The following is a 44,325-nucleotide window of genomic DNA, read 5'->3' on the forward strand; positions in this document are numbered from 1 at the left end:
AAGCCCTGCTGCGCTGGCGCCACCCGCGCCGTGGCCTGGTACCGCCTGGGGATTTCATCCCGGTATTGGAAGAACTCGGGCTGGTGGTGGATGTCGGCGACTGGGTGATCAGCGAAGCCTGCCGCCAGCTCAAGGCCTGGCACCAGAACAAAGTGCGCGTGCCTAAAGTTTCAGTGAACATTTCGGCACGGCAGTTCTCCGACGGCCAGTTAGGCACGCGCATCGCCACCATCCTCAAGGACACCGGCCTGCCGCCGGCGTGCCTGGAGCTGGAGCTGACCGAAAGCATCCTGATGCGCGAAGTCAACGAAGCTCTGCAGATCCTCGCCAGCCTGAAGAACCTGGGCCTGAGCATCGCGGTGGACGACTTTGGCACCGGCTATTCGTCGCTCAACTACCTCAAGCAATTCCCCATCGACGTGCTGAAGATCGACCGCACCTTCGTCGACGGCCTGCCCTCGGGTGAGCAGGACGCACAGATTGCCCGGGCGATCATTGCCATGGCCCACAGCCTGAACCTGGCGGTGATTGCCGAAGGGGTGGAAACCCATGAGCAGTTGGACTTCCTGCGTGAGCATGGCTGTGATGAGGTGCAGGGCTACCTGTTCGGGCGGCCAATGCCGGCGAATCGGTTTGAGGTGCAGTTCAGTAATGATGCGCTGTTCATGTTTGACTGAAAGCTGTGGCGGGCCTCGGCTTTCTGTAGGGGCGAGCTTGCTCGCTCCTACAGAAGAGGGCGATGGACGCCATCACTGCCACCACCCATCCCCAGATGAACCCCACTTGTCCGCGACATGATGTCCTTTCATATGCCATCTAAAACCCATTGGGTTAGAATGCCCTCCTTTTCTGCCCCCGATCCTTGAGGACCGCCATGTTCAGCCGTGATTTGACTATTGCCAAGTACGACGCCGATCTCTTCGCCGCCATGGAGCAAGAAGCCGTGCGCCAGGAAGAGCACATTGAGCTGATCGCTTCGGAAAACTACACCAGCCCTGCGGTGATGGAGGCTCAAGGTTCGGTTTTGACCAACAAGTACGCCGAAGGCTACCCAGGCAAGCGCTACTACGGTGGCTGCGAGTACGTCGACGTGGTTGAGCAGTTGGCCATCGACCGTGCAAAAGAGCTGTTCGGCGCCGATTACGCCAACGTCCAGCCACACGCCGGTTCCCAAGCCAACAGCGCCGTGTACCTGGCCCTGCTGCAAGGCGGCGACACCATCCTGGGCATGAGCCTGGCCCACGGCGGTCACTTGACCCACGGCGCCACGGTTTCGTCCTCCGGCAAGCTGTACAACGCCGTTCAGTACGGTATCGATGCCAACGGCCTGATCGACTACGACGAAGTCGAGCGTCTGGCCGTCGAACACAAGCCAAAAATGATCGTGGCCGGTTTCTCTGCCTACTCGCAGATCCTGGATTTCCCACGCTTCCGTGAAATCGCCGACAAGGTCGGTGCCTACCTGTTCGTCGACATGGCCCACGTGGCCGGTCTGGTGGCTGCAGGCGTTTACCCGAACCCAGTGCCTTACGCTGACGTGGTCACCACCACGACCCACAAGACCCTGCGCGGTCCACGTGGCGGCCTGATCCTGGCGCGTGCCAACGCCGAGATCGAGAAGAAGCTCAACTCCGCCGTTTTCCCGGGCGCCCAAGGCGGCCCGCTGGAGCACGTGATCGCGGCCAAGGCGATCTGCTTCAAGGAAGCACTGCAGCCTGAGTTCAAGACCTACCAGCAGCAAGTGGTCAAGAACGCCAAGACCATGGCCAGTGTGTTCATCGAGCGCGGTTTTGACGTGGTGTCCGGCGGTACCGAAAACCACCTATTCCTGCTGTCGCTGATCAAGCAGGACATTTCCGGTAAAGATGCTGACGCTGCCCTGGGCAAAGCCTTCATCACCGTGAACAAAAACTCCGTGCCGAACGACCCACGTTCGCCGTTCGTCACCTCCGGCCTGCGCTTCGGCACTCCGGCAGTGACCACCCGTGGCTTCAAGGAAGCCGAGTGCAAGGAACTGGCCGGCTGGATCTGCGACATCCTGGCAGACCTGAACAACGAAGCCGTGATCGACGCGGTACGTGAGAAGGTCAAGGCCATCTGCAAGAAGCTGCCGGTATACGGCGCGTAATACCAAGAAGCCCACTGTAGGAGCGAGCTTGCTCGCGAAAAACGTCAACGATAACGCGTGCATCTAGGGTGCACGCGTTGCCTGTGAGTTCTTCGCGAGCAAGCTCGCTCCTACACGTGGGCTTTTTTATGCCGATTTCAATTTGAAACAGGGTCTAGTGTGGGAGCTGGCTTGCCTGCGATGGCGGTTTTGCAGTCAGCCCATCAGTGATTGACCCACCGCTATCGCAGGCAAGCCAGCTCCCACATTGGAGTGCATTTCAAGCCGGGTTTATTGGTAGACCCGCTCAAAGCCTTGGCGAATCTTGTCTTCGGGCAGTTCATCGGCAATAAACACGATCACACTCTCCCGCGCCTCGCCCTCGGCCCATTCGGTATCCCAGTCGAAGCCATACAGCTTCAGCACACCCTGGAACACCATGCGTCGATCCTCCCCGGCAATATTCAATACCCCTTTGTAGCGCAGCAGTTGCTTACCATGATCTTCCAGCAGTTCATTCATGAACTCGCTGAGACGGTCGATATCCAGCGGCTGGTCGGTGCGCAGCACCAGGCTGGAAATACGGTCGACCGACGGCGCTGCACTCACCGGGCGCAGGCTCATGCCGGCGTTGAGATTGAAGCCGCGCACATCCAGCAACTCGGCCAAATCAATCTTGCCGTGGTCCACCACACGAATCGGCGCACGGCGGTTGATGCGGGTGAGGCGCTGGCTGAGGGCCTCGAAGGTGGCCTCGTCCACCAGGTCGCGCTTGCTCACCAGCAGGCGGTCGGCAAAGCCGATCTGGGCCTGGGCGATGGTCTGGGCCAGGTGATGCTCGGCGTGGGCCGCATCCACCAGGGTGATGATGCCGTCGAGGATATAGCGCTCGCGCAGTTCTTCGTCGATGAAGAAGGTCTGGGCCACCGGCGCCGGGTCGGCCAGGCCGGTGCATTCGATCACCAACCGGTCGAAGGCGATCTCGCCGCTGTCCAGGCGTTCAAGCAGCAGGTGCAGGGCTTTGGTCAGGTCGGTGTGGATGGTGCAGCACACGCAGCCGTTGGACAGGGTCATGACTTGCACCGGCTCGTCACCCAGCAGTTGGGTGTCGATACCGGCATCACTGAATTCGTTTTCGATCACGGCGATTTTCAAGCCGTGCTCGGCCTTGAGCAGGTGGCGCAGCAAGGTGGTCTTGCCGGCGCCGAGGAAGCCGCTGAGGATGGTGACGGGGATGGGAGAGGACAAAGAGATTCTCCTGAAAAATGGGGACGCAAAAACGACTGTAGGAGCGAGCTTGCTCGCGAAGAACGTCAACGATAACGCGTGCTGTCTGGATGCACGTGGTGTCCTTGGGTTTTTCGCGAGCAAGCTCGCTCCTACAGGTACAGCCGTTTTACCAACTTAGCAGCACTTGGGCCCACCCTTGCCGCCGTAACGGGCTTCCTGGCGTTCCCGGAAGAACGCCTTGTAGTCCATCACCGGCTTGTCCGGGTGTTTGGTTTGCATATGCTCGACGTAGGTGTCGTAGTCGGGCATGCCGACCATCAGGCGGGCGGCCTGACCGAGGTATTTACCGAGGCGACTGATGTCATTGAACATGTTTGCAATCCTCGTTTACGCGTCCGGTACAGCCTGGAACGGGGCTTCTTTATCCGTACGCTCTTTGTTGCCCCAGGCGGCGACACCCACCTTGAGCGCATAGAACAGGATGCTGAACACCACGAACAGGAACAGCGCCGTCAGCGTTGCGTTGGTGTAGGCGTTCCAGATCACGTGCTGCATCTGGTCGATGCTCTTGGCCGGAGCCAAAATCTGGCCGTTAGCCAGGGCATCGCTGTATTTCTTGGCCAGCGACAGGAAGCCGATCGCCGGGTTGGCGTCGAACAGCTTGATGAAGCCCGCAGTCGTGGTGCAGATCAACAGCCACACTGCTGGCAACATGGTCACCCAGATGTAGCGCTGGCGCTTCATTTTGATCAGCACAACGGTCGCCAGCATCAGCGCGATACCCGCCAGCATCTGGTTGGAGATACCGAACAGCGGCCACAAGGTGTTGATACCACCCAGCGGGTCGATCACGCCTTGGTACAGCAAGTAGCCCCACATAGCCACGCAACCGGCCGTGGCGATCAGGTTGGCGGTCCAGGACTCGGTACGTTTGAGCGCCGGCACGAACGAACCCAGCAGGTCTTGCAGCATGAAACGACCGGCACGGGTACCGGCGTCGACCGCCGTGAGGATGAACAGCGCTTCGAACAGGATTGCAAAGTGGTACCAGAACGCCATGGTGTTTTCACCCGGCAGCACACTGTGCAGGATCTGCGCGATACCCACCGCCAACGTCGGCGCACCGCCGGCACGCGCCAGGATGGTAGTTTCACCGATATCGTGGGCCACGGCAGAGAGGGCCTCAGGCGTAATGGCAAAGCCCCAACTGCTGACCGTCTGCGCCACGGTAACCACGTCGGTGCCGACAATGGCGGCCGGGCTGTTCATGGCGAAGTACACGCCCGGCTCGATCACCGAGGCGGCAACCATCGCCATAATGGCCACGAACGACTCCATCAGCATGCCGCCGTAACCGATGTAACGGGCATGGCTTTCACTGGCCAGCAACTTGGGCGTGGTACCCGAGGAGATCAGCGCATGGAAGCCCGAGACCGCGCCACAGGCAATGGTGATGAACAGGAATGGGAACAGGCCGCCCTTCCACACCGGGCCGGTGCCGTCGATGAACTGGGTGAGTGCCGGCATTTTCAGGTCAGGCATGGTGACCAGGATGCCAATCGCCAGGGCGATGATGGTGCCGATTTTCAGGAACGTCGACAGGTAGTCGCGAGGCGCCAGGATCAGCCACACCGGCAGCACAGCGGCCACGAAGCCGTAGCCGATCAGCATCCAGGTGATCTGGATACCGGTGAAGGTGAACGCCTTGGCCCACACCGGATCAGCGGCAATCTGCCCGCCCAGCCAGATCGAGCCCAGCAGCAACAGTACGCCGATGATCGAGATTTCACCGATGCGGCCCGGGCGGATGTAGCGCATGTAGATGCCCATGAACATCGCGATCGGGATGGTCGCCATCACCGTGAAAATGCCCCATGGGCTCTCGGCCAGGGCCTTGACCACGATCAGCGCCAACACCGCGAGGATGATGATCATGATCAGGAAGCAGCCGAACAGCGCGATGGTCCCGGGAATGCGGCCCATCTCTTCGCGAACCATGTCCCCCAGGGAACGGCCGTTGCGACGGGTGGACAGGAACAGGACCATGAAGTCTTGCACCGCACCGGCCAGCACCACCCCGGCAATCAGCCACAGGGTGCCGGGCAGATAGCCCATTTGCGCCGCCAGGACCGGGCCGACCAACGGGCCTGCACCGGCAATCGCCGCAAAGTGGTGACCGAAAAGAATGTGTTTGTTGGTCGGCACATAGTCCAGACCATCGTTGTTGACCACCGCAGGGGTTGCCCGCCGAGGGTCGAGTTGCATCACGTTGTTGGCGATGAACAGACTGTAGTAACGGTACGCAACCAGGTAGATGGCCACTGCAGCGACCACAATCCACAAGGCGTTGATCGCCTCGCCGCGGCGCAAGGCCACTACGCCCAGGGCGCACGCTCCTACAATTGCCAGCACTAGCCAGGGTAAGTGGCGTAGCAGGCTATTATTATTTTTCATTTTTATATTCCAGCCAGGGTGGACAGAAAGGACAGCCAGCCCGAGTTTAGCGCTACTGGCCTCAAAGGCCAGCCCCCTACGTTGGTCTAGAGCCTTCAACCGGTAAAAAAAGCCGAAATAATCGCCCCTTGATGGCCCCGGGCTACACTCCCCCCATTCACAGAGGGTTTTACCATGACCGAGCATGCGTCTGAACGTCGCCGTTTTCGCCGGATTGCCTTTGATGCCACGGCCGAACTTCGGCAAAACGGCAGCGAATGGCCGGTGAAACTGGTGGATTTATCACTCAAGGGATTGCTGGTGGAACGGCCTGACAACTGGAAGGGGAATAAAGCGCTGCCCTTTGACGTCGACATACGCCTGGACCAGAAGACGCATATAAAGATGCAAGCGCGGCTGACCCATGAAGATCATGGTCAGTTGGGCTTTGTGTGCAAGGACATTGATCTGGATTCGATCAGCCATTTGCGTAGGTTCGTTGAGTTGAACCTGGGTGATGAGCAAGAACTGGAGCGCGAACTGGGCGCCCTGCTGGAGATCTGAAACACACATCAATCAAAATGTGGGAGCAGGCAAGCCAGCTCCCACAGGGGTTCAGCAGTGTTGCGGATTATTCGAACAGGGCATCCAACGCCTGCTCCAGCCGCGTCACAGCGATGATCTGCAACCCCGGCGGCGCCTCCTTCGGGGCATTGCCCTTGGGCACAATCGCCCGTTTGAAGCCATGCTTGGCCGCTTCCTTCAACCGCTCCTGCCCACTCGGCACCGGGCGCACTTCGCCCGACAACCCCACCTCGCCAAACACCAGCAAGTCATGGGGCAACGGCCGGTTACGCAGGCTGGACATCACCGCCGCCATCAACGCCAGGTCGGACGCGGTCTCCAGCACCTTGACCCCGCCCACCACGTTAAGGAACACATCCTGGTCGTGGGTCGGAATGCCGCCATGCCGGTGCAGCACCGCCAGCAACATCGCCAGGCGGTTCTGGTCCAGGCCGAGCGTTACCCGCCGTGGGTTGGCCAAATGGCTGTCATCCACCAGCGCCTGGACTTCCACCAGCATCGGCCGGGTGCCTTCCCACGTCGCCATCACCACGCTGCCGGGGACTTCTTCCTGGGCGCGGGTGAGAAAAATCGCCGAGGGGTTCGAGACTTCTTTCAGCCCCCGGTCGGTCATGGCGAACACACCCAGTTCGTTGACGGCGCCAAAACGGTTCTTCACCGCCCGTAGCAGGCGCAGGCGACCGTCGGACTCCCCTTCGAAATACAGCACGGTGTCGACCATGTGTTCCAACACCCGTGGCCCGGCCAGTGCGCCTTCCTTGGTGACGTGGCCAACCAGGAAGATCGCCGTGCCGCTCTGCTTGGCGTAACGCACCAGTAGCGCCGCGCTTTCGCGCACCTGGGACACGCCGCCGGGTGCCGACTGCAGTTGTTCGGTGAAAATCGTCTGGATCGAGTCAATGACCATGACCTTGGGCTTTTCGATGCGCGCCGTGGCGATGATGCTTTCGATGCAGGTTTCGGTCATCACCCGCAACTGGTCCTGAGGCAAGCCCAGGCGCCGGGCGCGCATGGCCACTTGCTGCTGGGACTCTTCGCCGGTGACATACAGCGCTGGCATGCGGCTGGCGATGCTGCACAGGGTTTGCAGCAGGATCGTGGACTTGCCGATGCCAGGGTCACCGCCGATCAGCACCACCGAGCCGTCCACCAGGCCACCGCCCAAGACCCGGTCCAGTTCGCCGGAGGCGGTGGAAAAGCGCGGGATCTCTTCGACGCTGACTTCGGCCAGGGTCTTGATCTGCGCCTGTTGGCCGGTCCAGCCGGCACGGCCGGTAGGGGCTGCGGCACCGCCGCTCTCGATCATGGTTTCAGTCAAGGTGTTCCACGCACCGCATTCGGAGCACTGGCCCGCCCATTTGGGAAAGGTCGCGCCGCACTCTGTGCAGCCGTACATGCGCTTGGCCTTTGCCATATGAGAACCTCCAACCGAAAAAACGCGATGATAGCTCAGCGCGACGCTGGGGTCCGGATTTCGCCATTAGCCAAACGTGAAGCGCTGTTACCGACCGGGTCTTCGGCGTTCAGGTCGGCGCCCTTGGCTTGCAACTCACCCAGTAATTCGACGCGCTTGAACAGCCCGGCGTACATCGCAGCCGTCTGCCCCGCGCCATTACGTTGGTCGGGGTTGCAGTCAGTGGCCAACAAGCGCTGGGCGATTTTCAGCTCGCCTTTGAAGATGGCGCCCATCAACGCTGTGTTGCCGCGTTGATCCTGCACACAGGCGTCGGCGCCGGCATCGAGCAGACGCTCCACATACGGGCCCTGGCCGTGATAAGCAGCCAGGATCAACGCTGTGTAGCCCTTGTCGTCCTGGGTATTGAGGCCGTAGCCGGACTCAATGAAGGTGTTGAGCATGTCGAGGTCGCCACGCCGGGCGGCGTCGAAATAGTAGTCCTGCAACTGCGCCTTGAGCGCCACCGGGTCGGGGGACTCGGCATGGGCAGCGAAGGCCAGCATGGCCATCAGTAAACCGATAGAGATGCGCATAGGGTGTGCTCCTGCCAAAGGTCGACGCCCGTGAAGGCGCCGACCGCAACCAACGAATCAGTCAGTCAGTTTTTCCGCCAGCGCCTTCACGCGAGCCAGATCGCCCTTGGCGACCTTTGCCACGCCAGTGCCGTATTCCGGATCCGCCTTGTAGAGGAACGACAGGATGATGTGCTTGCTCTCGTCATCAGTGGTGGCCAATGAACCGCCGAAGTTGTTGATCAAGTCCTCGCGCTCTTTCTTGGTATAGGAACGGTACAGGTCACCGGCCTGCTTGAAGTTCTGCTCACGTTGGATCTTGGCCTGCTGGGTGCTGCCCGACAGCGGCGCCTGGCTGTAGCGTGCGGCTTGCGGCTCTTCACGTGGCAACAGGCGGCTTGGCTGGTAGTTCACGCCGGTGGTGGTCTTGCCGAAGTTCATCGCGCCGTCCTGGTTACCGTTGTTGACGGTGACCCGTGGAGCGTTGATCGGCAGTTGCAGGGCGTTGGCGCCCAGACGGTACATTTGCGTATCGGCATAGGAGAACACCCGGCCTTGCAGCAAGCGGTCTTCCGACGGCTCGATACCCGGTACCAGGTTGGCCGGGGCCATCGCCACTTGCTCGGTTTCCTGGAACACATTGGCCGGGTTGCGGTTCAGCACCATTTGCCCGACTTTGCGCTCGGGCACATTCGGCCAGATCTTGGTGGCATCCAGTGGGTCGAAATCAAACTTGGCCAGGTCTTCAGGCTTGAGCACCTGCACATACAAGTCCCACTTGGGGAAGTCGCCTTTGTTGATGTGCGTGACCAGATCGTTGGTCATATGGCTGTAGTCACGCCCCTGCACCTCGGTAACTTGCTTGGGATCAAGGTTCTTGATGCCCTGCAGGCTCTTCCAGTGGAACTTGACGTAGTGCACTTCACCTTTAGTGTTAATCAACTTGTAGGCATGTACGCCATTGCCGTCCATTTCGCGGTAACTGGCTGGGGTGCCGGAGTCCGAGTACAACTCGGTCAGTGTACGAGTGGACTCTGGAACATGGGAGAAGAAGTCGAAACGGCGCGAGTCATCGTCCAGGTTAGTGCGCGGGTCCGGTTTAAACGCATGGACCATGTCCGGAAACTTGATGGCATCGCGAATAAAGAACGTGGGGAAGTTATTGCCGACCAGGTCCCAGTTACCTTCGGCGGTATAGAACTTGGTAGCGAAGCCCCGTGGGTCCCGCAGGGTTTCCGGGGAGTGGTTGCCATGTACCACGGCCGAGAAGCGCACAAACACCGGTGTGGTTTCACCGGCGGCGAATACTTTGGCCTTGGTCAGGTCGCTGAGGTTATCGGTTACGGTGAAGGTGCCATGGGCGCCCGTGCCGCGCGCGTGCACCACGCGCTCCGGGATGCGTTCGCGATCGAAGCGCTGCAGCTTCTGGATCAGTTGCACATCCTGCAGCAGCACCGGGCCATTGGCGCCGGCGGTCTGGGAGTTCTGGTTATCGCCGACGTTGGCCCCGTTATCGCGGGTCAGGTTGGCGGCTTGCACGGAGAGGGACAGCAGGCTGGCAGTCACCAGTGCCAGCGCATGGCGCGCCGACACGGGCCTGCGGCTGATTGGAGTGTTCATCGAGGTTTCCTCTGGTTTTTTTAGCGCACATTCTGTTGTGCTTGTCAGAGGCTAGTGACCTGCGAGTCAGAAGATAAATAGAAAAACACCACAGGCCCGATTAAGAAAATAATCTGGTAACTCGCTGAAATAGCCGGTAATTCGCGCGCGACTGGTGGCACTTTGCAAACTATTTGCGATTTGATGTGTCGATAAAAACCGACAGTGTTAACAGTTGTGTCGAGCAAGTGCTGTTCGACTGAATTACACTGACCTCCACCCTCCTCAACTGTAACAAGGAATAACCTATGGGCGTGATCAGTGAGTTCAAGGCCTTCGCGGTCAAAGGTAATGTGGTCGACATGGCCGTCGGTATCATCATCGGTGCTGCCTTCGGCAAGATTGTTTCCTCATTTGTAGGCGACGTGATAATGCCTCCCATCGGCCTGCTGATCGGTGGCGTGGACTTTGCCGATCTGGCCGTCACGCTCAAGGCAGCACAGGGTGATGTACCCGCTGTTGTGCTGGCCTACGGCAAGTTCATCCAGAGCATCATCGACTTTGTGATCGTCGCGTTTGCAATCTTCATGGGCGTGAAGGCGATCAACCGTCTGAAGCGCGAAGAGGCCGTGGCCCCAAGCCTGCCGCCGACGCCGAGCAAAGAAGAAGTGCTGCTGGGCGAGATCCGCGATCTGCTCAAGGCACAGAACAACAAGCCGCTTTAACCTGCGGATGCAAAAAAGGCGCCTCGTAAGGCGCCTTTTTTCTACCAGTAGTTTTCTACCGCCACCTGGCCAGGCCGTCGGCTCAGGCTCAGTTGCATGTCCCGCTGCTTGAGCAACTGGCGCGTGTCATCGACCATCTGCGGGTTGCCGCAAATCAGTACGCGCGAATCCTGCGCCGTCAGTTCCACGCCCGCCGCCCGCTCCAACTCACCATTTTCTATCAAGGCCGTAATACGCCCGTTCAACGCGCCCGGATGCAGCTCGCGGGTGACGATGGGAATGTAGGTGAGCTTGTGGGCGTAGTCGGCCAGGTACTCACGCTCACCCAGTGTGTTGATCAGCGACTGGTAGGCCAGTTCCTTGGCTTCCCGGGCGCTGTACACCAGGATGATGCGCTCGAATTTCTCCCATACCTCGAAGTCCTGCAGCATCGACAGGAACGGCGCAATGCCCGTACCGGTTCCCAGCAACCACAGGTCGCGCCCGTCGACAAAGCGGTTGAGGGTCAGAAAACCGGTGGCCTGGCGCTCTACCAGTAAGGTATCGCCCACCTTCAGGCGGCTCAGTTCACTGGTGAACTCACCGCCGGGGACCACGATGGAAAAGAAATCCAGATGCTCGTCAAACGGCGAAGACACGATGGAATAGGCACGCCACACGGTGCTGCCATCCGCCTTGGTAACGCCCAGGCGCACGAACTGGCCGGCGGTAAAACGAAAACCGGCATCGCGGGTGGTGCGCAGGGTGAACAGGCTGGGGGTCAGCGATTGCACATCGAGCAGGGTCTGGCGGGTAAATTTCTCAGCACTGGCCGTCATGGGGGGCTCCGTTTTGCACAGGCCTTTAGTGTCCCTCAAAACAGACCGCGCAAACACCGATGATTGGTACTGGCTTTGCAATCGCTGAAGGCCCGCGCAGCTGGCCCGCGCGTTTTTGAGCCAGCCAGGGGCTACACCATGGGCGCCTCAGTGGAACTAATTATTTGGCTATTAATGCACCCCGAACACCTCACTAGATGAAACAGCACTTACAACGACATCATTTTGATACTGTTTTTAAGACATTAAAAACGTTGAAAAAACTTCCACTGCCAAGTGCCCTTATACAAAACTCCAAGCCTTGTACAAAACCGGCGTGCGAAACAAACCCTGTAAGTAAAATATTTTTCAGACTCAGTTGTAGGACTTCCCCTACACTTGTTTTCGAGTTGCATTGGGAGATCAGGACGTACCCAAGTCACACAGAAACCTATGGAGAGTCATCGATGGTCAATTGGCATAACACCCGGCTGCCCAAGCTGGAAGGCGAGAGTGAAATCACCAGTGTGTTTGAGATGGTGATTAACCACACCTATGAACTGGGTTTCGAATATTGCTCTTTTACGATGAGCTCCCAGTCACAAGACACTCAAACAAAACCCATTCTATTTAGTAACTATCCAAACGAATGGAGCCACATTTATAAACAAGCACACTACTTCGATGTAGACCCCGTTGTAACCCACTGCAAAAGTTCGGTACTGCCCATTCTCTGGGAGCAAAAAACCTTTGCCAACACCCCCCAGTTGTGGGAGCTGGCTCAGTCCTGCGGGGTGCATTTAGGCTGGACCCAAGCCGTGCATGATTTCCAGGGTGTATTCAGCATGCTGACCCTGGTTCGCAGCAAGGGCGAGGTCAGCCCGCAAGAGCTTTACGAAAAAGCCGGCCAGGTATTGTGGCTTTGCCATGCAATGCATGCGGTCGTCGCGCAGAAGTACGCCGACGCGCCCGAGATCAAAGCGCCCAGCAAATTGACCGCCCGGGAAACGGAAATCCTCAAGTGGTCTGCGATGGGCAAGACTGCTTCCGAGATCGCCGCGATTCTTTGCCTGTCCGAACGCACCGTGGGCTTTCATATCAGCAGTACCTTCAAGAAGCTGGGCGTGCATAACAAGATCCAGGCCGTGCTGCGCGCCGCTAAAGCCGGCCTGTTTTAGCCTACGCAAAACACCGCATGTCATCGCGTTGAAAAAAACGTAACATTTACGGCCAATTCTGAGTGTTGAGGGTGCGCTTTCCACGGTTGCCCCGCCGTTCACTCAGAAGGTCCGTCGATTACCCAGAGCCTTGCCCCACCATGCCCCTGCTTGACAGCCCTTTCGCACAGCTCGACCTGATTCGTCAGCCAGAGCAACACAATGATCCGCTGCAAGCCTTCGATGCCGCCGACGAATACCTGCTCAGCCACCTCGCCGCGCAGCAGCCTACTGCCGCCACCCGCGCGCTGGTCCTCAATGACAGCTTCGGCGCCCTGGCGGCCAGCCTCCAAGGCCAGGTGCAGGTGACCTCCAGCGGTGACTCGTTCCTCGCAGCCCAGGGCCTGGAAAAAAACCTGGTGCGCAACGGCAAACCCTTTGATGCCGTGCCCTTCATACCGGCCAGCCAGCTCGCGACCGGGCCGTTCGATCGCGTGTTGATCCGCGTACCGAAAACCCTGGCGTTGCTGGAAGAACAATTGATTCGCCTGCAAGGGCAACTGGCGCCCGGCGCCGAGGTGATCGCAGGTGCGATGGTCAAGCATTTGCCCCGGGCCGCAGGCGAGTTGCTGGAGCGTTACATCGGCCCCATGCACGCCTCATTGGCGGTCAAAAAGGCGCGGCTGTTGATCGCCAGCGTCGAGGCCCGCCCTGCTGCGGTCTCGCCCTACCCGACCCGCTATACCCTGGATGCGCCGGTCATCGAGTTGCTCAACCACGCCAACGTGTTTTGCCGCGAAGGTCTGGACATCGGCACCCGTGCCTTCCTGCCGCATCTGCCAAAAAACCTCGGCACTGCCCGCGTGGCGGACCTGGGCTGCGGCAACGGCGTACTGGCTATTGCCAGCGCCCTGCACAACCCTAATGCGCATTACACCTTGGTGGATGAGTCGTACATGGCGGTGCAATCGGCCGCCGAAAACTGGCAAGCCGCCTTGGGTGAACGGGACGTCACCGTGCAGGCCGGCGACGGCCTGGCCGGCCAGGAGCCGCAGTCGCTGGACGTGGTGCTGTGCAACCCACCGTTCCACCAACAACAAGTGGTCGGTGACTTCCTGGCCTGGCGCATGTTCCAGCAGGCACGCGAAGCGCTGGTGGTCGGCGGCGCCTTGTACATCGTCGGGAATCGTCACCTGGGCTACCACAGCAAGCTGGCGCGGCTGTTCCGTGGCGTCGAGCAAGTAGCGGCCACGCCCAAGTTTGTCATCCTCAAAGCGCGAAAATAAAAAAAACCCTGCTTACGTGTAGGAGCGAGCTTGCTCGCGAAAAACGTCAACGATAACGCGTGCTTCCTGAATAAACGCGGCGTCTGTGAGTTTTTCGCGAGCAAGCTCGCTCCTACACGTGGGGGTCAGTGCGTGCTCAGGCCTGCCGCATTCATGAACATGCGCATCAGGCTGGCCACCACGAACAGGGCCAGCACGCTGCCGGTCCAGATCATCGCCAGCCACCCAAGCCGGCGCCACAACGGCTGCTTCTCGGCCTGTTCAATCTCGTGCAACGAAGGTTTGGACATGTTTCAACCCTCCTAGTGATAGCCGTCTTCGTGGGTGACCTTGCCGCGGAATACGTAGTAGCTCCAGAAGGTGTAGCCCAGGATGAACGGGATGATGAACAGCGTGCCCACCAGCATGAAGCCCTGGCTTTGCGGCGGCGCGGCGGCATCCCAGATCGACACGGACGGCGGGATGATATTGGGCCACAGGCTGATCCCCAGGCCGCTGTAGCCGAGGAAAATCAGCACCAGCGTCAACAGGAACGGCGTGTAGTGCGCGTTACGTGCCACGGCGCGGATCAACCCGTACATGGTGACCAGCACCAGGATCGGCACCGGCAGGAACCAGAACAGGTTCGGCAGGGTAAACCAGCGCGAGGCGATTTCCGGGTGGGTCAGCGGCGTCCAGATGCTGACGATGCCGATCACCGCCAACACCACGAAGGCCAAAGGCCGCGCCAGGTTGTGCATCTGCTCCTGCAACTTGCCTTCGGTCTTCATGATCAGCCAGGTGCAGCCGAGCAAGGCATACGCCACGATCAGCGCCACGCCGCAGAACATCGTGAACGGCGTGAGCCAGTCCAGTGAGCCACCGGCGAACTGGCGGTCCACCACCGGGATGCCGTCGATAAAGGCGCCCAGTGCCACGCCCTGGAAGAAAGTCGCCGCCAGCGAGCCGCCAATAAACGCCTTGTCCCACAGGTGACGCTTGTGGTCCTTGGCCTTGAAGCGGAACTCAAAGGCCACGCCGCGGAAGATCAGCCCGATCAGCATCAGGATCAGCGGCAGGTACAGCGCCGACAACACCACCGAATAGGCCAGCGGGAACGCGCCGAACAACGCCGCGCCGCCGAGTACCAGCCAGGTTTCGTTGCCGTCCCATACGGGCGCCACGGTGTTCATCATCACGTCACGGTCGACTTTGCCCGGAATAAACGGGAAAAGAATGCCGATCCCCAGGTCGAAGCCGTCCATGACCACGTACATCATGATGCCGAAGATGATGATCACGGCCCAGATCAGCGGAAGATCAATACCCATCTCAATTCCCCTTGTGCTGGATGTGGTCGTGGTCGTTATCACTGCCATCGTCGGCAGCAGACAACGGACGCGCCGGGGTGCGTTTCTGACCAGGGCCACCATGGGCCGGCTCGGTACTGTCGTGGGTCACGGGGCCTTTGCGCACCAGGCGCATCATGTAACCCAGGCCCGCGCCGAACAGCGCGAAGTACACCACCACGAACAACACCAGGGTAATGGTCATCTGCGTCAGGCTATGCCCGGAGGAGGCATCCGCCGTGCGCATCAACCCGTAGACCACCCAGGGCTGGCGACCGATTTCGGTGGTGAACCAGCCGGCCAGAATCGCAATCAGGCCAGACGGGCCCATCCACAACGCCAGGTACAGGAATGGCTTGGATGTGTACATCTTGTCGCCCCGGCGCAGCCACAGGCTGAACAGACCGGTGAAGATCATCAGGAACCCCAGGCCAACCATGACCCGGAACGACCAGAACACAATGGTCGAGTTGGGCCGGTCTTCAGGCGGAAACTCCTTGAGCGCCGGCACTTGCTTGTCGAGGGAGTGAGTCAGAATCAGGCTGCCCAGGTACGGAATCTCGACCGCGTATTTGGTTTTCTCGGCTTTCATGTCCGGCCAGCCGAACAGGATCAGCGGCGTGGGCTCGTTGCCGATATTTTCCCAGTGACCTTCAATCGCCGCGATTTTGGCCGGCTGATGCTTGAGGGTATTGAGGCCGTGGAAGTCGCCAATCACCGCCTGGATAGGCGCAACGATCAGCGCCATCCACATCGCCATCGAGAGCATTTTGCGGATCGCCGGGTTGTCCTTGCCGCGCAGCAGGTGCCAGGCCGCCGACGAGCCGACGAAGAACGCCGTGGCAACAAAAGCAGCCGTGGCCATGTGCATCAGGCGGTAGGGGAACGACGGGTTGAAGATCACTGCCAGCCAGTCGGTCGGGATCACGCGGCCATCGATGATTTCAAAACCCTGGGGCGTCTGCATCCAGCTGTTGGAGGCAAGAATCCAGAACGTGGAGATCAACGTACCCACGGCCACCATCACCGTGGCAAAAAAGTGCAGCTTGCGCCCCACCTTGTTCCAGCCAAACAACATCACGCCCAGGAAACCGGCCTCGAGGAAGAAGGCCGTGAGCACTTCGTACGTCAGCAACGGCCCGGTGACAGAGCCGGCGAAGTCCGAGAAGCGGCTCCAGTTGGTGCCGAACTGGTAGGCCATAACCAGGCCCGATACCACACCCATGCCGAAGTTGACGGCAAAGATCTTCGACCAGAAATGGTAGAGGTCACGGTAGGTGTCGTTGTGGGTCTTGAGCCACAAGCCCTCCAGCACCGCAAGGTAACTGGCCAGGCCGATGGTGATCGCCGGGAACAGGATGTGGAATGAGATGGTGAACGCGAATTGAATTCGGGCGAGATCTAGCGCCTCCAAACCGAACATAAGTCTTCCTCTGTCAGGTAATACCGGCTGCTGGCTGGGAGCCTGCACCCACTGCCCCCACGGATATGGAGTGTGGCGAATTTCAATTCGTTTCTTTTATTACCCATCGCGTGGGGAATCTGGCCTTGCGGCCGCCAGAGCAATTCCGGGGCAGGTTTTGATCTGGATCAAGCATCGTTGAAAGAGTAGTCCCATTTTTGCTGTAGGACTGTGTGGTCTTTTGCCGCGTGACAGCTTGCCTCAGCTCAGTTCTTGCAACTATTTGTTACAGCTTGATGCTAATCTCGCCATTCTCCCGTTGCCGACCTGATTGCCGATGCCCAGTGAACCTGCGTTGCTGTTACGTCACCACCGCCCTTTCATCGCGTTCTGGCTGGCGCGGATCTTTACCGCCAGCGGCTTCCAGATGCTCACCGTGGCGATCGGCTGGAACCTCTACCAACTGACCGGCAATGTGCTGGACCTGGGCCTGGTCGGCCTGGTGGAATTCATACCGCGCGTGCTGTTCATGCTGCACACCGGGCACGTGGCGGATCGCTATGAGCGCCGCCGGGTCGCAGCCATCTGCCAGACCTTGCAGGCGCTGATTGCCTTGACCCTGGCCATCGGTGGCCTGACCGGCAACGTGACCCGCGAGATGATCTTTATCCTCGCCTTCTTGCTGGGCGCCGCCCGTTCATTTGAAATGCCCACCACCCAGGCGTTGTTGCCGAGCATCGTGCCCAGCGCGCTGTTCCCCCGCGCCGTGGCCGCCTCGCAATCGGCCCAGCAACTGGCGACCATCGTCGCACCGGCCTTGGGCGGCCTGCTTTACGCGTTTGGCAGCGTGTGGGTGTACGGCCCCACCGTGGCGCTGTACCTGATCGCCTGCGTGCTGACCCTGAACCTGCCCGCACGCCAGACTCCGCTAAACAAAGCCAAGGCCACCATGGACTCGCTGCTGGCCGGCATTCGTTTTATCCGCAGCCGCCCGGACATTCTCGGCGCCATCTCCCTGGACCTGTTTGCCGTGCTGCTGGGCGGCGCCACCGCGCTGTTGCCGGTGTTCGCCAAGGACATCCTGCTGACCGGCGCCTGGGGCCTGGGCCTGCTGCGGTCGGCACCGGCCGTGGGCGCGCTGCTGATGTCGTTATGGCTGGCGCGCTTTTCGGTGGACCGCCAAGTGGGCCGCGTGATGTTCACCGCCGTCGGCGTGTTCGGGGTGGCAACCATCGCCTTCGGCCTGTCGACCTCGTTCTGGTTTTCCCTGGCGGTGCTGGTGGTATTGGGCGCGGCGGACATGATCAGCATGGTGATCCGTGCGTCGTTCGTGCAGTTGGAAACGCCAGATGAAATGCGCGGGCGGGTGAGCGCGGTCAATGGCCTGTTTATCGGCGCGTCCAATCAGTTGGGCGAGTTCGAGTCCGGGATTACTGCCCACTGGTTTGGGACGGTGCCTGCGGTGGTGATGGGCGGGGTTGGCACGCTGGTGGTGACCGGGGTGTGGATCAAGCTGTTCCCGACTCTGGCCAACCGTGATCGCATGCATGTGCCGGTGGAAGAAACCAAGTTATAGGCGTCACCGCCATATCCTGTGGGAGCCGGGCTTGCCCGCGATAGCGGTGTATCAGGCAACTTGCTGGTGGCTGATACACCGCTATCGCAGGCAAGCCAGCTCCCCCATTGGAGCTTCATTGGTCTGAAGGTTTGCGCTACAACACCTTATCCAAGGTAATCGGAAACTCCCGAACCCGCTTGCCGGTGGCGTGGTAAACCGCATTCGCCACCGCCGCCGCCACCCCGACAATGCCGATTTCCCCCACGCCCTTGGACCCGAGCGCGTTGACGATCTCGTCGTGCTCTTCGACAAACAGCACGTCAATCTCGCCGATATCGGCGTTCACCGGGATGTGGTACTCGGCCAGACTGTGGTTCATGTAGCGCCCCAGTTGATGGTCGACCTGGGTCTCTTCATGCAGGGCCATGCCAACGCCCCAGACCACGCCGCCGAGGATCTGGCTGCGGGCCATCTTGGGGTTGACCACGCGTCCGGCGGCAATGGCGCTGACCACACGGCTGACCTTGATGGTGCCCAGGTCTTCATCCACCCGCACTTCGACGAACACCGCCGAGTGAGTAGCGCTGGCATAACCCTCGCGCTTCTTGTCGGGCTGGCTGTCGACCTGTACCTCCAGGGCCTCTTCACCGCTGTCCTTGACCAATTGCGCCAACGACACGCTCACGTCACCGCTGTGTAGCTGGCCGTCTTCAAACCGAACCGCTTCGGCATCCTTGAACACCGGATAAGTCTGCCGGGCGATCTCCAGCAACTTGGCATTCAGCGCTTCACAGGCTTGCTGCACGGCGGTGCCGACGGACGAGACGGTAAATGAGCCGCCCTGCAACGGCGCGGTGGGCAACGACGAATCGCCCAGCACAAAACGCACGTCGGCCATCGCCACGCCACTGGCCTGGGCGGCGATCTGGGTCATCACGGTGTAGGTGCCGGTGCCAATGTCGGTGGTGGCGCTGCTGACGGTGAGCGTGCCCTCGGCATCGAGGCGCGCCTTGGCGCTGGCCTTCATCTGCATGGCTTCCCACACGCCGCCGGCCATGCCCCAGCCGATCAACTGGCGGCCGTCGCGCATGCTGCGCGGTTCCGGGTTGCGCTGGTGCCAGCCGAAGCGTTCGGCGCCTTCGCTGTAGCACTCGCGCAGGGCCTTGCTCGACCAGGGTTTGTCTTCGTTCTGGTTACGTTCGGCGTAGTTGATCAGGCGCAATTGCACCGGGTCGATGGCCAGGGCGCAGGCCAGTTCGTCCATGGCGCACTCCAGGCCAAGCACACCTAGCGCGGCGCCGGGGGCGCGCATATCCAGCGGGGTAAACACATCCAACGGCGCCAGCTTGTACGTCAGTTGCACGTTGTCGCAGTGATAGAGCATGCCGCTCCACTCCACCACGTGCTCGCTGAAATCCTCGAAGCGCGACGTCTGACCAATCGCGGTATGCCCCAGCGCCAGCAAGCGCCCATTGGCGGCGGCGCCCATCTGCAAACGCTGCAAGGTGCGCGGGCGATAGCCGAAGGTGAACATCTGCTGGCGGGTCAGGGTAACGCGCACCGAGCGCTTGAGCGCCATGGCCGCCATCACCGCGAGCGGCAACTGGTATTGCGGGCGCAGGCCCGAACCAAAGGCGCCCCCGACAAAGGCAGCAAAGATGCGCACCTGGTGCTTGTCCAGGCCGAAGACTTTTTGCACGTAGGCCTGACAGTTCTGCGGGCCCTGGGTCTTGTCATGGATATGCAGGGTGCCGTCGGGCTGATACAGCACGGTGCTGGCGTGGGGCTCCATCGGGTTGTGATGCTCGATGGGCGTGCTGTAGTGCAAGTCCAGACTGATTGCGGCACCGGCCCATTCAGCCTCGAAGTTGCCTCGCGGTTTGGGTGGGGTCTGGGGCGACGGGTGCGCCGCCGCTTGCTGGGTGAGCAGGTCGGTTTCGAAGGCTTCAGGCGCGTAGTCGATTTGCACCAGCGAGCCGGCGTGCCGCGCCAGTTCGAGGTTATCGGCGATCACCAGGGCCAGGGGCTGGCCGCTGTAGAGCACGCGGTCGTTATACAGCGGGCGAAAAGGCGAGCCATCGGCCGCATCGGCATCGGCGAAGGCCTCATCGTAGCTGGCGATGTTTGGCCGATTGAGGTGATGGATCACGTCCACTACACCGGGCAACGCCAACGCCTTGGACGCATCGATGCGCACCACCCGGCCTTTGGCGATCGAACTCGACACCACACTGCCATGCAGCAGGCCGTCCTCGGGATATTCACCGGTATAGCGCGCTTGGCCGGTGACCTTGAGCAGACCGTCGACGCGGTCCAGGGGTTTGCCGATGGCGCTCATGGCTGTTCTCCTGCGACGGCGGCGTCGCTCAGGGCACGAATGATTGCGCGTCGCGCCAGCTTGACCTTGAAGCCGTTGTGTTCCAACGGTTCGGCGTCTTGCAGCAGGGCGTCGGCGGCGGCGCTGAAGGTTTCGCGGCTGACCGTGCGGCCGATCAGCAAGGCTTCCACTGCGCGATCACGCCAGGGTTTATGCGCCACACCGCCGAGGGCCAGGCGGGCGTCGATGATTTCATCACCGTCCAGCTCCAAGGCGGCAGCCACCGACACCAGGGCGAAGGCATAGGAGGCCCGGTCGCGGATTTTCAGGTAGTGGCTGTGGCGGGCCAGGTGATCGGCGGGCAGTTCAATCGCGGTGATCAACTCATCGTCGGCCAATTGGTTGTCACGTTGCGGCGCATCGCCTGGCAAGCGATGGAAGTCGGCGAACTCGATCATCCGCGCGCCGCCGCGTCCTTCTACATGCACCCGCGCCGCAAGCGCCGCCAGGGCCACGCACATGTCTGAAGGATGGGTGGCCACGCACTGTTCACTGGCGCCGAGGATCGCATGGATACGGTTCAAACCGTTGCGCGCCGGGCAGCCGCTGCCGGGCTGGCGCTTGTTGCACGGCACCGCGGCGTCGTAGAAGTAATAGCAACGGGTGCGCTGCAACAGGTTGCCGCCGGTACTGGCCATGTTGCGTAACTGCGGCGACGCCCCGGCGAGGATGGCCTGGGACAGCAACGGGTAACGCTGCTCGATCAGCGGGTGCCAGGCCAGGTCGGCGTTGCTCACCAGCGCACCGATACGCAAGCCACCTTCGGCGGTCTCTTGAATGTCATGCAGCGGCAAGCCGGTGATGTCGATCAGGTGCTCGGGATGGCTGATGTTTTCTTTCATCAGGTCCAGCAGGTTGGTGCCACCGGCGATAAAGCGCGAGGCGGCGCTGCTCATCTGCACGGCCTGCTGCACATCGGTCGGCCTGCTGTAGTGGAAGGGATTCATGACTCACCTCCCTGGCGACGGCAGGCCGGCAGCGCGTCTTCGATGGCATCGCGGATGTTGTTGTAGGCGCCGCAGCGGCACAGGTTGCCGCTCATCAATTCCTGGATCTGCGCACGGTCGTGGGCGCGGCCTTCATTGGCCAGGCCCACGGCGGAACAAATCTGGCCAGGGGTGCAATAGCCGCACTGGAACGCGTCGTGCTGGATAAAGGCCTGTTGCATGGGGTGCAGTTGGTCGCCGTCGGCCAGGCCTTCGATGGTGGTCAATTCGGCGCCGTCGCACATCACGGCCAGGGTCAGGCAGGCATTCACGCGTTTGCCGTCACGCAACACGGTGCAGGCGCCGCACTGGCCGTGGTCGCAGCCTTTTTTGCTGCCTACCAGGTCCAACTGTTCGCGCAACAAGTCCAGCAAGGTGGTCCAGGGCAACACGTTCAGTTGGCGAGCCTGGCCGTTGAGCGTCAGGCGTATCGGGTGGGCGACGAACGGCTGGGCCGCCGCGCCATTGGGGGTCGCGCTCATAAACACCTCACGGGTTGGTGTACGTCCGCGGCGTTCAGGAAAATCGCCGTCTCAAGGGGTACGACTTCCCGGGGTTTTGAGCGTTCAAGATGATTGATCAGTGGATATTGAGGGTGGTCGTCAGGGTATTTTGCGGCGGGTTGATCGATGAATTGCTGTACACAAAGCCGCCTGGGCCTTCGACATCCAGGTCGAACACATAGATGTAGCCCATCAACGTGCCTGCGCCATCGCATGCCTGGCTGATGTTACCGACCTGGCAGACCGCCGTGCGCTGGCCGTTGAGTACCGCACCATTGAATTGCCCGACGGGGTTGTTGCCCAAGCCCACTTCCATCACCGAAACCTGGGTGGGCCCACGGTGCGTGCACATCTGCGTACTGCTGGCGCGCTCCGGGATGGTTTCCGTGCAACGCGTCGATTGCACTTGGAACACCCGCACCTCGCTCAAGGCCGGTGCAGTCGCGCCCCATGCCGGTGCCGCGCCCAGCCACAGGCTGATACTGGCGATCAGAGCTAGACTCCACGGGTTGGCTTTTTTCATGCTGTCGATGACCGGCTGTTGAACGTCGGCGCAGTATGCCTCAAGCCCATGCGCCACACAGCCTCGGCTGCTGGTATGATGCGCCGCTTTTTCCGATCCTCTCTGAATCCACAAGCGCTTGGCGCAGTTTGTGCTTTGACTTAGAGGTCAACAAATCACGACGCACACTCGCGTCACAGGGAGCCGGCATGCTGGAAAAGCTGTTTCAACTCAAAGCCCACAACACCAATGTGCGCACCGAGATTCTCGCGGGGATCACCACCTTCCTGGCCATGGCCTACATCCTGTTCGTGAACCCGAGCATCCTCGGCGAGACCGGCATGGACAAGGGCGCGGTGTTTGTCGCCACCTGCCTGGCGGCGGCCATTGGTTCGACCGTGATGGGCCTGATCGCCAACTACCCGATTGCCCTGGCACCGGGCATGGGCCTCAACGCCTTCTTCACCTACACCGTGGTCCTGCACATGGGTCACACCTGGCAGGTGGCGCTGGGCGCGGTATTCATTTCGGCGGTGCTGTTCTTCCTGCTGTCGATCTTCCGCATTCGTGAGTGGATCATCAACGCCATCCCCCTGCCGCTGCGCTCGGCGATTGCCGCCGGCATCGGCCTGTTCCTGGCGCTGATCGCCCTGCATAACGCCGGTATCGTGGTGAGCAACCCAGCCACCATGGTGGGCCTGGGCGACCTGAAACAACCGGCACCGATCCTGGCCACCCTGGGTTTCGTGCTGATCGTCGCGCTGGAAGCCCTGGCCGTACGCGGCGCGGTGCTGATCGGCATCCTGGCGGTGACCGTCGCCTCCATCGTCCTGGGCTTCACGCCGTTCATCGGCGTGACTTCGGTACCGCCGTCTCTGGCCCCGACCTTCCTGCAGCTGGACATCAAGGGCGCGCTGGACATCGGCCTGGTCAGCGTGATCTTCGCCTTCCTGTTCGTTGACCTGTTCGACAACTCCGGCACCCTGATCGGCGTCGCCAAGCGCGCCGGCCTGATGGGCAAGGACGGCCATATGCCGAAAATGGGCCGTGCGCTGATCGCCGACAGTACCGCTGCCATGGCCGGTTCCCTGCTGGGTACCTCGACCACCACCAGCTACATCGAATCGGCCGCGGGCGTGAGCGCCGGTGGTCGTACCGGCTTGACCGCCATCGTGGTCGCCATCCTGTTCTTGCTGGCGCTGTTCTTCTCGCCACTGGCCGCCAGCGTGCCGGCCTATGCCACCGCGCCAGCCTTGCTGTTTGTGGCGGTGCTGATGAGCCAAGGCCTGGCCGAAATCGACTGGGACGACATTACAGTAGCAGCGCCGGTGGTGATCACCGCCCTGGCGATGCCCTTCACTTACTCCATCGCCAACGGCATCGCCTTCGGTTTCATCGCCTGGACCGCCATCAAGCTGCTTTCGGGCCGCTACCGTGAGCTGAACCCGGCACTGGTGATCCTGTCGATCCTGTTTGTGATCAAGCTGGGCTGGTTCAACGCATGACTTTTGACGCCGCAAGCTACACCGCTCAACTGCAAGACAAGGTCACGCGCCTGCGTGACCTGCTGGCACCGTTCGACGCACCCGAGCCGCAGGTCTTCGACTCGCCGCTGCAGCACTTTCGCCTGCGTGCGGAGTTCCGCCTGTGGCGCGAAGGCGGCGAGCGCCACTACGCGATGTTCTCCCAGGAGGACAAGCGCACGCCGATCCTCATCGAAGAATTCCCCATCGCCAGCCAGCGCATCAACCAGTTGATGCCGCAACTCAAGGCCGCCTGGCAAGCCAGCGCAGCCCTGAGCCACAAGCTGTTCCAGGTGGAGTTCCTCACCACCCTGGCCGGCGACGCGATGATCACCCTGTGTTATCACCGCCCGCTGGATGAGCATTGGCACACCGCCGCGAACAAATTGGCCGCTGAGCTGAATGTGAGCATCATCGGCCGCTCCAAGGGCAAGCGCGATGTGATCGGCCATGACTATGTGGTGGAAAAACTCGACGTCGGTGGCCGCACCTTCAGCTACCGCCAACCCGAAGGCGCGTTCACCCAGCCCAACGGCACGGTGAACCAGAAGATGCTCAACTGGGCCTATGAAGCGCTGGGCGACCGCCCGGACGATTTGCTGGAGCTGTATTGCGGCAACGGCAACTTCACCTTGCCGCTGGCGACCCGCGTGCGCAAGGTGCTGGCCACCGAGATCAGCAAGACCTCGGTGAATGCGGCCCTGAGCAACCTGGATGAGAATGGCGTGGATAACGTCACCCTGGTGCGCCTCTCCGCCGAAGAACTCACCCAAGCCCTGAACGACGTGCGCCCGTTCCGCCGCCTGCACGGCATCGACCTGAAAAGCTACGAGTTCGGTAGCGTCTTCGTCGACCCGCCCCGCGCTGGCATGGACCCGGACACCTGCGAGCTGACCCGGCGCTTCGACAACATCCTGTACATCTCCTGCAACCCGGAGACGCTGGCGGCGAACATCGCGCAACTGCACGACACGCACCGGATCACCCAGTGTGCAATGTTTGACCAGTTCCCGTGGACGCACCATATGGAGTCGGGTGTGTTACTGACCCGCCGATAAACCTGCAGGTTGTAGGAGCGAGCTTGCTCGCGAAAAACGTCAACGATAACGCGTGCTTCCTGGATAAACGCGGTGCCTGTGGGTTTTTCGCGAGCAAGCTCGCTCCTACAGTTTATTCAAGTGTCTGGCGTCTCTGGGGGCTGCGGTACGTCCTTGCGTGGCCGCCCACCCTTCTTGCCATTGGCCCGGGCCGCTGCGGTCTTGGCCGCGCTGCTTTTGCGACCATTGCGCGATGCCACCAGGCTGGTTGCCAGGTCCATCAGCGGCTGGCTTGTAGCGATCAACCCTGTGATCGAAACATCCAGGTCCTGAGCCTCACAGCTAATCGCCTTGCCACCGAACGTCACTTCCAACTGCTGGAAATCCTTCGCTGAAAACCCTTCGAACTCCGGCAGGCCAGCCACCGGCAACACGACGCGGCTGCCATCGCTGAAGCCAATGGAGAGGCACTCGTTTTCATAACGTACGTTGCTGGCGTTGGCGTACAGGCGTTTCAACTTGCGCCCACGGGCGATTGCCTTGTCAACGTCGGCCTCAGTGAGAGGTACATAAGGTTTGACCTTAGCTTTTACGATCTTCATAAATTAATCCCCACGCAATCTGGCGCTCTTACCAGATTCAAAATAGTCCGTTGCTCGACAACGTCGTGCCGGGCGCTTGCGATGACGTAGACGCCCGGTCGAATGACCAACCCTGGAACCAACTCACCAGCGTCCCAATTCCAGGAATGATTCTCCAGGCAAACCGTCTGCAGCTTTTCCCACCAGATCCTGCGTGCCCGCGCCAAGTAGTGCCGCTGCATGATCGCCCCGCGTATCTCTTTCAGAAGTGCTATGGGTGGCCGCCTCCGTTCAGGCTCTACATCCCACAACTCAACTTCCCCATCCAGGAAACTGAAACGAAACCGCGCATCCCATCCCTTGCCCCTGACATGCACATGGGGCGGGCAATGCTCATCCCTGATAAACACCGAAATGACATAGCCTTTGTAAGCACCTACTTTCATCGTAACCCATCCGTTAGGTTATTTTCCGTCAGGTAACAATTTCCCTCTGCACACCCGACAACCGGCTCCTATTCCCGAAGCTGTTTCACAGATTAGTAACCATAAAAAACCCGGCGAATGCCGGGTTGTAACCACTGATGCCAAACGCTGGAAATTCCCTCCAAAGCCCGCAAATCTTCCTCGTTCAGCAACCCCGCGCAATACTTCAACTGAATACGCGCCAGCCGTTGATGGAGCACCTGCCTTGATTAAACGTTCGATCACCGAACAGATCCGCTGCCATCCATTGACCAAATTAACCAACCAGTACATTTTGACTCCACAACCAATAAGAACTGTGGAGAAGCCTCTATGCCGCCCATCGTGCTGGTGCTCAACGGCCCCAACCTCAACCTGCTCGGCACCCGCGAGCCTGCCACTTATGGCCATGAAACCCTGGCTGACATTGCCGCCCTGTGTGGGCGCAGCGCCGACAAACTCGGGCTGACCATCGAGTTTCGCCAGACCAACCACGAGGGCGAATTGCTCGACTGGATCCACGCCGCCCGCAACCGCTGCGCCGGTATCGTGATCAACCCGGCGGCCTGGACCCACACCTCGGTCGCAATCCGCGATGCCCTGGTGGCCAGTGAAGTGCCGGTGATCGAAGTGCATTTATCCAACGTGCACGCCCGTGAAGCCTTTCGTCATCACTCGTTTGTGTCACCGATCGCCAAGGCCGTGCTGGCCGGGTTTGGCAGCCATGGCTACCACCTGGCCCTGGAACATTTCAGCCATACGCTGAAGGGACGCACCTGATGAAGCCACGCATTCTCGCCGGCCTGATCGGCGCCGGCATCCAGGCCTCACGCACCCCGGCACTGCACGAACAGGAGGGCGACGCCCAAGGCTTGCGCTACCTGTATCGCCTGATCGACCTGGAGCCGCTGCACCTGGACCTCAACGCCCTGCCAGAATTACTGCGGGCCGCCGAACTGATGCACTTCACCGGGCTGAACATTACCTACCCGTGCAAGCAGGCGATCCTGCCGCTGCTCGATGAACTCTCCGATGAGGCCCGGGGCATTGGCGCGGTCAATACCGTGGTGTTCAAGGACGGCAAGCGCATCGGCCATAACACCGACTGCCTGGGATTCGCCGAAGGCTTTCGGCGCAACTTGCACAACGTACCGCGCCAACGTGTGGTGCAGATGGGCGCCGGTGGTGCGGGCGCGGCGGTGGCCCATGCGCTGTTGGCAGAAGGCGTGGAGCAGTTGAGCATCTTCGATGTCGACCGCACCCGCGCCCAGGACCTTGTGGATAACCTTGCCCGGCAGTTCGGTGCCGGTAGCGCTCAAGTCGGTAGCCACCTGGAAAACGCCATGGCCGAAGCCGATGGCCTGGTGAACACCACGCCGATGGGCATGGCCAAGCTGCCCGGCACGCCGGTGCCAGCGGCGTTGTTGCGGGCCGAAGTGTGGGTAGCGGAGATTGTGTACTTCCCGCTGGAAACCCAACTGCTGCGTGACGCTCGCGCCTTGGGTTGCCGTACGTTGGATGGCGGCAATATGGCGGTGTTTCAGGCGGTGAAGGCGTTTGAGTTATTCAGCGGCGAGGTGGCGGATGCAGACCGGATGCTGGCACATTTTCAGAGCATGAATACCTAGGGATGCAAACCCATCAAAATGTGGGAGCTGGCTTGCCGGCGATAGCGGTGGGCCAGTCAACCTATGGGGTACTGACAGACCGCTATCGCGGGCAAGCCCGGCTCCCACATTGATTGGGTTCAGCCATGAAAACGGGTGCTCTCAGGCTTGCAGGTAGCGCAGCACCGACTCGCAAATCATCTCCCGATGGCGCTGCTTGATCGCCTCATCCGACAGCTCGATTTGGAAAATCTCGCTGAAGGTATGCCGGTTGGACACCCGATAAAAGCTGAACGAGTTGATCAGCAAGTGCACATCCAGCGGCTCCAGCCCTTCGCGAAACAGGCCCAACTCAGCCCCGCGGCGCAAGGTCTCCCCCAGCCCTTCCAGGATTTTGCTGTTCATCGCCTTGATGGTCTCGGTGCGCTTGACGTACTCGGCGTTGTGGATATTTTCGATGCTGACGATGCGCACGAAATCCACGTTCTGGTCGTGGTGATCGAAGGTGAATTCCACCAACCGGCGAATCGCCTCACGCGGCTCCAGAGCGGTGAGGTTCATGCGCGTTTCGGTGTTGCGTATATCGCCGTAGAGCTTCTCCAGCACCTCGACGTATAGCTGCTCCTTGCTGCCGAAGTAGTAATAGATCATGCGCTTGGAGGTATGGATGCGCTCGGCGATGGCGTCCACGCGTGCGCCGGCCAGGCCCTGCTGAACAAACTCGACAATGGCTTCTTGCAGAATATTTTCGCGGGTCTTTTCCGGATTGTTCTTGCGACTCTTGCGCGGTGCGTCTGACACAGCGCAGAGGTCAGGGGTCAAGGTCATGGTGCGCTCACGGCGATTGCTTGGGCAGGCCCGATTATGGGCCGAGGCGCTCCCCGAAGGAAGCACCCACCCTGCCCTTATAAACGGGCCTGGCGCACCGCACCGCTGCGTGACTTGGCCATCGCCGCCAGACGCACCGCCACGTTGGCCGCGCCGTAGCCGGCATAGCCGTGCTTGCGCTGGATGATCTCGAAGAAAAACCGCCCTTCGAACGGCTCGGTGTACACATGAAACAGCTCACCGCCCTGGGCGTCGCGGTCGTACAGCACGTTGTAGTACGCCAGTTCGCTGAGGAACTCATCGTCAAAATCGAAGCGCGCCGCCAGGTCGTCGTAGTAGTTGAGCGGGATGTCCAACAGCGGCACACCGGCTTCCTTGGCGCGGCGCACTTGCGCAAAAATGTCCGCGCAGTCAAAGGCAATATGGTGCACACCCGAACCACGATAGCTGGAGAGTGCGTGGGAAATCGCGGTGTTGCGGTTTTCGGAAATATTCAGCGGCAGGCGGATCGAGCTGCAACGGCTGCGTAACGCACGGCTCTTCACCAGGCCGTAAGGGTCGGGCAGCACCACTTCGTCATCGGCTTCGAAATCCAGCAGGCTTTTGTAGAACAGCACCCAACTGTCGAGGCTGTCGGCCGGCAAGGCCATGGCCATGTGGTCGATGCGCAACAAGCCGCCGCTGGCGGGTGTGGCCGCCTGCAGGTTGAAGTCGGTGTCGTACAAGCCACCTTCGCTGGGGTCTACCAGGTAAATCAGGCTGCCGTCCGGCGCACGCACGGCGGCCAACTCCAGCTCGTTGGGGCCGACCAGGCCGCGGTAAGGCTGGCCCTTGTAGGCCACCGCCCGCTCCAGGGCCTTGGCACTGTCCTTGACCCGCACCGCCGTGGCACACAACGACGGGCCATGGGCCTCGAAAAAGTTGTGGGCAAAGGAATAGGGTTCGCAGTTGAGGATCAGGTTGATATCGCCCTGGCGCAACAGGCTCACATTCTTCGAGCGATGCTGGCCGGCCCTGGCGAACCCCAGGCGTTCCAGCCAATTACTCAGTTTGGCGCCAAGGCTTTCATCCACGGCAAATTCCAGGAACTCGATACCGTCGTACTCGCTGGCCGCCGGGGTTTCAAACAGGATGTCCACCGGCGCAGCGGGGGCTTCCTGCGCCAGGCGCTGGCGGGTTTTTTCTTCCAAGTACAGCAACGAGCGCAAGCCATCCGCCGCATTCGCGCGGGTGGGCGCGGCGCGGAAACCATCGTTGAAAATTTCCAGGGACAAGGGCCCGCTGTAGCCACTTTTGATGATCGGCGCAAGAAAGCCCGCCAGGTCAAATTCGCCCTGGCCTGGGAAGCAACGGAAATGCCGGCTCCACTCCAGCACATCCATGGACAGGATCGGCGCGTCGGCCATCTGCACGAAGAAAATCTTGTCGCCCGGGATCTGGGCGATGGCACTCGGGTCGCCCTTGAGCGACAAGGTGTGGAAGCTGTCGAGCAACACACCCAGGCTCGGGTGGTCGACCTGGCGCACCAGGTTCCACACCTGCTGCCAGGTGTTCACATGCTTGCCCCACGCCAGGGCTTCATAGCCGATGCGCAGGCCGCGCTTGCCGGCGTGTTCGGCCAGCAGGCTCAGGTCATCAAGCAGAATACGTTCGTCACCCACGCTGTCGGCCGAGGCGTTACTGCACACCAGCACCAGGTCGGTGCCCAGCTCCTGCATCAAATCGAATTTGCGTTCGGCGCGCTCCAGGTTGCGCGCCAGACGATCGCGGCGGCAGCCTTCGAAATCGCGAAACGGTTGGAACAGGGTGATGGCGATGCCGAGGTCGGCGCACATTTGCCTGACTTCCCGGGGGCTGCCGTCGTAATACAACAAGTCGTTCTCAAAGATCTCCACCCCATCAAACCCGGCGGCGGCAATGGCTTCGAGTTTTTCCGGCAGGGTGCCGCTCAAGGACACAGTGGCAATAGAACGTTGCATGGAAGACTCCCGGCAATTGTTGTTTGTGGCAAATTATTCGCCCCCAGCCTACAGGCAGCAATTAAAATGTACGAACCGGTTAGTTTTTGGTGCGATTATCGAACACTAAGCCCCTTTGGCGAATTGACGACTTTTTAACCACTGCGCACCATCGACCGGGCAATTCGTTCACGTAACAAAGACCCAGAACACACCATAAGAATTTCAAAAAACGGGTACAAACCTCATGCCTCTGCAAAATCCAGCCCTGGCCACGCGCCCGGGCAACCCGCACGCCGGTATCGGCGACAAGATCCGCGGTGCCCTGGCCGTGGGTAAAACGCGCTGGGGCATGCTGGCCCTGGTGTTCTTCGCCACCACCTTGAACTACATCGACCGCGCCGCCCTAGGCGTGATGCAACCGATCCTCGCCAAGGAAATGAGCTGGACGGCGATGGACTACGCCAACATCAACTTCTGGTTCCAGGTCGGCTACGCCATCGGCTTTGTGCTGCAAGGCCGCCTGATCGACCGAGTTGGCGTCAAGCGTGTGTTCTTCTGCGCCGTGCTGCTGTGGAGCCTGGCCACCGGTGCCCATGGCCTGGCGACTTCGGCAGTCGGCTTTATGGTCTGCCGGTTTATCCTCGGGCTGACCGAAGCGGCCAACTACCCGGCCTGCGTCAAGACCACACGCTTGTGGTTCCCGGCGGGTGAACGCGCAGTGGCCACCGGTATCTTCAACGCCGGCACCAACGTCGGCGCGATGATGACGCCGATGCTGCTGCCGTTGATCCTGCACGTGTGGGGCTGGCAGGCGGCGTTCCTGTGCATGTCGGCACTCGGCGGTATCTGGCTGGTGCTCTGGGGCTTGAAGTACTACAACCCGGAAGACCACCCCACCGTTAAACAATCCGAATTGGACTACGTGCAACAGGAAGTCGAACCGGAACAACCCCGCGTGCCGTTCAGCCGCATCCTGCGCATGCGTGGCACCTGGGCCTTCGCCCTCGCCTACTCGCTCACCGCGCCGGTGTTCTGGTTCTACCTGTATTGGCTGCCGCCGTTCTTGAACCAACAATACAACCTGGGCATTAACGTGACGCAGATGGGCATTCCGCTGATCATCATTTACCTCACCGCCGACTTTGGCAGCGTGGGCGGCGGGATCCTGTCGTCATTCCTGATCGGCCGTGGGATGAACTCGATCAAGGCGCGGTTGTTGTCGATGCTGCTGTTCGCCTGCTGCATCGTCGGCGTGATCATGGCGGCCGGCTCCAGCCAGCTGTGGGTCGCGGTGTTTGCCATCTCCCTGGCCATCGGCGCGCACCAGGCCTGGACCGCCAACATCTGGAGCCTGGTGATGGACTACACGCCCAAGCACATGATGAGCACGGTGTTCGGCTTCGGCGGCATGTGCGCGGCCATCGGCGGCATGTTCATGACCCAGATCGTCGGCCACATCCTCACGGTGACCAACAACAACTACACGATCTTGTTCACCCTGATCCCGGCGATGTACTTCATCGCCCTGGTGTGGATGTACTTCATGGCGCCACGCAAGATCCCCACCGTAGACGTTTAACTAACGCCGCCGCTGCTGCCAGGCAGCGGCCAACCCGCTCATGCAGATCACCCCGATACCCACCACCGTGGTCATATCGGGGGTATGGCTGAACACCAGCCAGCCCAACAAACCCGCAAACACGATCTGGCAATAGCCAAACGGCGCCAGCAAGGCCGGCGCCGCGAAGCGGAACGCCTGGGTGAGCATCAAGTGTGCGGTCATCCCGCAAGTGCCCAGCGCCAGCATCATCACTGCGTGCCACAGCGTCGGCACTTGCCAGAAGAACGGCACCATCGCACTCATCACCAAGGTGTTGCACAGGCCGGCGAAGAAGTTGCTGGTGGTCGGGCTGTCGTATTGGCTGAGGATGCGCGTGAGCAACTGGTAGAAACAGAAGAACAGCGCCGAGCACAGCGGCAGCAATACCGCCGGGGTAAACAGCTCGCCGCCGGGGTGGATGATGATCACCACGCCGATAAACCCGCAGATCACCGCCAGCCACTGGCCACGGGTCACATGCTCACCCAGCAACGGTACCGACAGCGCCGTCACCAGGATCGGCGCCAGGAAGTTCACCGCCGTGGCTTCGGCCAAGGGGATGTAATGCAGCGCCGTGGTGAAGAACAGGCTGGTGCCCAACAGGCATAACGCCCGCACCACCTGCATGCCCGGCCGCTTGCTGCGCAACACGCGCAGGCCCGATTGCGGCAGGAAGATCCCGGCCATCAGCAAGGTGTGCACCATGTAACGCGCCCACACCACCATCACGATCGGGTAAAACCCGGCCAGGTATTTGGACAAGGCGTCGTGGCTGGAGAACAGGAACGTCGCCAGCACAATCAGCAGGATGCCTTTGAACGGATGGTTGACGCCGGAGAGCGGGGTACTGACAGTCATTGAATTCTCGTGTGTGGCAAGCGGGACGCTGAGCACTGAACCCAGTAGCGCTCAACCCGGTAATCTAGCAGCCGGGCCGGAGTCTGCCCCAAGAGCATAACCAAACACCGGGCGAACAGCGCACTAAATCGATGGATCCGAGTCCAACGCTGCACGCTCGCCCCAGCGTTGCACCCTTTTTAACCAAGGCCTTGCCGCTATGAAAAAAATCCTCTTTGCCCTGTCTGCCCTCGCCCTGCTCGCTGCCTGCGACAAAGCCCCGAAAGAAGCCCCCAAGCCCGCGCCCGCTTCCGTGCAAGCGACCCTGGTGCCCGAGACCCCGCCCACCGATAAATGGGTCGGCCAGTGGATCGGTGTCGAAGGCTTGCACCTGACCATCGCCAAGGACGACAGCATTGGCCGTGGCCACTACCTGCTGACCATGCAATACGGCCTCGACGCCGATGACGCCGGCACCTTCAAAGGTGAGGCCACTGACGACGGCATCGCCTTCACCCGCCCCGACGGCCCGCAGCTGTTGCGCGCTGGCGATGGCGCCGCCACCGGCTTGAAGTGGCTGGCAGATAAAAAAGACTGCCTGATCGTTGCCACTGGCGAAGGCTATTGCCGTTAATACCGACCATAATCAATCACGGTTAGCACACAGAGGATTGCTCCCATGCTATGGAAAAAAGGCCGACGCAGCGACAACGTGGTGGATGCCCGTAATGACAGTGGCGGCGGCGGTGGCGGTATGCGCTTCGGCGGCGGCAAGGGCCTGAGCCTCACGGCCATCGTGCTGATCGTCGGCATTGGCTGGCTGACCGGCCAGGACCCGATGCAGATCCTCGGCCAATTGACCGGCCAGATGGAACAAGCGCCGTCGGTCAGCACCCAGCCGCGTCAAGCGCCGCCAGCCAACGATGAGCAAGCCGACTTCGTGCGCGCTGTGCTGGGCGATACCGAAGACACCTGGGGCCAGGTGTTCCAGGAAAACGGGCTGGCGTATAAGAACCCGAAACTGATCCTGTTCCGTGGCCGGGTCAACTCAGCCTGTGGTGGCGCCACCTCAGCCAGCGGCCCGTTCTACTGCCCGGCAGACCAGCAGGTGTACCTGGACCTGGACTTCTTCCGGGAAATGTCGCAACGCTTCCAGGCCGCCGGTGACTTCGCCCAGGCCTACGTGATCGCCCACGAAATCGGGCACCACGTACAAACGTTGCTGGGCATCTCGTCCAAGATCCAGGCGGCGCGCCAACAGGGTCGGCAGATGGAAGGCGACGGTGGCCTGCTGGTTCGCCAGGAACTGCAAGCCGACTGCTTTGCCGGCGTGTGGGCCAACCATGCGCAAAAACGCCTGAACTGGCTGGAACCCGGCGATATCGAAGAAGCCCTGAACGCAGCCAATGCCATCGGCGATGACCGCTTGCAGCAGCAGGGCCAGGGGCGCGTGGTACCGGACTCGTTCACCCACGGCACCTCGGCCCAGCGCGTGCGCTGGTTCAAGACCGGCTTCGCCCAGGGCCAGATCACTCAATGCGATACCTTCGCGGCCAAGAGTCTCTAAATGATCAAACAGTTGGGGTTACTGCTGGGCGTGCTCGTGTCCTGTTGCACCTTCGCGGCTGAACACGGTGTCAAGGTGGTCAGCCCCGATCGCTTTCATCTGGAGGCCGGCGACCTCAGCCTGGGCCTGAGCCAGGATTGGCGCCAACCACTGCCCAAGGTCACACGCGCATTGATCATCGTGCATGGCCGCCTGCGCAATGCACAAACCTACCTGCACAGCGGCATCGACGCCGCCGAGCATGCCGGGGTGGGCGGCAATACGCTGGTGATCGCGCCGCAGTTTCTCAATCAAACGGACGTGAAGCGTAACCACCTGGACGATCAGGTTTTGCGCTGGAAGGGCAACGACTGGATGGCCGGCGAAGCCTCCACCGGCCCAGGGCAGATCAGCTCTTATGGCGCTCTGGACCAGCTCATCAAGCACTTGGGCAACCGCAAACTGTTCCCGGCGCTGAAAGAAATCGTGGTCGCCGGGCATTCCGGTGGCGGCCAAGTGGTGCAGCGCTTCGCCCTCACCGGCCACGACCACCCACTGCTGAACACCGAAGGCATCCGCCTGCGGTATGTGGTGGCTAACCCGTCGTCCTATGCGTACTTCAGCCCGCAACGCCCAGTGAAGTTCGATGCGGCCAGTTGCCCTGGCTTCAACGACTGGAAGTACGGCATGCAAAACCTGCCGGGTTACGCGGGTGACCGAGGTGCCGAGCAGTTGGAGCGGGCCTACGTGTCACGGGATATCACTTACCTGTTGGGCCAGCAAGACACCGACCCCAACCACCCGGCGCTGGATAAAAGCTGCGAGGCCGAGGCCCAGGGCGCGTATCGGCTGATGCGTGGGCACAACTACTTTGATTACCTCAAACAGCGGCATCCGCAGTTGGCTCACAGGCTGGTAGAAGTGCCAGGGGTGGGGCATGACGGGGATAAGATGTTTACCTCACCAGAGGGAGAAAAAGTGCTGTTTACCCAGTAGCAGCTGAAAGAACCCAATCAAAATGTGGGAGCTGGCTTGCCTGCGATAGCGGTGGGTCAGCTGACACTTTATCAACTGACAGTCCGTCATCGCAGGCAAGCCAGCTCCCACATTTGATCTCTGGCGCCCGGCTTAGATCATTCGGCGCAGCGCCGCACAATCCTCGGCATGCCAATCCGCCAACTCCGGCCAAGGGTTCTCCGGCAAGTTCACCAACACCGTCTTGGTCCCCGCCGCCCGGCCACAATCCAGGTCAAAGCGATAATCCCCCACCATCACCATCTGGCTCGGTGCCACGTCCCAGGCCGCCGCCAGCTTCAGCAACCCACCCGGATCCGGCTTATGCGGCGCATCATCGCGCCCCAGCACATCCTCAATGGCAAAGCAGTCCGCCAGGCCTATCGCCTCCAGGGTGATATGCGCCAATTCCCGCGCATTACGGGTCAGGATCCCCAAGCGATAACCGCGCCCGGCCAATTCCCGTACCAGCTCAACGGCACCTTCGGCCGCAATGGAACCCAGCGCCAGCTCGCGCTCATGCTCCAGCAACCAGGCATGTTTGGCCTGCGCGACATCTGCCGGCAATGCCGCGAGGTGCGTGAGAATGTCGTCTTCAGGCGGGATCTGCAGCGCCACGCGGATGGCCGCAAAGTCATGCACCGCCACCGTGAGGGTGCCGTCCATGTCGAACACCCAGTGCTTCACGTCGCAGAGGCTCATGCCCAATCCTTGCGATGGCGGATCAAACCTTCCTGAGTCACCGACGCCACCAGTTGCCCGGCGCGGTTGTACACGCTGCCCCGGGAGAACCCCCGGGAATTGCCGGCCCACGGGCTGTCCATGGCGTACAGCAACCAGTCATCGGCACGCAGGTCGGCGTGGAACCACAGCGCGTGATCGAGGCTGGCCACCTGCATGTCTTTCTGCCACACGGTCTTGCCATGGGGCAGCAACGAGGTGGTCAACAGGCCGAAGTCCGAGGCATAGGCCAGCAGGTATTTATGCAGCGCCGGCGTGTCCGCCAAGGCCCCGTCGGCACGAAACCACACGTATTTGACCGGGTCGGACGGCTGCGGGTTGAACGGGTCTTTTTCGGTGACCGGGCGCACTTCAATCGGCTTGGGGCACAGCAGCTTGTCGCGCATGTGCTCGGGGATCAGGTGCGCACGTTGCTGGGTCAGCTCCAGCTCCGACGGCAGGTTCTCCGGGCCCACTACCACCGGCATGGTGGTCTGGTGCTCGAAGCCTTCTTCGTCGTACTGGAACGAGGTCGTGCAGGTGAAGATCGGGTTGCCCTTTTGAATCGCGGTGACACGACGCGTGCTGAAACTGCCACCGTCGCGCACGCGGTCCACCGAATACACCACCGGCAACGCGGCATCGCCAGGGCGCAGGAAATAACCGTGCAGGGAATGCACATGGCGCGCTTCTTCTACGGTCTGACTGGCCGCCGACAGCGACTGGCCGAGCACTTGGCCGCCGAACAGCTGGCGAAAGCCCAGGTCCTGGCTGCGGCCGCGAAAGAGGTTTTCCTCGATCGGCTCCAGGGTCAGCAAGTCCACCAGATCTTCCAATACTTGGCTCATTGAAACTCTCCTCAAAGCAAAACGGTATCTACCTGTAGGAGCGAGCTTGCTCGCGAAGGTCGTTAACGATGACGCAGCGCTTCTGGTTTACCGCAGCGCTCTTGCGTTCTTCGCGAGCAAGCTCGCTCCTACAGGGTTCTGTTGAGCATGACCGCCTGCTTATCCGTGCAGCGTGTCCAACCATTGGGCGCGGGTGATGCGGTACAACACGTGAGGGCGCAGCGGGTCACCGGCTGCGACTTTCGGGTGTTCAAAATCTGCCTGCGGATCGTAATGCATACCGATGGCCTGCATGACTTTTTGTGAGGGCAGATTGCTCTCGGTGGTGAAGGCCAGGATTTCGTCCAGTTGCAGGCGGTCAAAACCACAGCGCAACGCCGTCCAGGCGGCCTCACTGGCATAACCCAGGCCCCAATGCTCACGGGCCAGGCGCCAACCGATTTCCACCGCTGGAGTAAAGCCGGCTTCGAAGCTGACATTCGCAAGGCCCGTCAGGCCGATAAACTCACCGGTGTCCTTGCGCTGCAAAGCCCAGAAACCAAAGCCATATTCAGCAAAATGCCCGCGTATCCGGCCAATCAGCGCCGCGCTTTCCAAATGGCTCAATTGCGCCGGGAAGTAACGCATCACCTGCGGGTCGGCGCACATGCGCGCAAAGTCCGGCAGGTCGCTGTCGCGCCATTGGCGCAGCACCAAGCGTGCACTTTCCAATTCCAGTATCAGCTCCATGGGTCCCCCTGCCTTGCCATGTGCGTGAGTGTACAGCGCTGTTAAGATCCGTCGCAGGTTCCCGTCAGAAAATCCCATGCCCTTGCCATTGATCTACCACGAAGACTACAGCCCTGAGTTCCCGGCGGACCACCGGTTCCCCATGGACAAGTTTCGCCTGTTGCGTGACCACCTGGTGGACAGCGGCCTGACCCAAGACAGCCAATTGCTGCGTCCGTCGCTGTGCCCGGCAGACATTTTGGCCCTGGCCCATGAACCTGGGTATATCGAACGCTACATGAGCGGCGAACTGTCCCGCGAAGACCAACGCCGCCTCGGCCTACCCTGGAGCGACGCCCTGGCCCGGCGCACGGTGCGTGCGGTGGGCGGCTCGATCCTCGCCGCCGAACAAGCCCTGGAACATGGCCTGGCCTGCCATCTGGCGGGCGGCACCCATCATGCCCATTACGATTATCCGGCGGGTTTCTGCATTTTTAATGACCTGGCGGTGATCAGCCATTACCTGTTGGCCAGCGGCCGGGTCAATCGCGTGCTGATCTTCGATTGCGACGTGCATCAGGGCGACGGCACTGCACGCATCCTGCACGACACGCCGGACGCCATCACCGTGTCGCTGCACTGCGAAAAGAACTTCCCGGCACGCAAGGCCCAGAGCGACTGGGACATCCCGCTGCCCATGGGCATGGGCGATGCCGACTACCTCAAGGTGGTGGATGACGCGCTCAACTACCTGCTGCCGCTCTACCAGCCGGACCTGGTGCTGTACGACGCCGGCGTGGATGTGCACAAGGACGACGCCCTCGGTTACCTCAAGCTGACAGACGAAGGCGTCGCCGCCCGTGATGAAAGCGTGATGCGCCACTGCCTGGGCCGCGACATTCCAGTAATGGGCGTAATCGGCGGCGGCTACAGCAAGGACCGCCCCGCCCTCGCCCGCCGCCACGGCATCTTGCACCACAGCGCGCAACGGGTGTGGACGTCATCAGGCTGTCATTGAAGTGTGAGCGTTACCCACAATGCCTGTGGAACGGCCTGTGGATAACTTGAGCGTAAGCGGCTGCAAGCGAGTGGCCGTATGGCCTGTAGGAAAGTGTACGTTTTTTGATCAGGCAGCGGCGTCGTGGTCGGGTAGAATGCTCGGCCTATTCATATCACCGTAGCCCTGCCCATGCCTCAGACTTCTGCCCACCACGTCTCCATTATCGGCGGCGGCCCCGCCGGGCTGATGGCCGCCGAAGTCTTGAGCCAGGCGGGCGTGCGTGTGGACCTGTACGACGGCATGCCGTCGGTGGGGCGCAAGTTCCTGCTGGCCGGCGTGGGCGGCATGAATATCACCCACTCCGAAGCGTACCCGGCATTCCTGTCGCGCTACGCCGAACGCGCCCCGCACATGGCGCCGCTGCTGCGCAGCTTTGGCGCCGAGGCGCTGTGCGAATGGATTCACGGCCTGGGCATTCAAACCTTCGTCGGCACCTCTGGCCGCGTATTTCCTACCGATATGAAAGCCGCGCCACTGTTGCGCGCCTGGCTCAAGCGTCTGCGGGAGCAAGGTGTGGTTATCCACACCCGGCATCGTTGGACCGGCTGGAATGCCGAGGGCGATTTACTTATCCACAGCCCGGACGGTGACAAGGTTGTCCACAGCGACGCCGTGCTACTGGCCCTGGGCGGCGGCAGCTGGTCGCGCCTGGGCTCCGACGGTGCGTGGCTTAACCTGTTTGAAGGCAAGGGCCTGCCCTATGTGCGGCTGCAACCGAGCAACTGCGGGTTTGAAGTGTCGGCGTGGAGCGAGTTGATGGTCAGCAAATTCGCGGGCGCACCGTTGAAAAACGTCGCCATTGGCCTTGGGGATGACAAGCCTCGGCTGGGCGAGTGTGTGATCACCGCCATCGGCATTGAAGGCAGTTTGATTTACGCCTTGTCGGCGCCGATTCGCGAAACGATCAACCGCGACGGTGCGGCCACGGTGCATATCGATTTGCTGCCCAGCAAGCCGTTGGACAAGGTGCAGGCCGCATTGGCCAAGCCCCGTGGCTCGCGGTCGATGAGCAAGCATTTGCACAGTCAGCTGGGCTTGGATGGCGTGAAGGCGGCGTTGTTGCGCGAGCTGACGCCTGCTGGGCACTTTAATGACCCTGCGCAATTGGCGGTGGATATCAAGGCGTTGCCGCTGACGCTGGTGAGGACGCGGCCGATGGATGAGGCGATCAGCACGGCCGGTGGTGTGCCGTTTGCAGCGCTGGATGAGCGGTTGATGCTCAAGCCATTGCCTGGGGTGTTTTGTGCGGGGGAAATGCTCGATTGGGAAGCGCCGACCGGTGGGTATTTGCTGACCGGGTGTTTTGCCAGTGGCCGGGCGGCTGGGCGGGGGATGTTGGAGTGGCTTAACCGCTGAGATTTGCGGTGGAGTTAAGGCCGCCATCGCAGGCAAGCCAGCTCCCACCTTTGACTGTGTTCACAATTCAAAAGGTGGGAGCTGGCTTGCCTGCGATGAGGCCATCAGCCACAACGCAAGATCACTTCTTCTTACGCGGCCCGGTGTTAAATACCGGCACCTTGCGCACCGGCTTGATCGAAGGCTCGGCCGGGGCCACTTCCCCACTGTCCACCCACTTGCCCAGGTTGCGCTTGCCGCCACCGCCAGTCGCTTTGGGCTTCTTCGGCTTTTTCGGCTTCTTTACCACCTGCCCGCTGGCATCGGTGTCTGGCACGCGGTGCTCGGGTTCGAAATCCGGTTCCATTTTGCGCGTGAGGGTCTGGCGGGTCAGCATCTCGATGGCCGAGAGCATGTTCACCTCATCGGCACACACCAGGGAAATCGCCTCGCCGGTGTTGCCCGCGCGCCCGGTACGGCCGATGCGGTGGATGTAGTCTTCGGCCACGATCGGCAGGTCAAAGTTGACCACCAGCGGCAGGTCTTCGATATCCAGGCCACGGGCCGCTACATCGGTGGCCACCAGGATCTGCACGTCGCTGGCCTTGAAGCGGTCCAGTGCGCGTTGGCGAGTGGCTTGGGGTTTGTCGCCATGGATGCCGTCGGCGTTGATGCCCAGGCCCTGCAACTTGTCCACCAAGGCGTCTACGCCGTTGCGGGTCTTGGCGAACACCAGCACTTGCTTCCAACGGCCCTTGCGCATCAGGTGCACAAACAGCTCCGGCTTGCGCTTCTTGTCCACCGGCACCACCCACTGCTTGACGGTGTTGGCGGCGACGTTGCGCGGGCTGACTTCGATGCTCAGCGGGTCGTTGAGCATCTGCCCGGCGAGCAGGCGAATGTCATCGGAGAAGGTCGCGGAGAACAGCAGGGTCTGGCGCTTTTTCGGCAACATGCGATAAATGTTGGCAAGCTCTTCGGAGAAGCCCAGGTCGAGCATGCGGTCGGCTTCATCCAGCACCAGAGTTTGCAGCTGGTTGAGCTTCAGCGCGTTCTGGCGGAACAGGTCGATCAGGCGGCCAGGGGTGGCGACCAGAATATCCACGCCCTTGCGCAGCTTCATCATCTGCGGGTTGATGCTCACACCGCCGTACACCGCGTAAGTGGTCAGCGGCAGGTGTTGGGCATACTCGGCGACGCTGGCGTGAACCTGCTCGGCCAGTTCCCGAGTCGGGCACAGGATCAGCGCACGCGCCGAGTTGGCGGCGACTTTCGGCCCTTCCAGGGTCAGCAGTTGCAGCAGCGGCAAAGCGAAACCTGCGGTCTTGCCGGTGCCGGTCTGGGCCGCGGCCATCAGGTCGCGACCGGCCAGCACTGCCGGAATAGCCTGGGCCTGCACCGGCGTCGGGGTCTGGTAGCCAAGCGTCTCAAGGGCGCGCAGCAAGGGTTCGATCAGGCCAAGGGTGGCGAAAGTCATGTAGTTACCGTAGGAAAAATTCAGCGCAAGGGCGTAATGCGCGGCAGTTTACCTTATTTCGGGTTTGGGCTTGCGCCATTGGGGCAGGCTGATCAGCAGCACCGCGCTGATGATCACCAGCATTGCCAAGGCTTCTTCCAGGCCGATGCTCTCACCCACGAACACAATCCCCAGCAACACGGCCACGGCCGGGTTCACATAGGCGTAGCTGGTCGCCGCCGCCGGGCGGACGTGCTTGAGCAGGTACATATAAGCGTTGAAGGCGATGATCGAGCCGAACACCGTGAGGTACGCCAGGGCCAGCCAGCCTTCCAGCGGCGGCATGGCCTGCAAGTGCTCGCCAGACAACGCGCTGACGATCAGCAGCGCTACGCCGGCCACGAGCATTTCCGCGGCGCTGGCCATGGCGCCTTGGGGCAGCGGCAAGTGGCGGCTCCACACCGAGCCGAAGGCCCAGGACGCCGCCGCCATCAACAGCAACACCGCGCCCAGTGGGCTCGACTGCAAGGTACTGCCCATGTTGAGCATGGCGATGCCAATGATCCCCAGCAGCACCCCGGCCCATTCCAACCGCGTATTACGCGCGCCCCAGAAAAACCCACACAGCAAGGTAAACAGCGGCACCGTCGCCACCGCCAGCGCGGCCACGCCGGACGACACGCCCATATGCTCCGCCACACTCACGCCACCATTGCCCACAGTGAGCAATAAAATGCCGATCATCCCGGCCGCCTTCCACTGCGGCCAGGTCGGCGCCGGCACCCCGCGCCACCGGAGGAAGCCGTACATCAACGCGCCTGCCGTGCAAAACCGAATCCCCGCCAGCAACAGCGGCGGCCAGTACTCCACGCCAATGCGGATCACCAGATAGGTGGAACCCCAGATCACATACAACGCAAAAAAGGCGGCGATCAACGGTAAGGGAAAGCGACGTGGGCCAGGCATTGGGCGGCTCTATGGCAGGAAATGGGAGACTTATTCTAGAAACGAAGGTGGATAAACTTAAGTTACAAAACCTGTTTAAAACGCCAATACACTTCTCAAACCACGGTTATCAAGGCTATAAACCGTGCTTTCGAAAGTGATGCGCAACCGGAGCCTTATCATGGACAAATACGACCGCATGCTCCTCAGCGCCCTGCTTGAAGATGGCCGCGCTTCCTACGCGCAACTGGCACGCACCGTAAACCTCTCCGCCCCCGCCGTGGCCGAACGCGTGGCCAAGCTTGAGGCCAGCGGCGTGATCACCGGCTACCAGGCCAAGGTGGATTTATCCAAAGTGGGCTTGCCGATTCAATGCGTGATCGAGTTGCGACTGACCAACCATGGCAGCCAAAAGGTGTACGACGCCCTGGCGGAGATACCCGAACTCACCGAATGCCACCGGGTCACGGGCGACCCATGCGTGATCATGCAAGCGGCGGTGGGCTCGATGCCCGAGCTGGAAAACCTGATTAACCGGGTCGCGAAGTTCGGCTTCAGCAAGACCTCGATTATTTTGTCCAGCGCCATAGAGCGGCGGGTGCCGTTGGGGCAGTTGGAAGCCAATGGGAAAAATGCTGGCTGAGCGATCGCGCACTGCCCGAGCGACGCAGTCAACTGTGGGAGCTGGCTTGCCTGCGATGGCGCCAGTGGCCTCACCGCTTGCCCGCCGCCCCCTGTAGGAGCGAGCTTGCTCGCGAAAGACCTGAGAGCGCCGCGTGCATTCAGGACGCCAGCGTCACCGTTGGCGTTCTTCGCGAGCAAGCTCGCTCCTACAAAGGACTCGATCTGCGCTGGACGATCAAATCGACTATCTGCTCGATGGTCGTGATGTGATCCCAATCCTCCTGCGTCGCTTGCAGCTTGAACTGCCACTTGATCTGCATGACAAAGCACGTCAGGTCGTCATCAATGATGTCGAAGTCATGGATGAAATCGGTTTGTTCCGTCACTTCGCTTCGGTCGATAAAACCAATGATATCGACGAATAGCTGGATCACTTTTTCGCTGATCTCGGCTGTGGTCGGATGATCCTTCATTTCTAGCCGCCTCTCCAAAACGTTGTCCAATAAGCCTGCCACTATTGGCCAGCAAGACCTATCCCGATCAATTGCAGGACGTTTCCGAGCAGCATTTCAAGCCTTGTTCCATCACAACGCGACCGCTAATCTGCCACACGTCATCGACCCTTCGGTGACCGGAAGTGCAAGCCGAAATTGACGGAAGGAGAGCGTTAAAGATCCCGGAGATTCAACATGGTCAAAGCAACCTCTGCTTCAACTGAAAACAAAACCGACTTCCTCAGCGAAGACGCCCTGCTCCACCGTCGTGCCATCGACTACTACCTCAAGGCATCCGCCCCGGATGCGCCGATCTTTATCCTGAATGACAACCTGAGCTTCGAAGACGCCCTGGCCCATGCGGCGGAGTTGTTGCATTGCGCGGTGGAGACGGCGAATGCGTCGGGTGAGGTGATGAAGGCGCCGCAGCGGGCGGTGATGCATTTGGTGGAGATGGCGAAGGGGGTAGTGGACCAGGCGTTGGAGTGCGCACAGCCTCGATAAACGACGCATAACCCCATGTGGGAGCGGGCTTGCTCGCGAATGCAGGGTGTCAGTCAACTTATTTAGCGACTGACACCCTGCATTCGCGAG

At 60.9% G+C, this 44,325-nt stretch carries 45 protein-coding genes (1 of these 45 running past the window's edge); 19 read left to right on the forward strand and 26 right to left on the reverse strand.

Going from position 1 to position 44,325, the window contains the following annotated elements; all coding sequences use genetic code 11:
• Positions 1 to 677, forward strand: the end of a protein-coding gene (locus DK871_RS03620) for a bifunctional diguanylate cyclase/phosphodiesterase (protein WP_161904011.1). Its footprint begins 3,175 nt before the window's first position; only the last 677 of its 3,852 coding nucleotides appear in the window; its start codon lies off the left edge, out of view; its stop codon occupies positions 675 to 677.
• A 197-nt stretch (positions 678 to 874) separates the two neighbouring features.
• Positions 875 to 2,128, forward strand: coding sequence for a serine hydroxymethyltransferase (glyA, locus tag DK871_RS03625; protein WP_003194304.1), 1,254 nt, complete (start codon positions 875 to 877; stop codon positions 2,126 to 2,128).
• 270 nt (positions 2,129 to 2,398) lie between these two features.
• Here the strand turns inward: glyA and yjiA are convergent, their stop codons facing one another.
• From yjiA to DK871_RS03640, 3 genes are all read right to left on the reverse strand, one after another.
• Positions 2,399 to 3,355, reverse strand: coding sequence for a GTPase (gene yjiA / locus DK871_RS03630; protein WP_161904012.1), 957 nt, complete (start codon positions 3,353 to 3,355; stop codon positions 2,399 to 2,401).
• A 156-nt stretch (positions 3,356 to 3,511) separates the two neighbouring features.
• Positions 3,512 to 3,709: a YbdD/YjiX family protein gene (locus tag DK871_RS03635; RefSeq protein ID WP_003194308.1), complete on the reverse strand. Its 198-nt coding sequence runs from the start codon at positions 3,707 to 3,709 to the stop codon at positions 3,512 to 3,514.
• A 15-nt stretch (positions 3,710 to 3,724) separates the two neighbouring features.
• Positions 3,725 to 5,791 carry a carbon starvation CstA family protein gene (locus tag DK871_RS03640; protein WP_003194310.1) on the reverse strand — a complete coding sequence of 689 codons (2,067 nt, stop codon included), beginning with the start codon at positions 5,789 to 5,791 and terminating at the stop codon, positions 3,725 to 3,727.
• A gap of 174 nt (positions 5,792 to 5,965) precedes the next feature.
• On the opposite strand from DK871_RS03640, the gene DK871_RS03645 reads away from it, so the two are divergent.
• The gene (locus DK871_RS03645; protein WP_161904013.1) at positions 5,966 to 6,334 is read left to right on the forward strand and encodes a PilZ domain-containing protein; all 369 of its coding nucleotides are present in this window, start codon (positions 5,966 to 5,968) and stop codon (positions 6,332 to 6,334) included.
• 67 nt (positions 6,335 to 6,401) lie between these two features.
• On the opposite strand, the gene radA is transcribed toward DK871_RS03645, so the two are convergent.
• From radA to katB, 3 genes are read right to left on the reverse strand one after another with little or no spacing between them, the layout of a single operon-like run.
• Entirely contained in the window at positions 6,402 to 7,769 is a 1,368-nt protein-coding gene (radA, locus tag DK871_RS03650) for a DNA repair protein RadA (protein WP_003194313.1), read from the reverse strand.
• Between the two features lie 35 nt (positions 7,770 to 7,804).
• Positions 7,805 to 8,344, reverse strand: a complete 540-nt coding sequence (locus DK871_RS03655; RefSeq protein ID WP_161904014.1) for an ankyrin repeat domain-containing protein — start codon at positions 8,342 to 8,344, stop codon at positions 7,805 to 7,807.
• Between the two features lie 57 nt (positions 8,345 to 8,401).
• Positions 8,402 to 9,943 (reverse strand): catalase KatB, encoded by a 1,542-nt coding sequence (gene katB / locus DK871_RS03660; RefSeq protein ID WP_020301753.1) that lies wholly within the window; start codon positions 9,941 to 9,943, stop codon positions 8,402 to 8,404.
• A gap of 287 nt (positions 9,944 to 10,230) precedes the next feature.
• Between katB and mscL the strand changes: the two genes are divergently transcribed.
• Positions 10,231 to 10,647 carry a large-conductance mechanosensitive channel protein MscL gene (mscL, locus tag DK871_RS03665; protein WP_019818024.1) on the forward strand — a complete coding sequence of 139 codons (417 nt, stop codon included), beginning with the start codon at positions 10,231 to 10,233 and terminating at the stop codon, positions 10,645 to 10,647.
• 41 nt (positions 10,648 to 10,688) lie between these two features.
• Here mscL and DK871_RS03670 read toward each other — a convergent pair whose 3' ends face one another.
• Complete coding sequence (locus DK871_RS03670) at positions 10,689 to 11,465, reverse strand: ferredoxin--NADP reductase (protein WP_161904015.1); 777 nt, start codon at positions 11,463 to 11,465, stop codon at positions 10,689 to 10,691.
• Between the two features lie 446 nt (positions 11,466 to 11,911).
• Here DK871_RS03670 and DK871_RS03675 point away from each other — a divergent pair, with 446 nt between their 5' ends.
• Together DK871_RS03675 and DK871_RS03680 are read left to right on the forward strand one after the other, a co-directional pair.
• Complete coding sequence (locus DK871_RS03675) at positions 11,912 to 12,622, forward strand: LuxR family transcriptional regulator (protein WP_003194324.1); 711 nt, start codon at positions 11,912 to 11,914, stop codon at positions 12,620 to 12,622.
• A gap of 140 nt (positions 12,623 to 12,762) precedes the next feature.
• Positions 12,763 to 13,887, forward strand: a complete 1,125-nt coding sequence (locus DK871_RS03680; RefSeq protein WP_161904016.1) for a class I SAM-dependent methyltransferase — start codon at positions 12,763 to 12,765, stop codon at positions 13,885 to 13,887.
• Between the two features lie 125 nt (positions 13,888 to 14,012).
• Here the strand turns inward: DK871_RS03680 and DK871_RS03685 are convergent, their stop codons facing one another.
• From DK871_RS03685 to DK871_RS03695, 3 genes are read right to left on the reverse strand one after another with little or no spacing between them, the layout of a single operon-like run.
• Entirely contained in the window at positions 14,013 to 14,177 is a 165-nt protein-coding gene (locus DK871_RS03685; RefSeq protein WP_003194328.1) for a DUF2474 domain-containing protein, read from the reverse strand.
• 12 nt (positions 14,178 to 14,189) lie between these two features.
• Positions 14,190 to 15,197: a cytochrome d ubiquinol oxidase subunit II gene (gene cydB, locus DK871_RS03690; RefSeq protein WP_014720024.1), complete on the reverse strand. Its 1,008-nt coding sequence runs from the start codon at positions 15,195 to 15,197 to the stop codon at positions 14,190 to 14,192.
• A gap of 1 nt (position 15,198) precedes the next feature.
• Positions 15,199 to 16,638, reverse strand: a complete 1,440-nt coding sequence (locus DK871_RS03695; protein WP_044268827.1) for a cytochrome ubiquinol oxidase subunit I — start codon at positions 16,636 to 16,638, stop codon at positions 15,199 to 15,201.
• Between the two features lie 316 nt (positions 16,639 to 16,954).
• Here DK871_RS03695 and DK871_RS03700 point away from each other — a divergent pair, with 316 nt between their 5' ends.
• The gene (locus DK871_RS03700; protein WP_161904017.1) at positions 16,955 to 18,193 is read left to right on the forward strand and encodes an MFS transporter; all 1,239 of its coding nucleotides are present in this window, start codon (positions 16,955 to 16,957) and stop codon (positions 18,191 to 18,193) included.
• A gap of 136 nt (positions 18,194 to 18,329) precedes the next feature.
• Here DK871_RS03700 and DK871_RS03705 read toward each other — a convergent pair whose 3' ends face one another.
• From DK871_RS03705 to DK871_RS03720, 4 genes are all read right to left on the reverse strand, one after another.
• A complete protein-coding gene (locus DK871_RS03705; RefSeq protein ID WP_161904018.1) occupies positions 18,330 to 20,513 on the reverse strand; it encodes a xanthine dehydrogenase family protein molybdopterin-binding subunit in 2,184 nt (727 codons plus the stop codon).
• Entirely contained in the window at positions 20,510 to 21,499 is a 990-nt protein-coding gene (locus DK871_RS03710; protein ID WP_161904019.1) for a xanthine dehydrogenase family protein subunit M, read from the reverse strand. The genes DK871_RS03705 and DK871_RS03710 overlap by 4 nt, the downstream gene beginning before the upstream one ends.
• Entirely contained in the window at positions 21,496 to 22,020 is a 525-nt protein-coding gene (locus DK871_RS03715; protein WP_032895224.1) for a (2Fe-2S)-binding protein, read from the reverse strand. The genes DK871_RS03710 and DK871_RS03715 overlap by 4 nt, the downstream gene beginning before the upstream one ends.
• A 97-nt stretch (positions 22,021 to 22,117) precedes the next feature.
• Positions 22,118 to 22,564, reverse strand: a complete 447-nt coding sequence (locus tag DK871_RS03720; RefSeq protein WP_161904020.1) for a DUF4879 domain-containing protein — start codon at positions 22,562 to 22,564, stop codon at positions 22,118 to 22,120.
• A 188-nt stretch (positions 22,565 to 22,752) separates the two neighbouring features.
• Between DK871_RS03720 and DK871_RS03725 the strand changes: the two genes are divergently transcribed.
• Together DK871_RS03725 and trmA are read left to right on the forward strand one after the other, a co-directional pair.
• Positions 22,753 to 24,048 (forward strand): NCS2 family permease, encoded by a 1,296-nt coding sequence (locus tag DK871_RS03725; protein WP_003194342.1) that lies wholly within the window; start codon positions 22,753 to 22,755, stop codon positions 24,046 to 24,048.
• A complete protein-coding gene (gene trmA / locus DK871_RS03730; RefSeq protein WP_106111427.1) occupies positions 24,045 to 25,124 on the forward strand; it encodes a tRNA (uridine(54)-C5)-methyltransferase TrmA in 1,080 nt (359 codons plus the stop codon). Before DK871_RS03725 ends, trmA begins: the two co-directional genes overlap by 4 nt.
• 116 nt (positions 25,125 to 25,240) lie before the next feature.
• Here the strand turns inward: trmA and DK871_RS03735 are convergent, their stop codons facing one another.
• Genes DK871_RS03735 through DK871_RS03745 form a run of 3 tightly spaced genes read right to left on the reverse strand, consistent with a single transcriptional unit; the run spans position 25,241 to position 26,442 of the window.
• Positions 25,241 to 25,705 carry a DUF2442 domain-containing protein gene (locus DK871_RS03735; protein WP_161904021.1) on the reverse strand — a complete coding sequence of 155 codons (465 nt, stop codon included), beginning with the start codon at positions 25,703 to 25,705 and terminating at the stop codon, positions 25,241 to 25,243.
• Entirely contained in the window at positions 25,702 to 26,130 is a 429-nt protein-coding gene (locus DK871_RS03740; RefSeq protein WP_161904022.1) for a DUF4160 domain-containing protein, read from the reverse strand. The genes DK871_RS03735 and DK871_RS03740 overlap by 4 nt, the downstream gene beginning before the upstream one ends.
• 18 nt (positions 26,131 to 26,148) lie before the next feature.
• A complete protein-coding gene (locus DK871_RS03745) occupies positions 26,149 to 26,442 on the reverse strand; it encodes a hypothetical protein (RefSeq protein WP_161904023.1) in 294 nt (97 codons plus the stop codon).
• Positions 26,443 to 26,481: 39 nt separating this feature from the next.
• On the opposite strand from DK871_RS03745, the gene aroQ reads away from it, so the two are divergent.
• Together aroQ and DK871_RS03755 are read left to right on the forward strand one after the other, a co-directional pair.
• Positions 26,482 to 26,928: a type II 3-dehydroquinate dehydratase gene (gene aroQ / locus DK871_RS03750; RefSeq protein ID WP_003194361.1), complete on the forward strand. Its 447-nt coding sequence runs from the start codon at positions 26,482 to 26,484 to the stop codon at positions 26,926 to 26,928.
• Positions 26,928 to 27,776, forward strand: coding sequence for a shikimate dehydrogenase (locus DK871_RS03755; protein ID WP_375139724.1), 849 nt, complete (start codon positions 26,928 to 26,930; stop codon positions 27,774 to 27,776). The genes aroQ and DK871_RS03755 overlap by 1 nt, the downstream gene beginning before the upstream one ends.
• 141 nt (positions 27,777 to 27,917) lie before the next feature.
• On the opposite strand, the gene DK871_RS03760 is transcribed toward DK871_RS03755, so the two are convergent.
• Both DK871_RS03760 and quiC read right to left on the reverse strand, forming a co-directional pair.
• Positions 27,918 to 28,583 (reverse strand): TetR/AcrR family transcriptional regulator, encoded by a 666-nt coding sequence (locus tag DK871_RS03760; protein WP_032895207.1) that lies wholly within the window; start codon positions 28,581 to 28,583, stop codon positions 27,918 to 27,920.
• Positions 28,584 to 28,660: 77 nt separating this feature from the next.
• Complete coding sequence (gene quiC / locus DK871_RS03765) at positions 28,661 to 30,562, reverse strand: 3-dehydroshikimate dehydratase QuiC (RefSeq protein WP_161904024.1); 1,902 nt, start codon at positions 30,560 to 30,562, stop codon at positions 28,661 to 28,663.
• A 226-nt stretch (positions 30,563 to 30,788) separates the two neighbouring features.
• Between quiC and DK871_RS03770 the strand changes: the two genes are divergently transcribed.
• Positions 30,789 to 32,123, forward strand: a complete 1,335-nt coding sequence (locus DK871_RS03770) for an MFS transporter (protein WP_161904025.1) — start codon at positions 30,789 to 30,791, stop codon at positions 32,121 to 32,123.
• Here the strand turns inward: DK871_RS03770 and DK871_RS03775 are convergent, their stop codons facing one another.
• A complete protein-coding gene (locus DK871_RS03775) occupies positions 32,124 to 33,002 on the reverse strand; it encodes a DMT family transporter (protein WP_003194370.1) in 879 nt (292 codons plus the stop codon).
• 199 nt (positions 33,003 to 33,201) lie between these two features.
• On the opposite strand from DK871_RS03775, the gene DK871_RS03780 reads away from it, so the two are divergent.
• Genes DK871_RS03780 through DK871_RS03790 form a run of 3 tightly spaced genes read left to right on the forward strand, consistent with a single transcriptional unit; the run spans position 33,202 to position 35,523 of the window.
• Entirely contained in the window at positions 33,202 to 33,615 is a 414-nt protein-coding gene (locus tag DK871_RS03780) for a lipoprotein (protein WP_161904026.1), read from the forward strand.
• Positions 33,616 to 33,660: 45 nt separating this feature from the next.
• Positions 33,661 to 34,548 carry a neutral zinc metallopeptidase gene (locus DK871_RS03785; protein WP_014720040.1) on the forward strand — a complete coding sequence of 296 codons (888 nt, stop codon included), beginning with the start codon at positions 33,661 to 33,663 and terminating at the stop codon, positions 34,546 to 34,548.
• The gene (locus DK871_RS03790) at positions 34,549 to 35,523 is read left to right on the forward strand and encodes an alpha/beta hydrolase (protein WP_161904027.1); all 975 of its coding nucleotides are present in this window, start codon (positions 34,549 to 34,551) and stop codon (positions 35,521 to 35,523) included.
• Positions 35,524 to 35,655: 132 nt separating this feature from the next.
• On the opposite strand, the gene DK871_RS03795 is transcribed toward DK871_RS03790, so the two are convergent.
• The 3 genes from DK871_RS03795 to DK871_RS03805 all read right to left on the reverse strand — a co-directional run bounded on the left by DK871_RS03795 (position 35,656) and on the right by DK871_RS03805 (position 37,838).
• Positions 35,656 to 36,243, reverse strand: coding sequence for an HAD family hydrolase (locus tag DK871_RS03795; protein WP_161904028.1), 588 nt, complete (start codon positions 36,241 to 36,243; stop codon positions 35,656 to 35,658).
• Entirely contained in the window at positions 36,240 to 37,109 is an 870-nt protein-coding gene (gene tesB / locus DK871_RS03800; RefSeq protein ID WP_003194379.1) for an acyl-CoA thioesterase II, read from the reverse strand. The genes DK871_RS03795 and tesB overlap by 4 nt, the downstream gene beginning before the upstream one ends.
• 159 nt (positions 37,110 to 37,268) lie before the next feature.
• Positions 37,269 to 37,838, reverse strand: a complete 570-nt coding sequence (locus DK871_RS03805; RefSeq protein ID WP_161904029.1) for a GNAT family N-acetyltransferase — start codon at positions 37,836 to 37,838, stop codon at positions 37,269 to 37,271.
• 76 nt (positions 37,839 to 37,914) lie between these two features.
• Between DK871_RS03805 and DK871_RS03810 the strand changes: the two genes are divergently transcribed.
• Both DK871_RS03810 and DK871_RS03815 read left to right on the forward strand, forming a co-directional pair.
• Positions 37,915 to 38,835: a histone deacetylase gene (locus tag DK871_RS03810; protein ID WP_161904030.1), complete on the forward strand. Its 921-nt coding sequence runs from the start codon at positions 37,915 to 37,917 to the stop codon at positions 38,833 to 38,835.
• 171 nt (positions 38,836 to 39,006) lie between these two features.
• Complete coding sequence (locus tag DK871_RS03815; protein WP_161904031.1) at positions 39,007 to 40,233, forward strand: TIGR03862 family flavoprotein; 1,227 nt, start codon at positions 39,007 to 39,009, stop codon at positions 40,231 to 40,233.
• Positions 40,234 to 40,354: 121 nt separating this feature from the next.
• Here DK871_RS03815 and DK871_RS03820 read toward each other — a convergent pair whose 3' ends face one another.
• Together DK871_RS03820 and yedA are read right to left on the reverse strand one after the other, a co-directional pair.
• Positions 40,355 to 41,689 carry a DEAD/DEAH box helicase gene (locus tag DK871_RS03820; RefSeq protein WP_161904032.1) on the reverse strand — a complete coding sequence of 445 codons (1,335 nt, stop codon included), beginning with the start codon at positions 41,687 to 41,689 and terminating at the stop codon, positions 40,355 to 40,357.
• A 48-nt stretch (positions 41,690 to 41,737) separates the two neighbouring features.
• A complete protein-coding gene (gene yedA, locus DK871_RS03825; RefSeq protein WP_003194388.1) occupies positions 41,738 to 42,634 on the reverse strand; it encodes a drug/metabolite exporter YedA in 897 nt (298 codons plus the stop codon).
• Positions 42,635 to 42,794: 160 nt separating this feature from the next.
• Between yedA and DK871_RS03830 the strand changes: the two genes are divergently transcribed.
• Positions 42,795 to 43,256, forward strand: a complete 462-nt coding sequence (locus tag DK871_RS03830; protein ID WP_014720049.1) for an Lrp/AsnC family transcriptional regulator — start codon at positions 42,795 to 42,797, stop codon at positions 43,254 to 43,256.
• Between the two features lie 187 nt (positions 43,257 to 43,443).
• Here DK871_RS03830 and DK871_RS03835 read toward each other — a convergent pair whose 3' ends face one another.
• The gene (locus tag DK871_RS03835) at positions 43,444 to 43,710 is read right to left on the reverse strand and encodes an acyl carrier protein (RefSeq protein WP_161904033.1); all 267 of its coding nucleotides are present in this window, start codon (positions 43,708 to 43,710) and stop codon (positions 43,444 to 43,446) included.
• A gap of 216 nt (positions 43,711 to 43,926) precedes the next feature.
• Between DK871_RS03835 and DK871_RS03840 the strand changes: the two genes are divergently transcribed.
• Positions 43,927 to 44,235 carry a DUF6124 family protein gene (locus DK871_RS03840; RefSeq protein ID WP_032895196.1) on the forward strand — a complete coding sequence of 103 codons (309 nt, stop codon included), beginning with the start codon at positions 43,927 to 43,929 and terminating at the stop codon, positions 44,233 to 44,235.
• Positions 44,236 to 44,325: the final 90 nt, after the last annotated feature.

The organism is Pseudomonas sp. L13 (assembly GCF_009935965.1).
Lineage (GTDB): Bacteria > Pseudomonadota > Gammaproteobacteria > Pseudomonadales > Pseudomonadaceae > Aquipseudomonas > Aquipseudomonas lactis.

Bases quoted from the DNA above. Each gene is read 5' to 3' on its own strand.
- glyA (WP_003194304.1), top strand. From the start codon at position 875: ATGTTCAGCCGTGATTTGACTATTGCCAAGTACGACGCCGATCTCTTC.
- DK871_RS03635 (WP_003194308.1), bottom strand. From the start codon at position 3,709: ATGTTCAATGACATCAGTCGCCTCGGTAAATACCTCGGTCAGGCCGCC.
- DK871_RS03640 (WP_003194310.1), bottom strand. From the start codon at position 5,791: ATGAAAAATAATAATAGCCTGCTACGCCACTTACCCTGGCTAGTGCTG.
- DK871_RS03645 (WP_161904013.1), top strand. From the start codon at position 5,966: ATGACCGAGCATGCGTCTGAACGTCGCCGTTTTCGCCGGATTGCCTTT.
- radA (WP_003194313.1), bottom strand. From the start codon at position 7,769: ATGGCAAAGGCCAAGCGCATGTACGGCTGCACAGAGTGCGGCGCGACC.
- DK871_RS03655 (WP_161904014.1), bottom strand. From the start codon at position 8,344: ATGCGCATCTCTATCGGTTTACTGATGGCCATGCTGGCCTTCGCTGCC.
- katB (WP_020301753.1), bottom strand. From the start codon at position 9,943: ATGAACACTCCAATCAGCCGCAGGCCCGTGTCGGCGCGCCATGCGCTG.
- mscL (WP_019818024.1), top strand. From the start codon at position 10,231: ATGGGCGTGATCAGTGAGTTCAAGGCCTTCGCGGTCAAAGGTAATGTG.
- DK871_RS03670 (WP_161904015.1), bottom strand. From the start codon at position 11,465: ATGACGGCCAGTGCTGAGAAATTTACCCGCCAGACCCTGCTCGATGTG.
- DK871_RS03675 (WP_003194324.1), top strand. From the start codon at position 11,912: ATGGTCAATTGGCATAACACCCGGCTGCCCAAGCTGGAAGGCGAGAGT.
- DK871_RS03680 (WP_161904016.1), top strand. From the start codon at position 12,763: ATGCCCCTGCTTGACAGCCCTTTCGCACAGCTCGACCTGATTCGTCAG.
- DK871_RS03685 (WP_003194328.1), bottom strand. From the start codon at position 14,177: ATGTCCAAACCTTCGTTGCACGAGATTGAACAGGCCGAGAAGCAGCCG.
- cydB (WP_014720024.1), bottom strand. From the start codon at position 15,197: ATGGGTATTGATCTTCCGCTGATCTGGGCCGTGATCATCATCTTCGGC.
- DK871_RS03695 (WP_044268827.1), bottom strand. From the start codon at position 16,638: ATGTTCGGTTTGGAGGCGCTAGATCTCGCCCGAATTCAATTCGCGTTC.
- DK871_RS03700 (WP_161904017.1), top strand. From the start codon at position 16,955: ATGCCCAGTGAACCTGCGTTGCTGTTACGTCACCACCGCCCTTTCATC.
- DK871_RS03705 (WP_161904018.1), bottom strand. From the start codon at position 20,513: ATGAGCGCCATCGGCAAACCCCTGGACCGCGTCGACGGTCTGCTCAAG.
- DK871_RS03710 (WP_161904019.1), bottom strand. From the start codon at position 21,499: ATGAATCCCTTCCACTACAGCAGGCCGACCGATGTGCAGCAGGCCGTG.
- DK871_RS03715 (WP_032895224.1), bottom strand. From the start codon at position 22,020: ATGAGCGCGACCCCCAATGGCGCGGCGGCCCAGCCGTTCGTCGCCCAC.
- DK871_RS03720 (WP_161904020.1), bottom strand. From the start codon at position 22,564: ATGAAAAAAGCCAACCCGTGGAGTCTAGCTCTGATCGCCAGTATCAGC.
- DK871_RS03725 (WP_003194342.1), top strand. From the start codon at position 22,753: ATGCTGGAAAAGCTGTTTCAACTCAAAGCCCACAACACCAATGTGCGC.
- trmA (WP_106111427.1), top strand. From the start codon at position 24,045: ATGACTTTTGACGCCGCAAGCTACACCGCTCAACTGCAAGACAAGGTC.
- DK871_RS03735 (WP_161904021.1), bottom strand. From the start codon at position 25,705: ATGAAGATCGTAAAAGCTAAGGTCAAACCTTATGTACCTCTCACTGAG.
- DK871_RS03740 (WP_161904022.1), bottom strand. From the start codon at position 26,130: ATGAAAGTAGGTGCTTACAAAGGCTATGTCATTTCGGTGTTTATCAGG.
- DK871_RS03745 (WP_161904023.1), bottom strand. From the start codon at position 26,442: ATGTACTGGTTGGTTAATTTGGTCAATGGATGGCAGCGGATCTGTTCG.
- aroQ (WP_003194361.1), top strand. From the start codon at position 26,482: ATGCCGCCCATCGTGCTGGTGCTCAACGGCCCCAACCTCAACCTGCTC.
- DK871_RS03755 (WP_375139724.1), top strand. From the start codon at position 26,928: ATGAAGCCACGCATTCTCGCCGGCCTGATCGGCGCCGGCATCCAGGCC.
- DK871_RS03760 (WP_032895207.1), bottom strand. From the start codon at position 28,583: ATGACCTTGACCCCTGACCTCTGCGCTGTGTCAGACGCACCGCGCAAG.
- quiC (WP_161904024.1), bottom strand. From the start codon at position 30,562: ATGCAACGTTCTATTGCCACTGTGTCCTTGAGCGGCACCCTGCCGGAA.
- DK871_RS03770 (WP_161904025.1), top strand. From the start codon at position 30,789: ATGCCTCTGCAAAATCCAGCCCTGGCCACGCGCCCGGGCAACCCGCAC.
- DK871_RS03775 (WP_003194370.1), bottom strand. From the start codon at position 33,002: ATGACTGTCAGTACCCCGCTCTCCGGCGTCAACCATCCGTTCAAAGGC.
- DK871_RS03780 (WP_161904026.1), top strand. From the start codon at position 33,202: ATGAAAAAAATCCTCTTTGCCCTGTCTGCCCTCGCCCTGCTCGCTGCC.
- DK871_RS03785 (WP_014720040.1), top strand. From the start codon at position 33,661: ATGCTATGGAAAAAAGGCCGACGCAGCGACAACGTGGTGGATGCCCGT.
- DK871_RS03790 (WP_161904027.1), top strand. From the start codon at position 34,549: ATGATCAAACAGTTGGGGTTACTGCTGGGCGTGCTCGTGTCCTGTTGC.
- DK871_RS03795 (WP_161904028.1), bottom strand. From the start codon at position 36,243: ATGAGCCTCTGCGACGTGAAGCACTGGGTGTTCGACATGGACGGCACC.
- tesB (WP_003194379.1), bottom strand. From the start codon at position 37,109: ATGAGCCAAGTATTGGAAGATCTGGTGGACTTGCTGACCCTGGAGCCG.
- DK871_RS03805 (WP_161904029.1), bottom strand. From the start codon at position 37,838: ATGGAGCTGATACTGGAATTGGAAAGTGCACGCTTGGTGCTGCGCCAA.
- DK871_RS03810 (WP_161904030.1), top strand. From the start codon at position 37,915: ATGCCCTTGCCATTGATCTACCACGAAGACTACAGCCCTGAGTTCCCG.
- DK871_RS03815 (WP_161904031.1), top strand. From the start codon at position 39,007: ATGCCTCAGACTTCTGCCCACCACGTCTCCATTATCGGCGGCGGCCCC.
- DK871_RS03820 (WP_161904032.1), bottom strand. From the start codon at position 41,689: ATGACTTTCGCCACCCTTGGCCTGATCGAACCCTTGCTGCGCGCCCTT.
- yedA (WP_003194388.1), bottom strand. From the start codon at position 42,634: ATGCCTGGCCCACGTCGCTTTCCCTTACCGTTGATCGCCGCCTTTTTT.
- DK871_RS03830 (WP_014720049.1), top strand. From the start codon at position 42,795: ATGGACAAATACGACCGCATGCTCCTCAGCGCCCTGCTTGAAGATGGC.
- DK871_RS03835 (WP_161904033.1), bottom strand. From the start codon at position 43,710: ATGAAGGATCATCCGACCACAGCCGAGATCAGCGAAAAAGTGATCCAG.
- DK871_RS03840 (WP_032895196.1), top strand. From the start codon at position 43,927: ATGGTCAAAGCAACCTCTGCTTCAACTGAAAACAAAACCGACTTCCTC.